The 57,215-nt window shown below is 73.9% G+C and carries 46 protein-coding genes and 2 pseudogenes (1 of these 48 running past the window's edge); 23 read left to right on the top strand and 25 right to left on the bottom strand.

The window, feature by feature from the left end; genetic code table 11:
• The 5 genes from ABD981_RS35050 to ABD981_RS35035 form a co-directional block, all read right to left on the bottom strand.
• Positions 1–1,072, bottom strand: the 5' portion of a protein-coding gene (locus ABD981_RS35050; RefSeq protein WP_046908380.1) for a nitrite/sulfite reductase. Its footprint begins 626 nt before the window's first position; only the first 1,072 of its 1,698 coding nucleotides appear in the window; the start codon lies at positions 1,070–1,072; the stop codon falls past the left edge of the window.
• Between the two features lie 126 nt (positions 1,073–1,198).
• A complete protein-coding gene (locus tag ABD981_RS38985) occupies positions 1,199–1,282 on the bottom strand; it encodes a putative leader peptide (protein ID WP_351188065.1) in 84 nt (27 codons plus the stop codon).
• A 155-nt stretch (positions 1,283–1,437) separates the two neighbouring features.
• On the bottom strand, positions 1,438–2,007 hold the full coding sequence (locus ABD981_RS35045; RefSeq protein WP_046908381.1) for a GNAT family N-acetyltransferase: 570 nt from the start codon (positions 2,005–2,007) through the stop codon (positions 1,438–1,440).
• Positions 2,008–2,169: 162 nt separating this feature from the next.
• Entirely contained in the window at positions 2,170–3,477 is a 1,308-nt protein-coding gene (locus ABD981_RS35040; RefSeq protein WP_123954557.1) for a helix-turn-helix domain-containing protein, read from the bottom strand.
• A gap of 344 nt (positions 3,478–3,821) precedes the next feature.
• Complete coding sequence (locus tag ABD981_RS35035) at positions 3,822–5,474, bottom strand: acyl-CoA dehydrogenase family protein (protein WP_046908382.1); 1,653 nt, start codon at positions 5,472–5,474, stop codon at positions 3,822–3,824.
• Between the two features lie 17 nt (positions 5,475–5,491).
• Between ABD981_RS35035 and ABD981_RS35030 the strand changes: the two genes are divergently transcribed.
• Positions 5,492–6,622 (top strand): YihY/virulence factor BrkB family protein, encoded by a 1,131-nt coding sequence (locus ABD981_RS35030; RefSeq protein WP_123954558.1) that lies wholly within the window; start codon positions 5,492–5,494, stop codon positions 6,620–6,622.
• Here ABD981_RS35030 and ABD981_RS35025 read toward each other — a convergent pair.
• From ABD981_RS35025 to ABD981_RS35010, 5 genes and pseudogenes are all read right to left on the bottom strand, one after another.
• Positions 6,619–9,186 (bottom strand): protein kinase domain-containing protein, encoded by a 2,568-nt coding sequence (locus ABD981_RS35025; protein WP_345530508.1) that lies wholly within the window; start codon positions 9,184–9,186, stop codon positions 6,619–6,621. The genes ABD981_RS35030 and ABD981_RS35025 overlap by 4 nt on opposite strands.
• 31 nt (positions 9,187–9,217) lie before the next feature.
• Positions 9,218–10,276, bottom strand: a pseudogene (locus ABD981_RS38980) (SAV_2336 N-terminal domain-related protein); the annotation flags it as partial.
• Positions 10,266–11,288 carry an AAA family ATPase gene (locus tag ABD981_RS35020; protein ID WP_046908384.1) on the bottom strand — a complete coding sequence of 341 codons (1,023 nt, stop codon included), beginning with the start codon at positions 11,286–11,288 and terminating at the stop codon, positions 10,266–10,268. The gene ABD981_RS35020 and the pseudogene ABD981_RS38980, both read right to left, overlap by 11 nt.
• A 36-nt stretch (positions 11,289–11,324) precedes the next feature.
• Positions 11,325–13,181 (bottom strand): VMAP-C domain-containing protein, encoded by a 1,857-nt coding sequence (locus ABD981_RS35015; protein ID WP_046908385.1) that lies wholly within the window; start codon positions 13,179–13,181, stop codon positions 11,325–11,327.
• Positions 13,181–13,660, bottom strand: a complete 480-nt coding sequence (locus ABD981_RS35010) for a CU044_2847 family protein (protein WP_046908386.1) — start codon at positions 13,658–13,660, stop codon at positions 13,181–13,183. The genes ABD981_RS35015 and ABD981_RS35010 overlap by 1 nt, the downstream gene beginning before the upstream one ends.
• Positions 13,661–13,766: 106 nt before the next feature.
• On the opposite strand from ABD981_RS35010, the gene ABD981_RS35005 reads away from it, so the two are divergent.
• Complete coding sequence (locus tag ABD981_RS35005) at positions 13,767–14,504, top strand: helix-turn-helix domain-containing protein (RefSeq protein ID WP_046908387.1); 738 nt, start codon at positions 13,767–13,769, stop codon at positions 14,502–14,504.
• Here ABD981_RS35005 and ABD981_RS35000 read toward each other — a convergent pair.
• On the bottom strand, positions 14,438–14,893 hold the full coding sequence (locus ABD981_RS35000) for a VOC family protein (protein WP_046908421.1): 456 nt from the start codon (positions 14,891–14,893) through the stop codon (positions 14,438–14,440). The genes ABD981_RS35005 and ABD981_RS35000 overlap by 67 nt on opposite strands.
• A gap of 393 nt (positions 14,894–15,286) precedes the next feature.
• Here ABD981_RS35000 and rsgA point away from each other — a divergent pair, with 393 nt between their 5' ends.
• Together rsgA and ABD981_RS34990 are read left to right on the top strand one after the other, a co-directional pair.
• Positions 15,287–16,471 carry a ribosome small subunit-dependent GTPase A gene (gene rsgA / locus ABD981_RS34995; RefSeq protein WP_046908388.1) on the top strand — a complete coding sequence of 395 codons (1,185 nt, stop codon included), beginning with the start codon at positions 15,287–15,289 and terminating at the stop codon, positions 16,469–16,471.
• 79 nt (positions 16,472–16,550) lie between these two features.
• Positions 16,551–17,924, top strand: a complete 1,374-nt coding sequence (locus ABD981_RS34990; RefSeq protein ID WP_046908389.1) for a bifunctional transcriptional activator/DNA repair enzyme AdaA — start codon at positions 16,551–16,553, stop codon at positions 17,922–17,924.
• A 61-nt stretch (positions 17,925–17,985) separates the two neighbouring features.
• Here ABD981_RS34990 and ABD981_RS34985 read toward each other — a convergent pair whose 3' ends face one another.
• From ABD981_RS34985 to ABD981_RS34975, 3 genes are all read right to left on the bottom strand, one after another.
• Positions 17,986–18,468 (bottom strand): DUF456 domain-containing protein, encoded by a 483-nt coding sequence (locus tag ABD981_RS34985; RefSeq protein WP_046908390.1) that lies wholly within the window; start codon positions 18,466–18,468, stop codon positions 17,986–17,988.
• Between the two features lie 54 nt (positions 18,469–18,522).
• Positions 18,523–18,957, bottom strand: coding sequence for a hypothetical protein (locus ABD981_RS34980; RefSeq protein WP_046908391.1), 435 nt, complete (start codon positions 18,955–18,957; stop codon positions 18,523–18,525).
• Between the two features lie 119 nt (positions 18,958–19,076).
• Positions 19,077–20,060 (bottom strand): helix-turn-helix transcriptional regulator, encoded by a 984-nt coding sequence (locus tag ABD981_RS34975; RefSeq protein ID WP_046908392.1) that lies wholly within the window; start codon positions 20,058–20,060, stop codon positions 19,077–19,079.
• 233 nt (positions 20,061–20,293) lie between these two features.
• On the opposite strand from ABD981_RS34975, the gene ABD981_RS34970 reads away from it, so the two are divergent.
• The 4 genes and pseudogenes from ABD981_RS34970 (at position 20,294) to ABD981_RS34955 (ending at position 27,699) form a co-directional block, all read left to right on the top strand.
• A complete protein-coding gene (locus tag ABD981_RS34970) occupies positions 20,294–24,070 on the top strand; it encodes a S8 family peptidase (protein ID WP_046908393.1) in 3,777 nt (1,258 codons plus the stop codon).
• 132 nt (positions 24,071–24,202) lie between these two features.
• Entirely contained in the window at positions 24,203–25,438 is a 1,236-nt protein-coding gene (locus tag ABD981_RS34965; RefSeq protein ID WP_046908394.1) for a protein phosphatase 2C domain-containing protein, read from the top strand.
• Between the two features lie 27 nt (positions 25,439–25,465).
• Positions 25,466–27,209: pseudogene (locus ABD981_RS34960) on the top strand (pyruvate dehydrogenase).
• Between the two features lie 40 nt (positions 27,210–27,249).
• On the top strand, positions 27,250–27,699 hold the full coding sequence (locus ABD981_RS34955) for an ATP-binding protein (RefSeq protein ID WP_382748069.1): 450 nt from the start codon (positions 27,250–27,252) through the stop codon (positions 27,697–27,699).
• 49 nt (positions 27,700–27,748) lie between these two features.
• Here the strand turns inward: ABD981_RS34955 and ABD981_RS34950 are convergent, their stop codons facing one another.
• Both ABD981_RS34950 and ABD981_RS34945 read right to left on the bottom strand, forming a co-directional pair.
• Positions 27,749–28,822 carry a DUF2637 domain-containing protein gene (locus ABD981_RS34950; protein WP_046908396.1) on the bottom strand — a complete coding sequence of 358 codons (1,074 nt, stop codon included), beginning with the start codon at positions 28,820–28,822 and terminating at the stop codon, positions 27,749–27,751.
• 220 nt (positions 28,823–29,042) lie between these two features.
• Positions 29,043–29,900: a (2Fe-2S)-binding protein gene (locus tag ABD981_RS34945; protein ID WP_046908397.1), complete on the bottom strand. Its 858-nt coding sequence runs from the start codon at positions 29,898–29,900 to the stop codon at positions 29,043–29,045.
• 148 nt (positions 29,901–30,048) lie between these two features.
• On the opposite strand from ABD981_RS34945, the gene ABD981_RS34940 reads away from it, so the two are divergent.
• Both ABD981_RS34940 and ABD981_RS34935 read left to right on the top strand, forming a co-directional pair.
• Positions 30,049–30,825 (top strand): GntR family transcriptional regulator, encoded by a 777-nt coding sequence (locus ABD981_RS34940; protein WP_046908398.1) that lies wholly within the window; start codon positions 30,049–30,051, stop codon positions 30,823–30,825.
• Between the two features lie 79 nt (positions 30,826–30,904).
• Positions 30,905–32,440, top strand: coding sequence for a WD40 repeat domain-containing protein (locus ABD981_RS34935; protein WP_046908399.1), 1,536 nt, complete (start codon positions 30,905–30,907; stop codon positions 32,438–32,440).
• A 268-nt stretch (positions 32,441–32,708) separates the two neighbouring features.
• On the opposite strand, the gene ABD981_RS34930 is transcribed toward ABD981_RS34935, so the two are convergent.
• Positions 32,709–33,503 carry a hypothetical protein gene (locus tag ABD981_RS34930; protein WP_240495491.1) on the bottom strand — a complete coding sequence of 265 codons (795 nt, stop codon included), beginning with the start codon at positions 33,501–33,503 and terminating at the stop codon, positions 32,709–32,711.
• 145 nt (positions 33,504–33,648) lie between these two features.
• The gene (locus tag ABD981_RS34925) at positions 33,649–35,352 is read right to left on the bottom strand and encodes a PucR family transcriptional regulator (RefSeq protein ID WP_046912227.1); all 1,704 of its coding nucleotides are present in this window, start codon (positions 35,350–35,352) and stop codon (positions 33,649–33,651) included.
• Positions 35,353–35,650: 298 nt separating this feature from the next.
• On the opposite strand from ABD981_RS34925, the gene ABD981_RS34920 reads away from it, so the two are divergent.
• The 5 genes from ABD981_RS34920 to ABD981_RS34900 all read left to right on the top strand — a co-directional run bounded on the left by ABD981_RS34920 (position 35,651) and on the right by ABD981_RS34900 (position 42,440).
• Positions 35,651–36,541, top strand: a complete 891-nt coding sequence (locus tag ABD981_RS34920) for an FAD binding domain-containing protein (protein ID WP_046912226.1) — start codon at positions 35,651–35,653, stop codon at positions 36,539–36,541.
• Positions 36,542–36,543: 2 nt separating this feature from the next.
• Entirely contained in the window at positions 36,544–37,143 is a 600-nt protein-coding gene (locus ABD981_RS34915) for a (2Fe-2S)-binding protein (protein ID WP_046912225.1), read from the top strand.
• A gap of 2 nt (positions 37,144–37,145) precedes the next feature.
• Complete coding sequence (pucD, locus tag ABD981_RS34910) at positions 37,146–39,551, top strand: xanthine dehydrogenase subunit D (protein ID WP_046912224.1); 2,406 nt, start codon at positions 37,146–37,148, stop codon at positions 39,549–39,551.
• A 238-nt stretch (positions 39,552–39,789) separates the two neighbouring features.
• Positions 39,790–41,256 carry an NCS2 family permease gene (locus ABD981_RS34905; RefSeq protein WP_046912223.1) on the top strand — a complete coding sequence of 489 codons (1,467 nt, stop codon included), beginning with the start codon at positions 39,790–39,792 and terminating at the stop codon, positions 41,254–41,256.
• A 47-nt stretch (positions 41,257–41,303) separates the two neighbouring features.
• Entirely contained in the window at positions 41,304–42,440 is a 1,137-nt protein-coding gene (locus ABD981_RS34900; protein ID WP_046912222.1) for an XdhC family protein, read from the top strand.
• A 13-nt stretch (positions 42,441–42,453) separates the two neighbouring features.
• Here ABD981_RS34900 and ABD981_RS34895 read toward each other — a convergent pair whose 3' ends face one another.
• From ABD981_RS34895 to ABD981_RS34885, 3 genes are all read right to left on the bottom strand, one after another.
• Positions 42,454–42,693, bottom strand: coding sequence for a hypothetical protein (locus ABD981_RS34895; protein ID WP_046912221.1), 240 nt, complete (start codon positions 42,691–42,693; stop codon positions 42,454–42,456).
• Positions 42,690–43,388, bottom strand: a complete 699-nt coding sequence (locus tag ABD981_RS34890) for a TNT domain-containing protein (protein WP_240495490.1) — start codon at positions 43,386–43,388, stop codon at positions 42,690–42,692. The genes ABD981_RS34895 and ABD981_RS34890 overlap by 4 nt, the downstream gene beginning before the upstream one ends.
• Positions 43,389–43,585: 197 nt before the next feature.
• Positions 43,586–44,191: a TetR/AcrR family transcriptional regulator gene (locus ABD981_RS34885; protein WP_046912220.1), complete on the bottom strand. Its 606-nt coding sequence runs from the start codon at positions 44,189–44,191 to the stop codon at positions 43,586–43,588.
• Between the two features lie 128 nt (positions 44,192–44,319).
• Here ABD981_RS34885 and ABD981_RS34880 point away from each other — a divergent pair, with 128 nt between their 5' ends.
• From ABD981_RS34880 to ABD981_RS34860, 5 genes are all read left to right on the top strand, one after another.
• Positions 44,320–45,465 (top strand): acyl-CoA dehydrogenase family protein, encoded by a 1,146-nt coding sequence (locus ABD981_RS34880; protein ID WP_046912219.1) that lies wholly within the window; start codon positions 44,320–44,322, stop codon positions 45,463–45,465.
• A 354-nt stretch (positions 45,466–45,819) separates the two neighbouring features.
• Positions 45,820–46,287, top strand: coding sequence for a GNAT family N-acetyltransferase (locus tag ABD981_RS34875; RefSeq protein ID WP_382748076.1), 468 nt, complete (start codon positions 45,820–45,822; stop codon positions 46,285–46,287).
• Positions 46,288–46,347: 60 nt separating this feature from the next.
• A complete protein-coding gene (locus ABD981_RS34870; protein ID WP_046912218.1) occupies positions 46,348–47,109 on the top strand; it encodes an SDR family NAD(P)-dependent oxidoreductase in 762 nt (253 codons plus the stop codon).
• Between the two features lie 89 nt (positions 47,110–47,198).
• The gene (locus ABD981_RS34865; RefSeq protein WP_046912217.1) at positions 47,199–47,891 is read left to right on the top strand and encodes a TetR/AcrR family transcriptional regulator; all 693 of its coding nucleotides are present in this window, start codon (positions 47,199–47,201) and stop codon (positions 47,889–47,891) included.
• Between the two features lie 118 nt (positions 47,892–48,009).
• On the top strand, positions 48,010–48,405 hold the full coding sequence (locus ABD981_RS34860; RefSeq protein WP_123955236.1) for a Zn-ribbon domain-containing OB-fold protein: 396 nt from the start codon (positions 48,010–48,012) through the stop codon (positions 48,403–48,405).
• Positions 48,406–48,502: 97 nt separating this feature from the next.
• Here ABD981_RS34860 and ABD981_RS34855 read toward each other — a convergent pair whose 3' ends face one another.
• From ABD981_RS34855 to ABD981_RS34840, 4 genes are all read right to left on the bottom strand, one after another.
• On the bottom strand, positions 48,503–49,459 hold the full coding sequence (locus ABD981_RS34855) for an electron transfer flavoprotein subunit alpha/FixB family protein (RefSeq protein WP_046912216.1): 957 nt from the start codon (positions 49,457–49,459) through the stop codon (positions 48,503–48,505).
• A gap of 33 nt (positions 49,460–49,492) precedes the next feature.
• Positions 49,493–50,278, bottom strand: coding sequence for an electron transfer flavoprotein subunit beta/FixA family protein (locus ABD981_RS34850; RefSeq protein WP_046912215.1), 786 nt, complete (start codon positions 50,276–50,278; stop codon positions 49,493–49,495).
• Between the two features lie 28 nt (positions 50,279–50,306).
• The gene (locus tag ABD981_RS34845; protein WP_046912535.1) at positions 50,307–51,458 is read right to left on the bottom strand and encodes an acyl-CoA dehydrogenase family protein; all 1,152 of its coding nucleotides are present in this window, start codon (positions 51,456–51,458) and stop codon (positions 50,307–50,309) included.
• 103 nt (positions 51,459–51,561) lie between these two features.
• Positions 51,562–52,053: a hypothetical protein gene (locus tag ABD981_RS34840; protein ID WP_046912106.1), complete on the bottom strand. Its 492-nt coding sequence runs from the start codon at positions 52,051–52,053 to the stop codon at positions 51,562–51,564.
• Between the two features lie 789 nt (positions 52,054–52,842).
• On the opposite strand from ABD981_RS34840, the gene ABD981_RS34835 reads away from it, so the two are divergent.
• From ABD981_RS34835 to ABD981_RS34825, 3 genes are read left to right on the top strand one after another with little or no spacing between them, the layout of a single operon-like run.
• Entirely contained in the window at positions 52,843–54,402 is a 1,560-nt protein-coding gene (locus tag ABD981_RS34835) for a vanadium-dependent haloperoxidase (RefSeq protein WP_123955221.1), read from the top strand.
• An 11-nt stretch (positions 54,403–54,413) separates the two neighbouring features.
• Positions 54,414–54,929 (top strand): HPP family protein, encoded by a 516-nt coding sequence (locus ABD981_RS34830; RefSeq protein ID WP_046912107.1) that lies wholly within the window; start codon positions 54,414–54,416, stop codon positions 54,927–54,929.
• 5 nt (positions 54,930–54,934) lie between these two features.
• A complete protein-coding gene (locus ABD981_RS34825) occupies positions 54,935–55,309 on the top strand; it encodes a rhodanese-like domain-containing protein (protein ID WP_345530505.1) in 375 nt (124 codons plus the stop codon).
• Positions 55,310–57,215 lie beyond the last annotated feature (1,906 nt).

The following is a 57,215-nucleotide window of genomic DNA, read 5'->3' as shown; positions in this document are numbered from 1 at the left end:
CGTAGAAGCGCCCGTCGAGCTGCTTGTGGACGCCCACGTGGTCGCGCCAGCGCCCGGCCGGCTGCGCGGGGGCGGGCCCGTCGGTCAGCTTGCGCTTCAGGTACTCGTCCTCCAGGACCTGGCGGAACTTCTCCGGGCCCCAGTCGGCGACCAGGAACTTCAGGCGGGCGCGGGTGCGCAGCCGGCGGTAGCCGTAGTCGCGGAAGATCGAGATGACGCCCTCGTAGACGTCGGGCACCTCGTCCAGGGAGACCCAGGTGCCGAGGCGGACGCCCAGCTTGGGGTTGGTGGAGAGGCCGCCGCCCACCCAGACGTCGAAGCCGGGGCCGTGCTCCGGGTGCTCGACGCCGACGAAGGCGATGTCGTTGATCTCGTGCGCCACGTCGAGCAGCGGCGAGCCGGAGACGGCGGACTTGAACTTGCGGGGCAGGTTGGAGAAGTCCGGGTTGCCGACGATGCGGCGGTAGATCTCCTCGATGGCGGGGGTGCCGTCGATGATCTCGTTCTCGGCGATGCCGGCGACGGGGGAGCCGAGGATGACGCGCGGGGTGTCGCCGCAGGCCTCGGTGGTGGACAGGCCGACCGCCTCCAGGCGGTTCCAGATCTCGGGGACGTCCTCGATCCGGATCCAGTGGTACTGGACGTTCTGCCGGTCGGTGAGGTCGGCGGTGCCGCGGGCGAACTCCTGCGAGATCTCGCCGATGACCCGCAGCTGCTCGGTGGTCAGCCGGCCGCCGTCGATGCGGACGCGGAGCATGAAGTACTCGGCGTCCAGCTCCTCCGGCTCCAGGACTCCGGTCTTGGTGCCGTCCAGGCCCTCGCGGCGCTGGGTGTACAGGCCCCACCAGCGCATCCGGCCGCGCAGGTCGTTGGGGTCGATCGAGTCGAATCCGCGCTTGGAGTAGATCGTCTCAATACGTGTCCGCACATTGAGACCGTCGTCGTCCTTCTTGAACTGCTCATTGCCGTTCAGCGGGGTGAAGTGCCCCGCGGCCCACTGACCCTCGCCACGGTGGCGCCCGGCCTTGCGGCGGGCGGTGGCGGGAGCGGGGTTTTCCGGGTTGGCGGCCATGGCGATATGTCCTTCGGGACTGCGAGAGGGCGGCTCTGACCTGCACACTCGCGCTCAGGATGGAGGGCGGCGCGACAGTGCGCAGAGAAAGGGACTGCAGGAAGATGCGCGGCGGTGCTGGTTCGATCAGCGCGCCGAACAGATGGCGCTGGACATGCGGCCGAGGTCGACGTGCCGCCGACTCACCAAGGCAATTCCAGTTCCAGACATGACGGAAGCGTGTCACGGGACTTTGGACCCAGTCCAGCATTATCCAGAATGTGGACATAGGTGTCTCGCTGGGCGAGACGGTGTGGTCTGGGTCACGCGAAAGGGGCCCAGTTCAGGGCCCCTTCGACGGGTGTGCGGGCGGTGCGGTCGACGGCTCAGGCGTACGCGCCCGGCCACGGCCCCGGATTCGCCGGCTCCTCGATCTCCTCCGTCTTCGTGTCGAAGAGGCGGAAGCCGCGGCGCTCGTAGTTGGCCATCGCGTGCGGGCCGTCCAGGGAGCAGGTGTGCAGCCAGACCCGCTTGGTCGGCTCGCGGTCCGGCCAGCGCTCGGCCAGGTCCCAGGCGCGCTCCACCCCGTACGACAGCAGCCGGCCGCCGATCCGCCGGCCCCGGAAGGCGGGGATCAGGCCGAAGTAGACGATCTCCACGACCCCGTCGTCCTGCGGGTCCAGCTCGACGTAACCGGCCGGCGTCCCGTTCTCGTACGCCACCCAGATCTCGGCGCCCGGCTTCTCCACGATCTCCTGCCACTGCGGATAGGTCAGCGACAGCCGGTCGGTCCAGCGGATGTCGCCGCCCACCGCCGTATAGAGGAAGCGGCTGAACTCCGCCGAGGGCACCCCGGCCCGCTCGATCCGCAGGTCGACGCCCTCGGGCGGGGCGACCGGATGGAGATCGGACGGCGAGGTCTGTTCCAGGGACCAGGTGGTGAGAGTGATGCTCATGGGCTTATCGCATCATGTGGAGCGGCGGATTCCTACGGGTGGCGGAGGCGGGGCGGGTGTCCTCGGACACATTGTCCGTCATGCGGACAGGCGGCGGACGCGCGGCGGACAGGGCGGCGGCCCAGACGGCGGACGCGGGCGGTCCCGGTGGGAGCCCCGCCCCTACGGCCTCGGCCCCGTCGCCGTGCGGGACGCCAGGACCGCCGGGGCCGTGGACGGGGGCAGCAGGTCCGCCGGGTGGGCGGGGCGGCGCAGCTCCACCGCGACCTCCTCGCTGAAGCGATACGGACGGTGGGCGAGGACCCCCGCCAGGTTCCGCCGCACCCGTGACATCTCCGCCCGTACCGTCACCGTCCGCGTCCGGTCGCCGAACACGTCCTCCGCCAGCTCCGCCGCCGTCCGCCCCTCCGGATGCAGCGCCAGCACGTACAGCAGCTCCGCGTGGCGCGGGCTCAGCTCCTGCGACCAGCTGCCCGCCGCGCCCGACACCGCCACCGTCCAGCGGCGCGGCCGGCTCAGGTCCAGCACCACCCGGCTCGCCGCCCCCGAGGCGGTGTCGGCCGGCCGCGCCTCCTCCTCGGCCCGCAGCAGCCAGCCGCCCGGCAGCGGCTCCACCGCGCACATCCCCAGCGACGGCAGCCACACCCGACCCGCCCGGAACGACTTGGGCAGCGCCAGCCGGTCCACCGGCGCCATTCCGGTCACCGCCGCCGTCCAGCCGTGCGTGTCGACCGCGACGGCCCGGCCGCCCACCCGGCACAGGATCGGCGCCGCCACCGACCGCAGCCGCTCGATCGACCGCAGGTGCCGCTGGCGCATCTCCGCCTCGGCCAGCTGCGCCACCGAACCGACCAGCGCCAGCGTCGCCGGATGGAAGCTGGACGCCGGGCCGCTCACGTCCACGATGCCGATCAGCCGCTGGTCGCGCGGGTCGTGGACGGGGGCCGCGGCGCAGGTCCAGTTGTGCAGGGTCTGGACGTAGTGCTCGGCCGAGTGGACCTGCACCGCCCGGTCCATCGCGAGCGCCGTGCCCACCGCGTTCGTCCCGGTCGACTGCTCGCTCCAGGCCGCGCCCTCCTCCAGGCAGATCCCGTTGGCCTGCCGCATCACGCCCGGGTTGCCCTCGCGCCACAGGATCCGGCCCTGCTCGTCCGTCACGACCATGATCTGCAAGGAGGCGTCGGCGATCCCCGCGAGACCCGCGCTCAGCGTCCGCATCACCTCGGCCAGCACCGTCCCCCGGCGCCGCTGCTCCAGCTCCTCGCGCTCCAGCAGCACACTGCTCGTGCCCTGGTCCGGGTCCAGACCGATCCGGAACATCCGCTGCCACGAGGCGTCGATGACCGGCCGGGGCGCCACCGGCGGCGTCCGGCCCGCCAGGGTCTCCTCACGCACCCGGTGCAGCAGACGGCTCGCCTTGCCGGCGTCCATCGCGGCGAGCCGGTTCAGGTCCAGCTTCGTGTTGTTCATCGGTCCCTCCCAGCTCCCCCGCGGTGCTGTGTCGGTGCTGTATCGGTTCTGCGCTCAGGTCGCGCCCGGTCCGGACTCCTGCCGCCCATCGTGCCGCTCCGCAGAGCGACGCGAAGGGTGCTTCGGGTAATCCTGCAACCCCTTGCAACTCTGGCGACCCCCCGCCCCCGTCCAAGAGGCTGGAGCCGAAGCGGAGGGTGGTGCCGTGTCGGCGCAGCACCACCCTCGGCTTTTCCGCGCGTGCCGACCTCCCCGGAACGCCCGCCGCACGGCGGCCGTCCCCACGGGTCCACCCCTGGGCACGCGCGGACATCACCCCCAGGACGGGCCGCCCGCACGCGAGTTCACGCCACCGGCCGGGCCCGCTCCACCACCGCCGCCAGATCCAGGGTGTGCGGCAGCGTCCCGAACGACGCCCCCCAGTCCCCGCCCAGCCGCGAGGCGCAGAACGCGTCCGCCACCTCGGGCGGCGCCCACCGCACCAGCAGCGCCCCCTGGAGCACCCGCGCCATCCGCTCCACCAGCCGCCGCGCCCGCGCCTCGATGCCCTCCAGGTCCGCCAGCTCGGCCAGCATGTCCCGGATCGCCCGGTCCAGCCGGTGGTCCGCGCCCCGCGCCAGGCCCAGCTCGCCCAGGAACGCGTTCAGCGCCGCCGGCTCCCGCCGCAGCACCCGCAGCACGTCCAGCGCCTGCACGTTCCCCGCGCCCTCCCAGACCGAGTTCAGCGGCGACTCCCGCAGCAGCCGCGGCAGCCCCGACTCCTCCACGTAGCCGTTCCCGCCCAGGCACTCCAGCGCCTCCGCCACCACCGGCGTGCACCGCTTCGTCACCCAGTACTTCGCCACCGGCACCGCGATCCGCAGCAGCGCCCGGTCCGCCTCGCCCCCGGCGTCGTACGCCGCCGCGAGCCGCAGCCCCAGCACCGTCGCCGCCTCCGACTCCAGCGCCAGATCGGCGAGCACGTTGCGCATCAGCGGCTTCTCGACGAGCAGCCCGCCGAACGCCCTGCGGTACGAGGCGTGGTGCACCGCCTGCGCCACCGCCTGCCGCATCAGCGCCGCCGAACCCAGCACGCAGTCCAGCCGGGTCGCCGCCACCATCCCGATGATCGTGCGGACCCCGCGCCCCTCCTCGCCGACCCGGCGCGCCCAGGTCGAGCCGTCGAACTCCACCTCGGCGGAGGCGTTCGACCGGTTGCCCAGCTTGTCCTTGAGCCGCTGGATCGCGAACGCGTTGCGCGTGCCGTCCGGCAGCACCCGCGGCACCAGGAAGCAGGTCAGGCCGTCACCCCCCTCGTAGGGGCCTGCCTGCGCCAGCACCAGGAAGCCGTCCGACATCGGCGCCGAACAGAACCACTTGTGCCCCGTCAGGACGTACTCCCCGTCCCCGGCCAGCGGCTCCGCCCGGGTCGTGTTCGCCCGTACGTCGCTGCCGCCCTGCTTCTCCGTCATGCCCATCCCGAGCAGCACCCCGGTCTTCTCCAGGGGAGGCCGCAGCCCCGGCTCGTACACCCGCGAGGCGATCAGCGGCTCCCACGCCGCCGCCAGCTCCGGTTCCGCCCGCAGCGCGGGCACCGCCGCGTGCGTCATCGACAGCGGACAGCCGTGCCCCGCCTCCACCTGCGAGGCCAGCAGGAAGCCCGCCGCCCGCCGGACATGGCCGCCCGGACGGTCCCAGGCGTCCGTCAGACCCGCCGCCACCCCGCGCCCGAGCAGCCGGTGCCAGGCGGGATGGAACTCCACCTCGTCGATCCGGTTGCCGTAGCGGTCGTGCGTCCGCAGCTCGGGCGGACACGTGTTCGCGAGGGTCCCCCACTCCAGTGCCTGGGCCGAGCCCGCGGACACCCCGAAGGCCGCGAGCTCCTCGCGCACCTCCGGGTACAGCTCCGGCGGCAGATGCCGTTCCACGGCCTCCGCCAGGGCCCGGTCGGCCGAGAAGACGTCATACCCGACCAGGGGCGGAGCCTGGTTGGTCACGGTGTGGGTGCCGGCAGTCATGCCGATACGGTAAGGAGGTGCAGGCAGCAAACGAAACACCCGAAAGGCCCGAGCGGCGGCCCTGGAGCCGGCTCCACCGCGCTCGTGTCCTCTACCGCAACGTCTCGAAGCGGAAGATGGTCTGGCTGCTCCTCAAGGACACCGTGAACTCGTGCATCGAGTACCGCATCCTCGGGCTCGCCGCCGAAGCCGCCTTCTTCACCCTGCTGTCCCTGCCGCCCCTGCTGCTCGGTCTGATCGCCCTCCTCGGCTACGCCGACGAATGGACCAACACCAACACCGTCGCCAGCATCGAGGAGAACATCCTCCACGCCGCCGGAACGGTCCTCTCCGACCGGGGCGTCAACGAGTTCGCCCGCCCCCTCCTCGAAGGCGTCACCCAGGGCAAACGCCCCGAGCTGATCTCCCTCGGCTTCGCCATCGCGCTCTGGTCCGGCTCCCGCGCCGTCAACGTCTTCATCGACACCATCACCGTCATGTACGGCCTCGACGGCCACCGCGGGATCGTGAAGACCCGGCTGCTCGCCTTCCTGCTCTACATCGTCGCCCTGCTGATCGGCGCCGTCGTCCTGCCGCTCGCCGTGGTCGGACCGGACCGGATCGTCGAGTTCGTGCCCTGGGGCACGGAGGTCGTCTCCGTCCTGTACTGGCCGACCGTCGTGCTGCTCTCCATCGCCTTCCTGACGACCCTGTACCACGTGTCCGTCCCGGTCCGCTCGCCGTGGATCGAGGACATCCCCGGCGCCCTCGTCGCCCTCGGCATGTGGTTCCTCGGCAGCTTCCTGCTCCGCATCTACCTGACCAGCCAGGTCGAGGGCCCCACCATCTACGGCTCCCTCGCCGCCCCCATCGCCGTCCTGCTCTGGATCGGCATCTCCGCCTTCGCCGTCCTCGTCGGCGCCGCCGTCAACGCGGCCATCGACCGCGTCTGGCCCTCCGTCGCCACCGCCGCCGCCCGCGAGGCCAACGAACGCGCCCGCGCCGTCCAGGCCGCCGACCTGGTCGCCCGCCTGCGGGCCGAGGCCGACGACGTCGACGAGGACGACCCGGACATGCCGTCGGAGTTCCCCGAGCGGTGGTCCAAGTTCTTGCCGCCGGACGACGTGAAGTCCCGGCTGCACGCGGGGTGGGACAAGGACGCGCCCTAGGGGGCGCCTTCTGCTCCCTGACCGGGGAGGCCGCCGCGGCCCGGCTCCGGGTCCGGGTCCGGCTCAGGACGCCAGACCTGCGGGCCCGGCCGCCGCTCCCACTCCGGCTCCGGGGCCGGTTCCGGCTCCTCGGCCCGCGGTTCGACCACCACCGTGTGCCGCCACCCTCCCGCCGTCGCCGTGATCGTGCCGAAGTCCCGGCGCCTGGCCCGGGGGAGCCGCGCCCGCAGCCCGTGCGAGACCAGCACCGCCACCACCAGCCCGGCCCCCGCCTCCGAAGGGCCGTCATGGGCCTGGCGGCCGGCCCCCGCCAGCGCGGTCGCCGCGGCCTCCGTCTCGTCGTGGACGACCACGGTCAGCCGCACCGGCCTCCGGGCCTCCAGCGGAAGCAGCTCGGCCAGCCGGTGGGGGAAGGTGTCCACCACCCACTCCACGAGCGCGACGGCGTCGGACTCCGGCGGGATCGGCGCCAGCAGCGGCCGGAACCCCTGGGCCCGCACGTGCCCGCCCCCGCCCGCCTGCCGCAGCAGCGAGGCCACCGCCTCCAGCACGTCCACGCCCACGGGCCCGAGGGTCTGCTGCTCGACGACCAGCCAGCCCGGCGACATCGTCTCCGCGGGCCGGTCCAGCGAGGCCAGCCGCTCCTCCAGCCTCTCGCGCAGTTCCAGGAGCCGCTGCCGCTCGCCGTCCGCCCAGGTGCCGACGATCCCGGCCAGCGGCGGCCCGTACCAGAGCGCCAGCGCGGCCCGCAGCTTCCCCCGCGCCGCCGCGAGCTCCCCGCGGGCCACCAGCCGCTCCGCCTCGGCCGCCCGCGCCTCGGCCCGCCCCACGTCGAGGAACTGGGCCGGCACGTCCAGCGCGTACCCCCCGGTGAGCCGCCGCACCGGGATGCCCAGGGCCTTCAGATGGTGCGCGTACTGCGTCGGCCGCAGCTCCGGCCGCTCCCGCACCGCCTCCGCCATCTCCGCCTCCGACACCACCCGGCCGCGCGCCGCGAGCAGCCGGGCGAGGAAGGCGTTCGACTGGTACGCGTTCTCGCCGACGTCCTGCCCGCCGATCCACGCCTGCGGCCGGCCGAGCAGCCGGTAGTCGGAGGTCGTCGCCGAGAGCTGGCTCGGCAGTCGCAGATTGGCCAGCAGGGTCGCACCCCGCTGCCGACGGTGCGGGTGGAGGGAGAGCAGCGCCGCGACGGCCTCCCGCAGTTCGGGCGGCAGCTCGGGGTCGAGCGACAGCTCCGCCGCCTCGATCCCGCGCGCGTGCCGGAACAGCACGCTCTGCAGCGAGGGCCCGCGGACCGGCGGGGAGCCGGTCAGCATCTCCAGCAGGATGCAGCCGAGCGCGTACAGGTCGCTCTCCGGCGTCGGCGGCCCCGACTGCCGCTCCGGCGCCAGATAGCGGGGCGTGCCCGGCCAGGAGGCCTGGTCCGGCGCCGACAGCGAGAGCGGGAACTGGGCCGTGTGGTCCGGGTCGTCGTGCGGAGGGGAGAACGGCCAGCGCAGCCCGTGGTGGCACAGCCGGGGCAGCCCGTCGTCCACGCCGAGCACCTTCGACGGCGTCAGATTGCCGTGCGGGATGCCGCCCCGGCCGATCAGGGCCGTCCCGTGGTGCAGCGCCCACAGGCCGTGCAGGATGCTCCGGGCGACCGAGACGGCCTCCGCCGCGGGCAGGACGCCCCCCGCCTCGTCCAGGCGCTGCCGCAGCGAACGCCCCGGCGCGAGCTCGGCGACCAGGCAGCAGCCCTCGTCGAGCATGACCGCGTCGAACACCTTGACCAGGTTCGGCGCCGTCACCCGCGCGACCTCGTAGCTCCCGGCCAGGAACTCCGCGCCCGCCGACCTCTGGTCGCGCCCGTTGCGCCCGGTCCGCACCGGCTCGTCCGGCGCGGGGAACGGGAAGTACGACAGCGCCACCTGGCGCTGCAGATAGCGGTCGTAGCCCCGCCACACCTGCGCGGTGGTGCCGCCGATCCGCTCGTACACCTCGTACCGGTCGCCGTCGAGCCGGGGCGGAACCGCCCCGCGCGACGAGTCCGCCGGCACGCCCTCCCGGCCGCCCTCCGGAGCCCGGCCCCCCGGCCGCCGCTCCGGCCCCCGCAGCAGCCGCACGCACTCCTCGCTCACCAGCGCGAACGGCCGGCCCGCCGCCCGGTCCGGGCCGCGGCCCTCCAGGCTCGCCACCAGCGCGCGGAACTCGCCCGGCAGCGCGCCCGCGCGGGCCTCGATCTCGGCGCTGACGCGGGCCAGCAGGTCCACCGTGCGGACCAGGGACGACCGGGGGAGCGCGCCGAGCAGGACCTCGCGGACGCCCGGGCGGAAGGCGTACGCGCCGGGGTCCGCGCCCGGGTGGGCGCGGAGCATGCCGCTGAGCACCACCTCCGCCAGGTGCTGCGGCTCCGGGCGCTCCTCCACCGCCGCCTGGACCAGCCGCATCACCGGCAGCCGCGCCGAGCCCACCGCCAGGTGCGCGGCCAGCCGGAAGGCCTGCGGCGAGGCCAGCGCCCGGAAGCGCAGCACCAGCTCCTCGGGGTCGGTGTCCTCCGGGACGAGCGCGCCGTCCGGGGCCACCGGACCGCGGGGGCGTCACGAAGGCCGCCGCGCCCGGCACCTCCGCACCGGCGGGGGAGGCGACCAGCGCGGCCCAGTGGCCGAGCCACGTCTCGTGCGGCTCCAGGACCGGCAGCGGGAGGGCCCCCGCCCCGCCGCCCGGGACCCCGTCGTACGGGGTGAACTCCAGGGCCGCGTTCGGCACCCCCGCGGCGGGCGACACGAAGCGCCCCGGCACGGCGGGCGCCGCGGTGTGCCGCCACAGGCGCTCCGGCAGCGGCTGCAGCAGCGCGACCGGCGCCTCCCCGGCCAGCGCGGCCAGCGTCCGCCGCCAGCGCGCCCCGGCCGGCCCCTCGTGCCACTGCGGCCCCATCGCGTCGCTCACCACGAGCACCGCCGTCCGGCCCCGCTCGCGGTGCCGCCGGGGCAGCCGCCCGTCCTCGCCGAGCCGCAGCACGTCCAGCGTGCGGAAGGCCCCGGTCTGCGCGAAGGCCGTGTGCAGCTCGCGCGCCAGCGGGCGCCACATCGTCATCGTCGGCCCGGTGTCCAGCACGATCCGCAGGTGCAGCCAGCGCTCCTGCCGGGGCCGCAGCACCGGAAGCCACAGCCGCCGGGGACCGAGCGCGGCGATCCGGTCGGCGGTCGCCGCCTCGTCCAGCTCCCGCCCCGCCGCGCTCGGCACCGTGCGCCGCAGCGGCCGCAGCGAACGCTGCAGGGCGAGCGGGCGCGCCAGCATCGGCGGCGCCGGTGCCAGCAGCGGGGCGTGTGCGGGCGCGGCCGGTTCGGGACGGACCTCGGGCCGGGGCGCGGGCCTCGGCCCGGGCTGCGCGGCGGGGGTGTGCAGCGGCACCCGGGGAGACGGCGGGACCGGCGCCCGGTCCTGGCCGGCGGGGGCGGCGGGCGGAGCCGGGCGGACGGGTTCCCGGGGCCGCGGGGGAGGCGCCGAGGGCTCCCGGTCCCGGTGCTCCGGCGGCGCCCCCGGCGGCGCCGACAGCCGCGCCAGCCACAGCAGCTCCGCCAGCTCCCGCCCCGTCGGCGGCTCCTGCCCCGCCGCCGCCAGGATCCCGGCCAGCGCGGTCAGCGCCTCCCCGGCCGGCCGGTCAGACGTCATCGACGTCCCACGACTCCGCCGCCCGCCCCAGATACGGCATCAGCGCCTTCGCCAGCTCCTCCCGCGACCCGGCGTCGAGCCCGGCCGTCCGGGTCAGGTAGATCGCGTTGAGCAGCTGGTCGGTGGCGAGTTCGCCCGCACTGCCCCGGCGCAGGAAGGCGTCGACGAGCGCGTGGTCCCGCTCGTCGAGCTCCCCCAGATGAGCCCGCACGATGTCCTCCAGCTGCCGGCGCGGCGGCTGCTGGAGTTCGAGCCGTACGCAGCGGCGCAGGAAGGCCGGCGGGAACTCCCGCTCGCCGTTGCTGGTGAGGACCACGAACGGGAAGGCCCGGCAGCGCACCTCGCCGTGCCGGACCGGCACCCGTTCCTCCGAGTCCGCCACCATCACCTCGGCCACCGGGTGCGAACGGGCCGCCCGCACCAGCTCGGGGATCTCGTACTGCCCCTCCTCCAGCACGTGCAGCAGGTCGTTCGGGAGGTCCAGGTCGCTCTTGTCGATCTCGTCGATGAGCAGCACCCGGGGCCGCTCGTGCGGCAGCAGGGCGGTGCCCAGCGGGCCGAGCCGCAGATGGTCCTCGATCGCCGCCTCCCCCGGGAGCGGCTCGGCGGCGCCGGCCCGCCCGGCCGCGTACAGCCGCGACAGCGGGTCGTACCGGTAGAGACCGTCCGTCAGCGCCGTGCGGCTGGTGACGTTCCAGCGCAGCACCCGGCCGAGCCGCAGCTCGCGCGCCACCGCGTACGGCAGGCTGGACTTGCCGCTCCCCGGCGGGCCCGTCACCAGCAGCGGCCGCCGCAGGTGCAGGGCCGCGTTGACCAGCTGCACCGTCTCCGGCGTCGGCTGGTACGTCCGGGCCCGGTGCACCCGGCCTGGCGCTCCGCCCGTCGCGTCCTCCTCCCGCGCCGGCGGCAGCGGGGGCCCGCCGTCGAAGGCCCGCCAGGGCGGCGGCGCGGGCAGCGCGTCGATGCCGTCGTGCGGCGCGCTCGATCCGGTGTAGACGGGCCAGAGGGACATGCCTGCTGCTCCAAGGGATGGGTACGGGGCCGGTGTTCAGCCGACGGGGGAGTGACGCAGGGGGCGGACCTCGGGGAACCGGCGCGGGTCCTCCCAGACCAGCGACACGTGCGCAGCCCAGTGCGGCTCGGGCCCCTCGTGCAGGAACGCCTCCTTGCGCAGCCGGAAGACCACGTCCGGGAGTTCCGCCGGAGGGAGCCGGGAGATCCGCTCCGCGATCCGGTCCAGGAAGCCCGTGCCCGAGCAGTTCCCCGCGCACGGACCGCCCGGCGGGCAGCCGTTGCGCGGCCACAGCACGATCGGCGCGGGCGCGTCCAGCGCGGCGCCGTACAGGCTGCGCTCCCGGGAGGCCGTCGGCGGCCGGGCGAAGCCCACCGCACCGCGCACGTCCTGCAGGAGGACCGACAGCTGCGCCGCGCCCTGCGGGGTGGCGCAGGCGACCCGGTGCAACGGCGAGCCGTCCTGCCGGTCCAGCTCCTCCCACACGCGTTTCAGCGCGAACTGCTGCCGGCCCTTCGACCGCCGGTCGTGGTCGAGCACGACCACCGGCGAACTGCAGCCGATCGGCGGCTCCTTGCCCCGCTTGCGGGTCCACTGGTCGACGTCCTTGTTCAGCCAGGACCGGGGCAGCGCGAACGCGATCAGCGGGCGCCCGTCGACGATCTCCTCGTACGCCTCGTCGATCCGGTCGAGGACCCAGCCGCGCAACCGGCCCACGGTGAGCCGCCGTTCGCTCACCAGCAGCCGGTCCCCGCCCCGGTAGACCGACACCTCGGCGATCACGCTGCTGCCGTCGGCGCCGCTGCGCCGCACCTCGACGAGGATCGGCGCCCAGGGCGGCGGGCCGCCGGGCACGGACGCCGGCGCGCCGGGACCGTCGGGGCCGCCGCTCCCGGCGGGGCGGTCACGGGCCCGGTCGCGCGCGGCGGACGACGCCGTCTCGTGCCGGGGTTCGTCGTCGCACGGGAGCGCCGGCCCCGAAGGCCGGGGGCCACGGCGCCGCTCCCGGTGCTCCCGCGCCCACACCCGGAAGGCCCGCCGCAGCTCCTGGTCGTCCATCAGATCGGCCACGCGAAGGGCCAGTTCGGCGAGCGGCACCCGGTCGCCGACCACGGTGGTCTCGGTGAGCAGGTGCCACACGCCCTGCCACAGGTCGCGCGGCGGCGCGGGCGGCAGGGCGGGACCCAGCGGGCCGGTCGCCGCGGCGAGCAGACGTTCGACCGGCACGGGCAGCGGCCCGGCCCGCTCCACCAGGTCCAGCAGCCCGCGCTTCTCCTCGGGGGAACAGCCCGGTGTGGGCACCAGCGCGGCGAGCGCGGGGACGTACCGGGCCAGGACCCGGGCCGGGATGATCCGCGCGTTGCGCACCACCGGGTCGTACGAGGCGACCATGCCGACCACCGCCCCGTCGGCGGCGCGCATGGCCGCGGCCCCGCTGAACCCGTGAGAGGGCTCCTGTCCGTATCCCTTCCAGTACTCCGCCTGCTGCCACTCGTCGTGGATCAGCTGGTCGGCCGAGGTCGTCCGCAGCTCCGTCTGGGCGCCCTCCTCCACGTACCCCTCGGGGAAGCCGTAGGCCACCAGGCGCGGCGGCTCCCGGTCCTCGCCGACCCCCTCGGGTCCCGCGAACGCGACCGGCGGGACGCGCACCGGCCGGTCCAGGGTGAGCACCGCGACGTCGCCGGGATCGGTGGCGCCGCCGCCCCATGGCCCGCGCCGGGTGACCCGGGCCGGCACCGTGCCGAGGGCCTGGGCGCCGGGGAACCACACGGTGGCGTCCCCGTGCCCCTCGACCACGTGCGCGCAGGTCAGGACGGTGTCGGCGGCGACCAGGAAGCCGGAGCCCACCAGGCCCCCGCCGTCGACCCGCACGTGCCAGGCGGGGGAGCCCATCAGCGCGGGCCGGCGGAGTCCCCGGCACCCGCCTCGGCCGCACCCGTCGCGCCGGCCGTGCCGGCCGCACCCGTCGCGCCGCCGTGGCCGCCGGGGCCGTCCGTGCCGCCGTGGCCGCCGGCCTCCCTCGCCGCCGGGACGGAGACCGCGGTCTCCGGGGCGGGAGCGTCCGGCGTCCAGGACAACTTCACCGTGAGATGGCCCTCGACCGCCGTCTTCGCGATGACCGCGCCCGCCTCGGCCGTCAGCTTCACCCCGAACTCCAGCTCCACGGCGTCCGGCCGGAGCGCCCCGCCGCGGAAGACGGCGAGCGCGGACTCGGCCGCCGCGCGGATCCCCATGAGCGCCTCGTCGAGCGTCTGGCCCGCTCGGACCAGGGAGTTCCCGCCGCGCGAGACGGGCCGCGCGCCCGGCTGGTCGCCGTCCGCCTCGACCAGCACCGTGCCGTCCGCGGTGCCGAACTCCATGAGTGTGCCCACAACTACCCCCGTGGCCCGAACAGTTGGTTCCTTCATCATTCTGTCCGACGGCCCCGCCCGTGTCAGCGGATCGGCGTCAGTGCCGGACCGGCCCTACCCTGGAGGGGTGTACGAGGAGCGCCCCGCCCGGCTCGCCGGAGCGGTCGTCTGGACCCGGGCCACCGGCCCCGCCGACGCGTCCGGTCCCGTCCTGCCGGACGGGTGCATGGACCTGATCTGGGCCGACGGCCGGCTGCTGGTCGCGGGCCCGGACACCCGCGCGTACCTCCCGGAGAGCCCCGCCGCCCACTACGCGGGCGTGCGCTTCGCCCCCGGCGAGGCCCCCGGCGTGCTCGGCGTCGAGGCGAGCGGACTGCGCGACCTGCGGGTCGACCTCGCCGAGCTGTGGGGCGCCCGGGAGGCCCGCCGGCTCGCCGACGGGGTGACCGGGGCCGCCGACCGGGCCGCCGCCCTGGAGGAGCTGGTGCTGCGCCGGGCCGCGGGGTCGCCGGCCCCCGACCCGCTGCTGCGGGCCGTCGTCGCCCGGCTGCGGTCGGGCGAGGCGGTCGGGGCCGCCGCCGACGCGGTCGGGCTCGGCGCCCGGCAGCTGCACCGGCGCTCGCTCGCGGCCTTCGGGTACGGGCCGAAGACGCTGGCCCGGATCCTGCGGCTGCAGCGGGCGCTCGCCCTGGTGCGGGCGGGGGTGCCGTACGCGGCGGCGGCGTACCGGGCGGGCTGCACCGACCAAGCCCATCTGGCCCGCGAGATGCGGGCCCTGACGGGGACGACCCTGACGGACTACACGACGTCGGCCGCCGGGTCCGCGCCCGCCGCCGGGTCGGGGGCCGCGTCCGCGTCCGCGTAGAGCGAGACCCCCGTGCCGTCCGGGTCGAGCACCACCGCGTACCGCTGGCCCCACACGGCGTCCCAGGGCTTGAGGTGCCCGCGGTGCCCGGCGTCCGTCAGCGTCCCGTAGACCGCGTCGACCTCCCGCGGGTCCGCGCAGCGGAAGGCGAGCGCGACGCGTTCGCCGCCGGAGGGGCGGGTCCAGGCCGGATCGTAGGAGCGGACGACCTCCTCCGTGTCCCACAGCACCCGCACGCCCCCGGGCAGGGCCAGTTCCACGTGCGGGGCGTTCTCGGCGCCGGGCGGGAGGTCCAGGCCGAGCAGCCGGTAGAAGGCGAGCGAGGCGGCCATGTCGGAGGTGACCAGGCCGATGACGTCGAGGCTGGGGGTGGGTCGCGTGGTGTCCATGACCACGAACGTAGACGGCCCCCGGCCGCCCGTCTTGTACGGATCGGACACCGGGGCCGAGCGCTCCCGAGGGCTCCCCGGGCGCTCGCTGCGGTGGACCGGGCCGTCCGTGGTGACGGCCGGGCGGCCGGGGTTCCTCACCGGCGGACGGCCGCCCGGAAAATGCTTGGCGCCCCGGACCGGGGCTCCATTACGGTGAGCGGACCGCGAAGACCGCGGTCAGGAGACCATCACGACCAGGAGGTGTGACCGATGGCTGTCGTCACGACGGGCGCCGCCCACATCCAGATGCACGTCCACACCACCTCCGTGGCCACCGGCTGACGTCTCTCACCGGCCGCGCGCACCCTCGGTGACGCGCGGCGCCGGGGCCACCCCTGTGAAGGGTCCCCCTTGTCTTTCCCGTCTTCCCTCTCTTCCTCCTCCTCTTCCTCCTCTTCCTCCTCTTCTCCTTCCGCGCGCTCCGCGCGTCACGGGCACTCCACCGCCCCCGCCGACCCGTCCGCGCTGCGCGCCTACGGCTGGGACGACGACTGGGCCGCCGCGTTCGCCCCCCACGCCGCCCGGGGTCTGCTGCCCGGCCGCGTCGTCCGGGTCGACCGAGGCCAGTGCGACCTCGTCACCGCGGCCGGAATCGTCCGCGCCGACACCGCCTTCGTCACCCCGCACGACCCGCTGCGGGTGATCTGCACCGGCGACTGGGCCGCCGTCGACCCCGAGGACGCCGGCGACCCCCGCTACGTACGGGCCTGCCTGCCCCGCCGCACCGCGTTCGCCCGGTCCACCTCGTCCAAGCGGTCCGAGGGCCAGATCCTCGCCGCCAACGTCGACCACGCGATCATCACGGTCTCGCTCGCCGCCGAGCTCGACCTCGGCCGCATCGAGCGCTTCCTCGCCCTGGCCTGGGAGTCCGGCGCGCAGCCGCTCGTCGTCCTCAGCAAGGCCGACCTGGTGCCCGACCCGGTGGGACTCTCGTACCTGGTCGAGGACGTCGAGACGGTCGCCCCCGGCGTCCAGGTGCTGCCCGTCAGCTCCCTGACCGGCGAGGGGCTCGACGTGCTCCACGCGGTCGCCGCGGGCGGCACGAGCGTGCTGCTCGGCGTCTCCGGCGCCGGGAAGTCGACCCTCGCCAACACGCTGCTCGGCCAGGACGTCATGGAGGTCCAGGCCGCCCGCGACGTGGACGGCAAGGGCCGCCACACCACCACCACCCGCAACCTGCTGGTGCTGCCCGGCGGCGGCGTGCTCATCGACACGCCCGGACTGCGCGGCGTCGGCCTCTGGGACGCGGAGGCGGGCGTCGGCCAGGTCTTCAGCGAGATCGAGGAGCTGGGCGCCGGCTGCCGCTTCCCGGACTGCGCCCACGAGACGGAGCCCGGCTGCGCCGTCACCGCAGCCATCGAGGACGGCACGCTGCCCGAGCGGCGCCTGGACAGCTACCGCAAGCTGCTCCGCGAGAACCAGCGGCTCGCCGCCAAGACCGACGCCCGCCTGCGCACCGAGATGCTGAAGGACTGGAAGCGCAAGGGCGCCGAGGGCCGGGCGGCCATGGACGCCAAGCGCGGCCGCTTCCGGTAGGCCCCCCCCCGCACCCCGGCCCGGCTCGGCGTCCGAAAACCGCCAGCCGGGCCCGGGGCGCTCCCGCACACTGGAACCCATGACGGAGACGCTCACGCCCCCGCCCGGGGGCACCGACGAGGACACCCGCTACGAGGCGGTCAGCAGCCGCGACGCCCGTTTCGACGGCGTGTTCTTCTTCGCCGTCGCCACCACCGGCATCTACTGCCGCCCCAGCTGCCCCGCCGTCACCCCCAAGCGGCGCAACGTCAGCTTCCACCCCACCGCCGCGGCCGCCCAGGGCCACGGCTTCCGGGCCTGCCGCCGCTGCCGCCCCGACGCCGTGCCCGGCTCCGCCGAGTGGAACGTCCGGGCCGACGTCGTCGGGCGCGCCGTCCGCCTGATCGGCGACGGCGTCGTCGACCGCGAGGGCGTGCCCGGTCTCGCCGCACGGCTCGGCTACAGCGCCCGGCAGGTGCAGCGCCAGCTCACCGCCGAGCTCGGCGCCGGACCCGTCGCCCTGGCCCGCGCCCAGCGCGCCCACACCGCGCGCCTGCTCCTGCAGACCACCGGCCTGCCCGTCACCGAGATCGCCTTCGCGGCCGGGTTCGCCAGCGTCCGCCAGTTCAACGACACCATCCGCGCCATCTACGCCCGCACCCCGACCCAGCTGCGCGAGGAGTCCGGCACCGGCGCCGGGCCGCGCACCGCCCTCGCCGCCGGGGTGCCGCTGCGGCTGGCCCACCGGGGCCCGTACGCCGCGGGCGAGGTCTTCGACCTGCTGGCCGCCGAGGCCCTGCCCGGCGTCGAGGAGGTCGTCGGGACGCCCGGCGCCCGCACCTACCGGCGCACCCTGCGCCTCCCGTACGGCACCGGGATCGTCTCCGTCGACGAACGCTCTCCGGGCCGCTGGCTGGAGGCCCGCATCCACCTCACCGAGCTGCGCGACCTCACCACCGCCGTACAGCGGCTGCGCCGGCTCCTCGACCTGGACGCCGACCCGTACGCCGTCGCCGAACGCCTCGGCGCCGACCCCGCCCTCGCCGCGGAGGTCGCGGCCCGGCCGGGCGTCCGCTCGCCGGGCACGGCCGAGCCGGAGGAGTTCGCGGTGCGGACCCTCGTCGGCCCGGAACGGGCCGCGCGCCTGGTCGTGGCGCACGGCACCCCGCTGGAGACGCCCTGCGGCAGCCTCACCCACGTCTTCCCCGAGCCCGCCGCCCTCACCGCCGACCCGGTCGCGGGCCCGCTGGCCCGCGCCCTGGCCGACGGCACCGTCCGCCTCGACCCGGGCGCCGACCGCGCCGCCACCGCCGTCGCCCTGGCCGCCGTCCCGGGCCTGACCGCCCGGGCCGCCGCCGTCGTCCGCACCCGCGCCCTCGGCGACCCCGACGTGGCCCCGGAAGGGCTCCCGGACCGCCCGGAATGGCGGCCCTGGCGCTCGTACGCGGCCCGCTACCTGCGGGTGGCCGGCTGAGGAGTCCGGGGGCCGAGGGGCCGGCGCCCGGCGGGCCGGGGCCGGAGGAGGGCCGCCCGCCTCAGCCCCAGATCACCGCCCCGGCCCAGGCCCCCACGATCAGCAGGCACGCGAAGAGCTCGACCAGGACGCTCGTCCCCGCCGCCCGCATCACCGCGCGGGTGGCCGCCCGGGCCTGGCCGTGGCCCCCGAGGCGCAGCCGCTCGGACAGGTAGACCCCGCCGACGAACCCGGGGACCGCGCCGATCACCGGGATCAGCAGGAAGCCCAGGACCGCGCCCACCCCCGCGTACGCGACCATCCGCCGGGTGATGCCGACGCCCCGGAAGCGGCGGGGCGGCAGCTGCCATACGACCACCTGGGTGAGGAGCAGCAGGCCCGTCGAGGAGACCAGGAGGATCCAGGCGAGCCCGGTCTGCTCGTGGAGCGACCACCAGAGCACGGCCGCCCACACCAGCCACGTCCCCGGCACGCCGGGCGTCAGCACCCCGAACAGTCCGAGCAGCATCACCATCGCGATCAGCAGGAGCTGCCACACACCCATCTGCCAAGGGTGCCGGAATCCGCGCGTTCCCGCAGGTCGCGCGCTACGTACGGGTCAGCCGGCGACGGGTATCGCCGCGGCGACCAGATCGCGCGCCTTCCGGTCGATCAGCGGGAAGACGACCTTCAGGGAGGTCTCGCTGTACGGCGAGGAGAGCACGAAGGACGAGTTGAGGATCCGCTCCCTGACCTCCGAACGGAAGAGATGGGCCCGCTGGATCGTCATGGTGTGCGCCACCGGCTTCGCGAAGGTCGGGTCGGCCTGGAAGATCAGGATCCGCCGGTCGGTCATCGCCAGGTACATCGGCACCGGCACCGGCACCACGGCCAGCGCCCCGCCGCTCGCGATCGCCGAGGCGACCCCGAACGCCGCCGTCCGGCGCACCGACACCGAGCTCAGATTGACGAGCGAGGTCACCTCCACCCGCTCCCCGGGCTCCAGCATCGGGGTGACGGTGGCCAGCAGGGCGCGGCGGCGCCTTCCGTTCATGGGGTGCTCCTGGGCAGGGGAGAGGCGGAAATCGGCCGCCACCTTACGGCCACCCTTCGGGACGCCCGCCACCGGCCCCGACCCGCCCCGGACCGCGGCCCCCGCCACCGGCCCCGCTGCTACCGCCGGGCCACCCACCCCTTCTCGTACGCGTGCCAGCCCAGCTGCAGCCGGGTCGTCACCCCGGTCAGCTCCATCAGGCCCTTCACCCGCCGCTGCACCGTCCGCAGGCCCAGCTCCAGCTGCTTCGCCACGCTCGCGTCGGTCATCCCGGCCAGCAGCAGCGAGAGGATCTCCAGGTCCGTCGGGTCCGGGCCCGGCGTCTCGTCCTCCGTCACCAGCGCCCCGGCGCCCAGCCGCAGCGGCAGGGCCTCGCGCCACACCGACTCGAAGAGGCCCATCAGCGACTCCAGCAGACCGCTCGCGTGCACCACCAGCGCCGCCGGCTCCGCGCCGCGGCCGGTGAGCGGGACCATGGCCAGCGAGCGGTCCGCGACCACCAGCTTGGTCGGCACCCGGTCCACGATCCGGATCCGCTCCTCGCGGCCGAGCGCCGCCGACAGCTCGATCAGCCCCGAGGGCAGCGTCAGCACCTCGCGCTCGATGACCACCCGGTAGCGCACGCCCCGCTCCGCGGCCTGCGCCTCGGCGTCGTTCTCCATGCCGGACACGGCGATCGGCTTGCCCGTCACCAGGGCGCAGACCTCCTCCGTCGCGCCGAGCTGGAGCTGCAGGAAGCGGTGGGTGACGGCCCCGGCGCCGGTGACCACCTCGACCAGGTCGTGCACGGCGGGCTCGGTCGCCTCGGCGCGGTACTCCTGCGCGAGCAGCGCCGCCGCCAGCTCCGCCTGCTCCAGCTCGTGCCGCTGCTGGGTGAGCAGCGCGCCGAGGGCCACCCCGGGCGGCGCGGCGACCCAGCGGCCGGTGCGCGCCGAGGACTGAGCGGCCAGGCCCTGAGACTCCAGCCGGCGCAGCGCCCGCTCGGTGTCCTGCTCCGGCAGCGCGAGCCGGTGCGCGAGATCGGAGACCTCCGCCGCTCCCAGCGCGACGAGCGCGCGGTAGGCGGACTCCTGCCGTTCGTCGAGACCTATCGCACCCAGCATCCCTGACCCCACCCCTCACCGGACGTCCCCGGACGACCCGGACATTCCCGGGACGCCCACCGGACGCGTTCGTTCCGTTGGTGCAATGGCGGGAAACGGCCACGGCGCATTCCCGCCTCGCCCATCCTGCCTGCACCTCCCTCACCTCTGCCAATGTGGCGCCACCGCAGCACCAACAGCCTCTGGACATAGGGCTTTTATGCCCTCATGCCCGGAATCAGATGGGGAGAGCGATGCGCCCGATTTCGCGTACGGCCCTGGGGGCGGCGACCGCCGCCGTCCTGGCCGTCACCGCGGTCGCGGCGTCCGCGGCCGCAGCGCCGCAGGACGCCCAGGCGACCGGCAAGCGACCGCTGGTCGGCAGCGAGACCGCCGCCCGGGGCGGGCAGCGGCCCGCCACCGTCACCCTGGTGACCGGCGACCGGGTGCTGGTCACCCGGGACGCCGAGGGCAACCCGGCCGCCACCGCGCTGCCCCGCGAGGACGGCACCCTGCCGCTCGTCCAGACCCGCCGCTCCGGCCAGGACCTGTACGTCTACCCCGAGGGCGCCACCGCCGCGCTCGCCGCCGGCCGGGTCGACGAGGAGCTCTTCAACGTCACCGGCCTCGTCCGCCAGGGCTACGACGACGCCGGCTCCGCCACCCTGCCGCTGATCGCCGTCTACGGCACCGATCTGGCCACCGCCCGCGCCCTCCCCGCCGCCCCGCGCGGCGCCACCCGCGGCCAGGTCCTGAAGACCGTCGACGCCGTCGCCCTCAAGGCCGACAAGAAGCAGGCCGCCACCTTCTGGGCCGACGTCACCGCCCCCGCCGCCGCGCGCTCGGCCGGCGGCCTCAAGAAGCTGTGGCTGGACCGCAAGGTCCAGGCCACCCTGGAGCGTTCCACCGCCCAGGTGCACGCCCCCGAGGCCTGGGCCGCCGGCTACGACGGCACCGGCACCAAGGTCGCCGTCCTCGACACCGGCGCCGACGCCGAACACCCCGACCTCAAGGGCCGGATCATCGCCGCGGAGAACTTCACCGACTCCGCCGGCGCCGACGACCGCCAGGGCCACGGCACCCACACCATCTCCACCGTCGGCGGCTCCGGCGCCGCCAGCGGCGGCAGGAAGAAGGGCGTCGCGCCCGGCGCCGCCCTCCTCAACGGCAAGGTCCTCAACGACTCCGGCTCCGGCGCCACTTCGTGGATCATCGCCGGCATGGAGTGGGCCGTCGCCCAGGGCGCCGACGTCGTCTCCATGAGCCTCGGCAACCCCTCCGAGACCGACTGCACCGACCCGATGAGCGTCGCCGCCGAGCAACTCGCCCAGAACAAGGGCACGTTGTTCGTCATCGCCGCCGGAAACTCCGGACCCGGCAACAACACCGTCTCCTCGCCCGGCTGCGCGCCGAGCGTCCTCACCGTCGGCGCCACCGACCGCGACGACTCCACCGCGTACTTCTCCAGCCGCGGCCCCGCCTCCGACACGGGCCACACCCTCAAGCCGGAGATCGCCGCCCCCGGCGTCGGCATCTCCGCGGCCGCGGCCGGCGGCCGCGGCGTGTACGCCTACCAGTCGATGTCCGGCACCTCGATGGCCACCCCGCACGTCGCGGGCGCCGCCGCCATCGTCAAGCAGCGCCACCCCGACTGGACCGCCCAGCAGATCAAGGCCGCCCTGGTCTCCTCCGCCGACAGCGGCGTCCCCGGCGACGCCCGCGAGGTCGGCGGCGGCCGCCTCGACGTCAAGGCCGCCGTCGACCAGACCGTCCTCTCCGCCCCCGCCGTCCAGGGCGGCACCTTCGCCTGGCCGCAGGACCGCAGCGACCGCACCACCGTCGCCGTGCCCTACACCAACACCGGCGACCGGCCCGTCACCCTCTCCCTCGCCGTCGAGAAGCTCACCGGCAACGACGGCTCCGCCGTCCGGTCCTCCGTCGCCGGGCTCGGCGCGCGCACCGTCACCGTCCCGGCCGGCGCCACCGTCGAGGTCCCGCTCCGCATCGACCCCTCCGCCCACCTGGACCGCGCCCAGTACGGCGACGTCACCGGACGGGTGGTCGCCACCACCCGCGGCGGGGTCCACGTCTCCACCCCGTTCGCGCTGTACGTCGAGCCCGAGACCCTCACCCTGCGCGTCAAGCTGATCGACCGCCGGGGCGCGCCCGCCGACGGCGCCTCCTCCGTCGACGTCATCGGCACCGACGACGCCACCGGCTCCCGCCGCTTCAACCAGGGCTCCGCCGACCAGGTCTACCGGCTGCGCGCCGGCAGCTACTTCCTCTCCTCCTTCGTCACCACCCCCGACCCGGGCGAGGGCGCGACGCTGACCGACTCGATCAGCTACCTGGCCCGCCCGCAGCTGGAGCTGAGGAAGGACACCACCGTCGTCCTCGACGCCCGCCGGGCCCACCGGCTCTCGGTCCGCACCGACAAGCCGTCCGAACTCCGGGGCGCCACCCTCGCGTTCGCCCGCTCCTGGGACGACACCTGGCTGCACGCCGGCACCGCCGCCGGACCGCGCACCGTCCGCGGCTACTACGCCTCCGTCGAGGGCCGCGCCGACGACGGCGACTTCGAGTTCGGCAGCTACTGGCGCGCCGCCGCCCCGCAGATCGAGCGCCTCGCCACCGGCGACGGGACGCGACTGCACCCGCTGACCGGCTCCCTCGCCTCCGACAACCTCGACGGGACCGGCTCCGCCCGCCTCGTCGACGCGGGCACCGGCACCCCCGCCGAGCTCGCGGCCGCCGGAGTGCGGGGCCGGATCGCCCTGGTCCGCCTCCCCGACGACAGCACCAACGCGGGCGCCCTCGCCCGCAACGCCAAGGCGGCCGGAGCCGTCGCCGTGGTCACGTACCACCAGGCCGCCGGCCGCTGGTACCCCGGCGGCGCGTTCACCGGCCTCGGCCTGCCGGTCCTCTCCGTCCCCGCCGACGAGGCGGTCGCCCTGCTCGGCAAGCTGTCCCGCGGCGAGGTCACCCTCTCCTGGAAGGCCACCGCGAAGAGCCCCTACCTCTACAACCTCGCCTTCCCGGAGACCCGCCCGGTCCACGACGACCGGAGCTACCGGGTGCGGGACCGCGCCCTGGGCCGCACGGACTCCCGCTACGGCTCGGCCGGCATCGCCACCGACTTCATGGAGTTCGCCACCGCCCACCGTCCCGACGGCACCTCCGTCTCCTTCGGCTCGCTGGAGACCGTCCCGGCCCCCGGCACCCGCACCGAGTACCACACCGCGGGCGACACGGCCTGGCGGCAGCTGGTCGGCAGCAGCTTCCCGTTCGGCGAGCTCATGGTCGGCACCCCGCACGCCTACACCCCCGGCGAGCGGCGCACCGAGCGCTGGTACGACGGCGTCATCGCCCCCACCGCCCCGCGCGACGCGGCCGGCAAGCCGGTCCTCGTCGCCGAGCGCCAGGGCGACCTCATCGGATTCGCCGACGCCATGTGGGGCGACTCCACCCACCACGCCGAGCCCGGCTCCTTCGGCGACATCGGCAACCTCCGCCTGAGCAGGGACGGCGAGCCGATCGGTGAGACCGGCTGGCCGTCCGGAGTCTTCGAGGTCCCGTCCGAGCCCGGCACGTACACGCTCGAGCAGAACACCATGAAGATCGGCAGCAAGGTGTGGGCCCGCTCCACATCCGTCAACTCGGTGTGGAAATTCACCTCCAAGCTCGACGAGAGCGTCTATTCTCAGGGCATCCCGATTCTCTTCCCCCGGTACGACCTTCCGGAGGACGGACTCAAGACCCTCGCCGCGACGGACGGCCAGCGGATCGGCCTCGGCGTCACGGGTCACGCGGGTTACACTCCCGCGGCCCTCACCTCGGCCACGCTCTCGTACTCCTACGACGGGGGCGAGACCTGGACCGCGGCCCGGGTCTCCCAGCAGGGCGGCGGCTGGACCGCGACCGTGAACCACGCGGGCGCGGCCGGCAGGCAGGTCACCCTGAAGACCCAACTGACGGACGCCAAGGGCAACTCCGTCACCCAGACCGTGGTCCGCGCTTACGACGTGCGCTGATCACGCCGGTCCGCCGGGCGTCCTTCCCGTGGGGGGTGGGGTCGCCCGGCGGACCATTCATTCCATCCGACTTCCGCGACACATTTCCGGATGTCCCGTTTTCTGACGGCCTGTGCGGTGGACAATAAGGGCATGACTCAGCAGGGGGACAACTGGTGGGACAAGCTCTACGACGCGGCGGCCCCGGACGCCGGGCCCGTCCCGACGCCCGACAGCCTTGACGACCGCTTCGACTCCGCGTCCAGGACCACGACCCTGGACAGGCCGCCCGAGGCCCCCGTGGCCGACGGGGCCCCGCCGCCCCCGCCGCCCGCGGAACGGGCGCCCGCGGAGGACCCGCCCCCCGCGGAGCAGCCCGCCCCCACCCTCCAGGTCCCCGCGCCCCGCCCCCGTACCGGACACGTCGGGAACCGGCCGCCGACCTACGACGCCGAACCCACCGCCCTGCCCGCGGCCCTGCCCGGGGAGCTCGACGCGCTCGTCGCCGACACCGTGCTCGACGGGGCCCGCTACGGCGCCTACACCCTGCGCGCCGCCTCCGTCCGCGGCGACTCCGCCCGCTTCCGCGGCGAACCCCGTCGCGACGCCCTGCTCACCGCCCGCTTCGGCCAGGACGAGGCCGCCCTCGTCCTCGTCGCCGTCGCCGCCGGCCGGCGCGCCGCCGAGCACGCCCACCTGGCCGCCGCCGACGTATGCCACTGGATCGCCGAATCCGTCGGCCGCAGCCACGCCCGGCTCTCCGAGGACATCCGCTCCGGCCGCCGCGGCGACCTCAAGTCGGGCCTCCACCGGCTCACCGACCGCACCTACGGCCGGCTCCGCACCCGGGCCGCCGAGCGCGGCCTCGAACCCGAGGAGTACACGGCCGGCCTGCGCTGCCTGCTGCTCTCCGCCGACCCCGGCTGCCGCACCCGGATCTTCTTCGGCATCGGCACCGGCGGCCTCTTCCGGCTGCGCGACGGCGCCTGGCAGGACATCGAGCCGCTCCTCCCGGAGACCACCGCGGGCGCACCCGTCGTCGGCTTCGGCTCCCCGCCCCCGGCGCCCCCCGAGGCCACCGAGGAGGGCGACCGCCTCACCATGGACCTGGGCATCACGACCGCCCCCGGCCCGCTCGTGGAGGAGCCCCCGCCCCCCGCCGAACCCTTCCGCTTCCGCGCCTCCGTCGCCCGCCCCGGGGACACGCTGCTGCTGGCCTCCCCCGGCCTGGCCGAGCCGCTGCGCGGCGAACCCGCCCTCGCCCGCGAGCTCGCCGCCCGCTGGGCCGGCGCCGAAGCGCCCGGGCTCGCCGCCTTCCTCGCCGACACCCAGCTGCGCGTCACCGGCTACGCCGACGACCGTACGGGGGTGGCCGTCTGGGAGGCGTAACCTCCCCGGCCGTGGGTTGATGGACCCATGGCCAAACAGAATGTCGCAGAACAGTTCGTCGACATCCTCGTCCGCGCGGGCGTCCAGCGCCTCTACGGAGTGGTCGGCGACAGCCTGAACCCGGTCGTCGACGCGATCCGCCGCAACTCCGCCATCGACTGGATCCAGGTGCGGCACGAGGAGGTCGCCGCCTTCGCGGCCGGCGCCGAGGCCCAGGTCACCGGCAGACTGGCCGCCTGCGCGGGCTCCTGCGGCCCCGGCAACCTGCACCTCATCAACGGCCTGTACGACGCCCACCGCTCCATGGCCCCGGTCCTCGCGCTGGCCTCCCACATCCCCTCCAGCGAGATCGGCCTCGGCTACTTCCAGGAGACCCATCCGGACCAACTGTTCCGCGAGTGCAGCCACTACAGCGAGCTGATCTCGAACCCGAAGCAGATGCCCCGGCTGCTGCACACCGCGATCCAGCACGCGGTCGGCCAGAGCGGCGTCAGCGTGGTCTCGCTGCCCGGCGACATCGCCTCCGAACCCGCCCCGGAGAAGGCCCTGGAGACCGCCCTGGTCACCTCCCGGCCCACCGTCCGCCCCGGCGACGCCGAGATCGACGCCCTCGTCCGGATGATCGACTCCGCCGAACGGGTGACGCTGTTCTGCGGCAGCGGCACCGCCGGCGCGCACGGCGAGGTGATGCAGTTCGCCGAGCGGGTGAAGTCGCCCGTCGGACACGCGCTGCGCGGCAAGGAATGGATCCAGTACGACAACCCGTACGACGTCGGCATGAGCGGACTGCTCGGCTACGGCGCCGCCTACGAGGCCACCCACGAATGCGACCTGCTGATCCTGCTCGGCACCGACTTCCCGTACAACGCCTTCCTGCCCGACGACGTCAGGATCGTCCAGGTCGACGTGCGGCCCGAGCGCCTCGGCCGCCGCTCCCGGCTGGACCTCGCCGTCTGGGGGGGACGTCCGCGAGACCCTGCGCTGCATCACCCCGCGCGTCCGGGCCAAGACGGACCGCCGCTTCCTGGACAAGATGCTGAAGAAGCACGCCGACGCGCTGGAGGGCGTGGTCAAGGCGTACACCCGCAAGGTGGAGAAGCACGTCCCGATCCACCCCGAGTACGTCGCCTCCGTGCTCGACGAACTCGCCGACGACGACGCCGTGTTCACCGTCGACACCGGCATGTGCAACGTCTGGGCCGCCCGCTACCTCTCGCCCAACGGGCGCCGCCGCATCATCGGCTCCTTCAGCCACGGCTCCATGGCCAACGCCCTGCCGCAGGCGATCGGCGCCCAGTTCACCGACCGGAACCGCCAGGTCGTCTCGATGTCCGGCGACGGCGGCTTCTCCATGCTGATGGGCGACTTCCTCACCCTGGTCCAGTACGACCTGCCGGTGAAGGTGATCGTCTTCGACAACTCCTCGCTCGGCATGGTCGAGCTGGAGATGCTCGTGGCCGGACTCCCCTCGTACGGAACCACCAACAAGAACCCCGACTTCGCCGCCATCGCCCGCGCGGCCGGTGCCTACGGCGTGCGCGTGGAGAAGCCCAAACAGCTCGCGGGCGCCCTCAAGGACGCCTTCAAGCACAAGGGCCCGGCACTCGTGGACGTCGTCACCGACCCCAACGCGCTCTCCATCCCGCCGAAGATCAGCGCCGAGATGGTGACCGGCTTCGCCCTCTCCGCCAGCAAGATCGTCCTCGACGGGGGCGTGGGCCGCATGCTCCAGATGGCCCGATCCAACCTGCGCAACGTGCCCCGCCCCTGACGGTCCGCCGCACCCATGAATGCGGGCCTCCCCAGGGGGCATGCATCCCCGTGAGCCTGTTCGATCCGACGCAGGGGTGGGGGATATGGCCGGGGAGGCGCGACAGCCGACTCAACTGCTCAGAAGGGTGGGGGGCGCGGATCTCACCGCGGTGCCGGAAGTCCGGCACGCCTTACGCGCGATGCTGGGGGCCTGGGGCGCACCGGGCGCCACCGACGTCGCGGAACTGCTCACCAGCGAGCTGGTGACGAACGCCCTGATCCACACGGACGAGGGGGCGGTCGTGACCGCCACCGTCGCCCCCGAGCAGCTGCGGGTCGAGGTCCGGGACTTCGTCACCGAACTGCACCGCCCGCGCGTACCGCACGCCGACGACGGTACGCACGGCAGAGGGCTGGTGCTGGTCCAGGCGCTCGCCGACTCGTGGGGGGTGGAGAACCGCGGGATGGGCAAGGTGGTCTGGTTCGAACTGAACGGCGGGGCCGCCTGAGGGCGACCCCGCCGAACCGTGGGGGGCGTGCGCCGACGCGCACCGGAGCTCAGCCGAACTGCTGCTCCAGGTCGGCCAGCTTGCGCTCCAGGGAGTCGAGCCTGGGCAGCGTCTGGGTGTCGTCCTCGGCGGTGAGGTCCACCGTCCGGGACTCGCCCGTGCGCGGCTCAGCGCCCTTCACGGCTTGCAGGGAGGGCCGGTGTCGAAGCGGCAGCTGTCCGGGGTCCGCTATGGCGGGCTCCGCGACGGCGGCCTGCACCGGCGTCGCGGAGCCCGCACCCGTGCCGGTCCCCAGGGCCGACACCTCCACCTGACGGCCGCCCCCGCGCCCGAAGGCGCGGTGCTGCCGGTTGAGCGCCTTCAGCCGCGCCCGGTCCAGCTTCGCCTGCTCCCGCCTGCGGATCCGGTTGGCCTCCCGCTCCTTGCGGTCCTCGCGCACCTCGTCGACGGCCTCGTCCAGGGTCCGTACGCCTTCGAGGAGCATCAGCGACCAGGCGCCGAAGGTCTCCCGGGGCGCCCGCAGCCAGCGGACCATCCGGATCTGCGGCAGCGGCCTCGGGATCAGGCCCTGCTCGCGCAGCGCCGCCCGCCTGGTCTGCTTCAGCGCCCGGTCGAAGAGGACCGCCGCCGACAGGGACATCCCCGCGAAGAACTGCGGGGCCCCCGCGTGGCCCAGGCCGCGCGGGGCGTGCACCCAGTTGAACCAGGCCGCGGCCCCCGCGAACGTCCAGACCAGGAGGCGAGAGCCGAGGGCCGCGTCGCCGTGGCTGGCCTCGCGGACGGCGAGCACCGAGCAGAACATCGCGGCACCGTCGAGCCCGAACGGGACCAGGTACTCCCAGCCCCCGGTGAGGTTGAGGTTCTGCCGGCCGAAGCCGACGAGTCCGTGGAAGGAGAGCGCCGCGGCGACCGCCGCGCAGCAGAAGAGCAGGACGTACGAGGCGGTTCCGTAGACCGCCTCCTTGCGTCTGCGGCGTTCCTCGCTGCGCTCCCAGGAGTCGTCGGCCGCGGCCTGGTCACCGGCGCGCTTCCCGCGCGCGAGCACCGCCACCGCCGTCAGGACTCCCGCCACCATCACGCCGCCCGGAAGCAGCCAGTCCAGCGATATGTCGGTCAGTCTCATTGCGGTGTCCCTTGCCTCGCAGTAGTGCCTCGCAGTTAGGGCGATACGGCCGCCCATACTGGCCGACCCGATGGGGCGGGCACGGGGTTTCGGGACAAGAGCACGCCATCGGGGACGGACGGCATACGAATAGGTGCGATCTGGTCGAACTGGCAATCCATCGAGGGGAGTTGTGTTCGAACCACACCACCCCTGGGGGTGGCGTAAGGCCGACGCCCGGTCAGCCGGCCGCGGCGAGCCTGCGCACCCGCTCCGGGTCGGCGGTGCGCGGACAGGTGAGGCAGGTGTCCTCGGGGCGCAGGGTGTAGAAGAAGCAGCAGGTCGCCCGGTCGCGGGTGGAACGGCTCGCTCCGCAGGCATCGGCCGAGCCCTCCAGCTCGCGGAAGCCCGCGGCGCCCACGTACGGCTTGGCCGTGCCCGGCATGAGCAGCTCCAGCTCCGCCATCGCCCGGCCCTCCTCGCCGAGCAGTTCGCCGATGTACCAGAGCCCCTCGACGATCTCGTCCGTCACCATGCCCCACAGCGCCCGCCGGCCGCGGCGCATCCGCGGCCCGAACCCGGCCAGGAGCTCCTCGAAGTGCTCGCCGAGCGAGGCCCGCACCTCGGCCCGCAGCGCCTCCTCGTCCGGGACCACGCGGGCGCCGGGCAGGGTGGCGGCCGGGTCGTCGGGCAGGCAGGCGAACTCCTCGACCTTGACGGCGAGCCGCCCCAGGGCGCGCTGGAAGGCCACGTTGCGCGCGGGCAGCCGGGGGACCCGGCGGTGCAGGAACCAGGGGAGCGTCACCAGCAGGCAGGCGGGCCAGGCGTACCGGTGGAGGCCGAAGCTCGCGACCACGTCGGGGCGGGCCGAGCGCCCGTAGTCGCGCCGCACCTGCGTCTCGTCCCAGGCGAGGAAGGCGTCCAGGGCGGCGCCGCCGGCCCCCAGCTCGTCCGCGCCGACCCAGCCCGTGCCGCACGGCATCCGTTCGTCCCGGCCGCGTTCGTCGACGCGCAGACCGGAGAAGACCTCGCCGAGCCGGGCGTAGGAGGCCGCGACGGGCGAGGCGGGAGCAGACGTCAGCAGTGTGGGGACGGCCATACGGGACCACCGAATCGCGATCGTTAGCAGGTTAGCCTTACCTTACCCGATACGCATGGTGTTTGAACTGCGACGCCGTCCGCCTATCGTGCACGGGGGACCCCGGCACCGCGAGCCGGGCCCGGCACCAAAGCGCAGGAGGACCCGGGTGGAGCAGGGCAGCACGCGCGGGCGGACCACGGACCGCTCGGCCGCGCCGCCGTACGGCGACGCGGCGAGGGTCCCCGAACAGACCCGCACCCACGACGTCCGCGGCGAACACACCCACGGCGAGGACCCCGCCCCCGGCCTGGCCCCGCGCGGGGTCCGCCGGCACTCGGTCCGCGGCCAGATCCTCGAAGCCCTGCGCACCGCCCTGGTGGGCGGCGAACTCGTCCCCGGCGAGGTCTACTCCGCCCCCGCCCTCGGCGAGCGCTTCGGCGTCTCGGCGACCCCGGTGCGCGAGGCCATGCAGCAGCTCGCGACCGAGGGCGCCGTCGAGGTGGTGCCCAACCGCGGCTTCCGGGTCACCGAACGCACCCCCCGCGAACTCGCCGAGCTCGCCGAGATCCGCGCGCTCATCGAGGTCCCCGTCATGCTCCGCCTCGCGCGCACCGTCCCGGCCGCCCGCTGGGCCGAACTCCGCCCGCTCGCCGAGGCCACCGGGGCCGCCGCCGCCCGGGGCGACCGCGCCCACTACGCGGAGGCCGACCGGGCCTTCCACCGTGCCGTCCTCGCCCTGGCGGGCAACCAGCAGCTCCTCGTCATCGCCGACGACCTCCACCGCCGCTCCCAGTGGCCCCTCGTGAGCGCCCCCGCCACGCGGCACGGCGAACTGGTCGCGGACGCCGCCGAGCACAGCGCCCTGCTCGACGCCCTGATCGCCCAGGACCTGCAGGTCGTCTCCTCGCTCGTACGGGAGCATTTCGCGGGAGCGCAGGACTGACGACTGGAGCGCCGTGGGCGACTAAGGTCGACAACGTCAGCACGACACCCGTCGCGACCGCGCCGACCGAGAGGTGCCCATGCCGTCCGTCCGCGCGGAGCTCCCCGGGGCCTCGGCCCTGCTCGGCTGGCTCACCGACCCCGAGGCCCCGCGCCTCTGCCTCGTCACCGAAGCCCCCGGCCTGCTCGACTGGCTCGCGGCGCAGGGCCCCCGCGCCGGGGGCCGCCGCCGCACCGCCCGCGCCCTCGTCCCGCTGACCGGCCAGACCGCCCTGGGCACCACGTGGGCGACAGCCGCCCACCTCGGCGTGGTGGCGACGTCCCCCGCCGACCTGGTCCGCGTCCTCGCGACCACCGAGACGGGCCGGACCCCCCGCACGGTCCTGCTCCTCCCCTCCCTCCACGCCGCCGCCGAACCCACCCGGATCGCCGAGCTGCTGCGGGACCTGGCCACCCAGGGCCGGATCCGCGTGGTGGTCGAGACGCGCGAGGGCACCCCCGAGCACACGATCCTCACCGAGGCCCGCGTCACGGTGGTCGACGCGGCACAGGCCACCGAGCCCGAACCGCCCCCCGCTACGGAAGCCGCCCCGCCCGACCTCTCCGACCCCCTCGCCGTCATCGCCGCCGACCCCTACCGGGTGACCGCCGGATACCTCGCCGACCCCGAGGACCGCCACGGCGGCCTGCGCCCGGCCTGGCTGCGCGCCGGACAGGCGCTCTGCGCCGCCCGCACCCCGGCGGACCGGGCCCTGGCCCTCCTCGCGGCCCTGGGCGACGGCGCCGACCCGAGACTCGGACCCGCGCTGGCTGCGGCCGCGGAGCCGGCGCCCTGGCGGGTGCGGTGGAGCAGGGTCGCCGGGGACGTGGCCCCGCCCTGGCCGGGCCCGGTCGCCGCACTCGCCGTACAGGGCGGGACCGTGCTCGCGGCGGACCTGGCCGGCACCGTACGCCTGCTCGGCGCGGCCGACGCGCGCCCGCTCGGCCGCCTGGACCACCCCGTCACGGGCCGGGTGACGGCCCTGGCCCCCGCACCCGACGGCACGGTCCTGCTCCTCGACGAACGCGGCCGACTGCACGCGGTGCCGGGCAGGAACCCCCGCCCGCCCTACCTCCAGCGCCTCACCGAGGCGGTGTCGGCGACGCTGACCCGGCACCCGGGCACGGCCCTCGCCGCGATCTCCGGCTCCGTGGTCGTGGGCGACCGCCTGGGCTCCGTCCACGCCTTCGGCCTGACCGGCCTGCACCAGGCGGCCCTGCACAGCGGCAGGGTGACGGCGGTCGCCGCGGTGGAGTCGGAGACCCCGTTCGTGTGCAGCGGCGGCATTGACGGGACGGTCCGCCGCTGGACCCCCGGCAAGGACCCGGACCCGACCCCCCTGGCCGAGCGCGCGTCCCCCGTGGTCTCCCTCCACGCGGCGGAGACCCCGTACGGCCCGTTCGTGGCGGTGGCCTGGGCCGACGGGGCGGTGGAGTTCCGCGGACTGGAGACGGCGGACCACCTGACCTTCCGCCCCGGCCCACCCGTACGAGCGGTGGCGGTGACCCAGGACGCGGCCCTGCTGACAGGCCTGGACGAGTCAGTGATCCGCCTGGACCGAACCACCCCCACCTGACCAGACCCACCCACCCACCTGCCACCCACCCACCCACCTGCCACCCACCCACCCACCTGACCACCCACACTCCCCCCCGCTCTCCCTCCTCGCTCCCGGTTGACGGGCGCCGGACGGGAGCGGGGGACGGGGAGGGGGTCGCGTTCGGGACGTGAAGCGTGATTTGTGGCGCGGAACAGCGAGCTTCACGTGACTACTCCCCGTCCCGCGCCGTAAATCATGCAGTCCCGAATGCGACCCCCTCCCCGGCCCGCGCGGCACCCACCCCTCAGATCGCCGGCCGAGGAGTCAGCTGCGCGGCCAGCCAGGTGGGGACGCCGCCGAGCAGCCGGAACAGCCGCTCCGCCTCGGCCCGCAGGCGCCCCGCCTCCGGCTCGGTCTCGGCCTCGGCGAGCGAGGCGAGCGCCGGAGCGGTACCGACGAGGTACCCCAACTCCTCACGGATCCGCAGCGATTCGGCGAACCCGTGCCGAGCCTCGGCCAACTCGCCCTCTCTCAGGGCGAGTCCGGCGAGATGCCGCCAGGTGAACGAGAGCAGCAGCGAGTCGCCATGGGCGGTGGCCCCCGCGTGGGCCCGCCGGTAGGCGGCCCGGGCGGCCTGCGGCGACTCCCCGAGGTTCTGCGCGATGAGCCCCCGCCGGAAGTCGAGAAGCGCCCGCCCGGCCGAGTCGGGAGGGACCAGCGCCGCGGCCCGCCCCAGCGCCGCGCGGGCCTCGTCGACCCGGTCCCGTACGCCCAGCAGGGTCGAGGCGTACGCCAGATAGCCCCGCTCGCACGCCGCCGCCCCCCGCTCCTCGTCGGTCCGGGCCACCGCCTCGGCCGCCCGGAGGGCCTCCTCCGCGTCGCCCCAGCCCTGCTCGGTGTAGAGACACCGTTCGATCAGCAGGGCCGCCCGCTCCAGGGCCGCGGCGGGCTCCGTCGCGCGTGGGGCGAGCAGTTCGGCCGCGTCCGTCCAGCAACCGCGGGAGCGGAGTCTCCAGACCGCGGTCTCCAGTGGGGTTCCCCGGCCGTACGCCACATTGCCCTCCCCGAGCGCGCCATCGAGCTGTGAGTAGGACGGCATCTCAGCACGGACGCGGGGCCGGGGCATAGGGGTCGGGTGAAAGAATTCACAAGGAGAGCGACCGGTAAGTGCGGCCCGGACAGGGAAAGGGGCGGCATGACCTGCCGCCCCGTCAGTTCCCGTGATCACCCGAAGAGATGAACCGTCAGCTCATCCGCAGGGCGAGGAAGAAGTCGAGCTTGTCCTCGAGCCGGGAGAGATCCCGCCCGGTGAGCTGCTCGATCCGCCCGACCCGGTACCGCAGCGTGTTCACGTGCAGGTGCAGCCGGGTGGCGCAGCGGGTCCAGGACCCGTCGCAGTCCAGGAAGGCCTCCAGCGTCGGGATGAGCTCGGCCCGGTGCCGCCGGTCGTAGTCGCGCAGAGGGTCGAGCAGTCGCGCGGTGAAGGCCCGCCGGACGTCGTCCGGAACGAACGGCAGCAGCAGCACGTGCGAGGCGAGCTCGTGGTGCCCGGCGGCGCATACCCGCCCCGGGCGGGCGGCGGCGACCCGGCGGGCGTGCCGGGCCTCCTCCAGGGCGCCGCGCAGCCCCTCCGCCGAGTGGACGGCGGCGCTCACGCCCAGGGTGAGCCGGCCGTCGTCGGAGAGCCCGGCGGAGAGCGGGGCGCGCACGGCGGCGAGCAGCGCGTCGGCGTGCAGGCCGAGCGCGACGGCCGGCGGCTCGTCCTCGCTGTCCGGGAGCGGCGCGGCGGCCAGCGGGACCAGGGCGATGGCCTCGTCGCCGCTGTGGGCGACGGCGATCCGGTCGGAGGAGTCGGCGCCGGAGCTCGCGGGGTCGACCAGGATCTCCTCCAGGAGCGCCTGGGCGACGGGCCCGCTGCCGACGCCCTGGCCCTGCCCGCCGGCCGCGGTCTCGTCCCACTCGACCCGGGCCACCACGACCTGCCAGTGCGGGGCGCTGCCGAGCCCGGGCAGCAGCACGGGGGCCGCGACCCGCAGCCTGGCGGCGATCTCGGCGGGGGCGGCGCCCGTCTGGACCAGCTCCAGGATCTCCTGGGCGAGCCGGCGCCGTACCGTACGCGCGGCGTCGCGGCGGTCGCGCTCCACGGCGATCAGCTGGGTGACGCCCTGCAGCAGGTCGAGCCGGGCCGCCGGCCAGTCGCCGGCGTCGGCCTCGACGGCGAGCAGCCAGTCGGACAGGACGGTCTCGCGGACGTCGCGCGCGGCGGGGGCGGCGCCGCGCCCGGTGTTGCGGATCGGGAAGAGCGAGTAGGTGCTTCCGCCGAGGTTGAGCCGGTGCGGCCCGCGACGCCCGGTGCGGGTGGCGGCGAGGTGCTCGCCGGCCAGGGTGGCGGCGAGGGAGGGCTCCAGGGGCTCCCCGGCGCCGGCGATCTGGCGACCGGTGGGGGAGAGGACCCAGGCGCGAAGGTCCAGGTCGGAGCCCAGCAGATCGAGCACGACCTCGGGCCCGCCCCCGGCCGGCCCGGAGGTCATGAGCCGCCGGTGCCGGTCCACGACGGCGGCGAGGTCCCCGGCCCGCTCGCCGGAGACCTGTCGAACAACATGCTCGGTGATCGTCGCGAAAGCAACGGATTCGTTTACTGCAAACAGGGGAAGCCGGTGGCGTGAACACGCCTGTACGAGGTCGTCCGGGATGTCGCCGAGCTCGGCCTCACCGGCGGCCAGCGCGGCCACCCCGGCCGAGGCGAGGATCCGCACGAAGGGCTCGGCGTCGGCCGGCTCGCGCAGCCAGGCGAGGCCGGTGAGGACCAGCTCGCCCCCCGACAGATACCGGCTGGGGTCCTTGAGGTCCGTCGTCATCACGCCACGGACGGTGCGGTCCAGCTCCTCGTCGCCGCCGAGCAGGCGCAGCCCCAGCGCGTCGTTCTCCAGCAGTGCGCGCAGCCGCATGATGTCGCCGCCGTTCCTTCTCTTGGGTGTCGCGTTGTCGCCGGTGGCGTGGTGCCACCGTTTCCAGGGGAAAACGGAGAGGTTTCTGCTTCCCGCCTTTCGTTCGAATCTACAAGACGAGGATGGCAGCCAGCCAACTCCTTCATGTTTTCGGTGACTGCACCCGGGCGACACGGGCTTGTGTACTAGGCCACACACCGCGTTAACAGCACATGAAGAGATCGTCGAGGGCCGGCCGTCCCCCCGGGCCCGTACGGACGACCCCCCCGTTCACTAGAAGCACAAGAAGAGAGCCACCATGGACTTCCTTCGCCCCGCCAGCTGGGAGGAGGCGCTCGCCGCCAAGGCCGAGCACCCCACGGCCGTGCCCATCGCGGGTGGTACCGACATCATGGTCGAGATCAACTTCGACCACCGGCGTCCCGAGTACCTCCTGGACCTGAACCGTATCGAGCTGCTGCGCGAGTGGGAGGTCGGCGAGGAGAACGTACGCCTCGGGGCCTCCGTCCCGTACACGCAGATCATGGAGAACCTGCGCACGGAGCTCCCGGGTCTGGCGCTCGCCTCGCACACGGTGGCCTCCCCGCAGATCCGCAACCGCGGCGGCGTCGGCGGCAACCTGGGCACCGCGTCGCCCGCCGGTGACGCCCACCCGGCGCTCCTCGCGGCCGGTGCCGAGGTCGAGGTCGAGTCGGTGCGCGGCACCCGCTTCATCCCGATCGACGCGTTCTACACGGGCGTGAAGCGCAACGCGCTGGAGCCCGACGAGCTGATCAAGACCGTCCACGTGAAGAAGGCGGACGGCCCCCAGCAGTACTCCAAGGTCGGCACCCGCAACGCGATGGTCATCGCGGTCTGCGCCTTCGGCCTGGCGCTGCACCCGGAGACCCGCACCGTCCGGACCGGCATCGGCTCCGCCGCGCCCACCCCGATCCGCGCCAAGGAGGCCGAGGCCTTCCTGAACGCGGCACTGGAGGAGGGCGGCTTCTGGGACAGCGGCAAGATCATCACCCCCTCGATCGCGAAGCAGTTCGCCGAGCTGTGCTCGGGCGCCGCCAACCCGATCGACGACGTCCGTGGCACCGCCAAGTACCGCCGCCACGCCGTCGGCATCATGGCTCGCCGCCAGCTCGGCTGGACCTGGGAGCAGTACCGCGGCACCGGCCGCACGCTTGAGGGAGCTGCATAACCATGCGCGTCAATTTCACGGTCAACGGTCGTCCGCAGGAAGCCGACGACGTCTGGGAGGGCGAGTCCCTCCTCTACGTCCTGCGTGAGCGGATGGGGCTGCCCGGCTCCAAGAACGCCTGCGAGCAGGGCGAGTGCGGTTCCTGCACGGTCCGTCTGGACGGGGTGCCGGTCTGTTCCTGCCTGGTCGCCGCCGGCCAGGTCGAGGGCCGCGAGGTCGTCACGGTCGAGGGCCTGGCGGAGTTCGCCAAGGACCGCGCGGAGCACGGCGCCGGCCACGGCGGCTGCGCCTCGGGCGCCTGCGGCACCTCGCTCGACGAGGCCAAGAAGTGGCAGGCCCGCCCGACGCAGGACTCGCAGACCGGCGAGGGTGTCGAACTCTCCCCGATCCAGCAGGCGTTCATCGACGCGGGCGCCGTCCAGTGCGGCTTCTGCACCCCGGGTCTGCTGATCGCGGCCGACGAGCTCCTGGAGCGCCAGAGCGACCCGTCCGACCAGGACATCCGGGAGGCCCTCTCCGGCAACCTCTGCCGCTGCACGGGCTACGAGAAGATCCTCGACGCGGTCCGCCTGGCGGCCGCCCGTCAGGGAGAGGCGGTCTGACCATGGCGCAGAACACGCGCACCGTTCCGGCGGGCACGCCGACCAACGTCACCCAGAACCACGCCAAGGGCGGCATCGGCGAGTCCACGCTCCGCCCCGACGGCACCCTCAAGGTGACCGGCGAGTTCGCCTACTCCTCGGACATGTGGCACGAGGACATGCTGTGGGGCCAGACCCTGCGCTCCACGGTGGCCCACGCCGAGATCGTCTCCATCGACATCTCCGAGGCCGTCGCGATGTCCGGCGTCTACGCCGTGCTGACCTACGACGACCTGCCCTCCGAGGTGAAGAACTACGGCCTGGAGATCCAGGACACCCCCGTCCTGGCGCACGGCAAGGTACGGCACCACGGCGAGCCGGTGGCGCTGGTCGCCGCCGACCACCCGGAGACCGCCCGCCGCGCCGCCGCCAAGATCAAGATCGAGTACAGGGAGCTGCCCGTCGTCACCGACGAGGCCTCCGCGCTCGCTCCGGACGCGCCGCTGATCCACGAGGGCCGCGACGACCACCACTCGGGTCACGTCCCGCACCCGAACATCGTGCACCGCCAGCCGATCATCCGCGGCGACGTGGCGGCGGCCCGTGAGCGGGCCGACGTGATCGTCGAGGGCGAGTACGTCTTCGGCATGCAGGACCAGGCCTTCCTCGGCCCGGAGTCCGGCCTGGCCGTGCCCGCCGAGGACGGCGGCGTCGACCTCTACGTCGCCACCCAGTGGCTGCACTCGGACCTCAAGCAGATCGCCCCCGTCCTCGGCCTGCCCGAGGAGAAGGTGCGCATGACGCTCTCCGGCGTCGGCGGTGCCTTCGGCGGCCGCGAGGACATCTCGATGCAGATCCACGCCTGCCTCCTGGCGCTGCGCACCGGCAAGCCGGTCAAGATCGTCTACAACCGCTTCGAGTCCTTCTTCGGGCACGTGCACCGCCACCCGGCGAAGCTGCACTACGAGCACGGCGCCACCAAGGACGGCAAGCTCACCCACCTGAAGGCCCGGATCGTCCTCGACGGCGGCGCCTACGCCTCGGCCTCCCCGGCCGTCGTCGGCAACGCCTCCTCGCTCGGCGCCGGACCGTACGTGATCGACGACGTCGAGATCGAGGCCGTCGCCCTCTACACCAACAACCCGCCCTGCGGCGCCATGCGCGGCTTCGGCGCGGTCCAGGCGTGCTTCGCCTACGAGGCGCAGATGGACAAGCTGGCGGCCAAGCTGGGCATGGACCCGGTCGAGTTCCGCCGGATGAACGCCATGGAGCAGGGCACGGTCATGCCGACCGGCCAGGTCGTGGACTCGCCGGCCCCGGTCGCGGAGCTGCTGCGCCGGGTCAAGGCCCGCCCGATGCCGCCGGAGCGCCAGTGGGAGACCGCCGGCGAGGGCGCGGACGTCCGCGCGCTGCCCGGCGGCCTGTCCAACACCACGCACGGCGAGGGCGTCGTCCGCGGCGTCGGCTACGCGGTCGGCATCAAGAACGTCGGCTTCTCCGAGGGCTTCGACGACTACTCGACCGCCCGCGTGGTCCTCCAGGTCATCAACGGCGAGCCGGTCGCGATGGTCCACACGGCCATGGCCGAGGTCGGCCAGGGCGGTGTCACCGTGCACGCCCAGATCGCCCGCACGGAGCTCGGCGTCACGCAGGTGACCATCCACCCGGCCGACACCCAGGTCGGCTCCGCCGGTTCGACGTCCGCCTCCCGGCAGACGTACATGACCGGCGGCGCGGTGAAGAACACCTGCGAGGCCGTCCGCGAGAAGGTCCTGGAGATCGGCCGCCGCAAGAACGGCTCGTACCACCCCGCGTGGGCGACCGCCGAGCTGCTCCTGGAGGGCGGCAAGGTCGTCACCGACGGCGGCGAGGTGCTCGCGACCCTCGCGGACATCCTGGAGGGCGAGCAGCCGATCGACCTCGAACTCGAGTTCCGCCACCGTCCGACGGTGCCCTTCGACCTGGTCACGGGCCAGGGAGACGGTCACGTCCAGTACACCTTCGCCGCGCACCGCGCGGTGGTGGAGGTGGACACCGAGCTCGGCCTGGTCAAGGTCATCGAGCTCGCCACCGCGCAGGACGTCGGCAAGGCGCTCAACATGCTCTCCGTCGTCGGCCAGATCCAGGGTGGCACCACCCAGGGCCTGGGCGTCGCGGTGATGGAAGAGATCATCGTGGACCCGAAGACCGCGAAGGTGCGCAACCCCTCCTTCACGGACTACCTGATCCCCACGATCCTCGACACGCCGACCATCCCGGTCGACGTCCTCGAACTGGCCGACCCCAACGCGCCGTACGGCCTGCGGGGACTCGGCGAGGCCCCGACCCTGTCGTCCACCCCGGCCGTCCTCGCGGCGATCCGGAACGCGACGGGCCTGGAGCTCAACAAGACGCCGGTCCGCCCCGAGGCGCTCACCGGCACCCTGTAGGACCTCTCCGGACGGTGCGTGCCTCCCAGGAACGTCACACTTCCCAGCCCGCACCGTCCGGGGACACGGCAGTACAGCAGCACACGCAGCACACGCAGTACTCGGTAGTACCCCGTTCGCCTCGGGCCGTCCCCCGGGTCGTGCAGCCAACGTGATTTCCCAAATCCCGCAGCTTCACAGATCAGAACACCTTCGAAGTCTGATGCGGGTGCCCCTTTGAACCTTGGGAGTAGGCCCCATGACCCAGTCGTCAGTGGAGCCCAAGACCACGGCCGAGGACGCGGGCAACGGCTCGCGCAACCCCGCCGGCAGGTCTTGGCTCGACCGGTACTTTCACATCTCGGAGAGAGGATCCACCGTCGCGACGGAGATCCGCGGCGGCGTCACCACCTTCATGGCGATGGCGTACATTCTCCTGCTCAACCCCCTGATCCTGAGCGGCAAGGACGTCGACGGCAACGTCCTCAGCCAGCCCGCGCTGATCACCGCGACGGCGCTCTGCGCGGCCGCGACCACTCTCCTGATGGGCTTCTGGGGCAAGGTCCCGCTCGCCCTCGCCGCGGGACTGAGCGTCTCCGGCGTCATGGCCTCGCAGGTCGTGCCGGTCATGACTTGGCCGCAGGCCATGGGCATGTCGGTCGCGTACGGTGCCGTGATCTGTCTCCTGGTGGTCACCGGCCTCCGCGAGATGATCATGAACGCGATACCCCTCGCGCTCAAGCACGCCATCACCATCGGCATCGGTCTCTTCATCGCGATCATCGGCTTCGTGAAGGCCGGCTTCGTCCACGAGAACCCCGCCCCCGGCGGCGGTCCCGTCACCCTCGGCCCGGCCGGTGAGCTCGAAGGCTGGCCCGTCCTGATCTTCGCCCTCACCCTGCTGCTGATCTTCGCCCTGCAGTCCCGGAACATCCCCGGCGCCATCCTCATCGGCATCGTCGCCGGCACCGGCGTGGCCGCCCTCCTCAACGCGGTCGCCGACATCCCGGCCAAGGCCTGGTTCTCCGGCGCCCCCGAGCTGAACGGCAGCGCCGTCTCCGCCCCGGACTTCTCGCTCATCGGCGACGTGTCCTTCAGCGGCTGGGGCGACGTCGGCTACATCACCATCACCATGATCGTCTTCACCCTGGTGCTGGCCGGCTTCTTCGACGCCATGGCGACCATCCTGGGCGTCGGCACCGAGGCCAAGCTCGCCGACGACAAGGGCCGCATGCCGGGCCTGTCCAAGGCGCTGTTCATCGACGGTGCCGGCGGCATCCTCGGCGGCGCGGGCGGTGCCTCGGGCCAGACGGTCTTCGTCGAGTCCGCCACCGGCGTCGGCGAGGGCGCCCGTACCGGCCTGGCCTCCGTGGTCACCGGCGCGTTCTTCGCCCTGTGCCTCTTCTTCACGCCGCTCACCGCGATCGTCCCGCAGGAGGTCGCCGCCGCGGCCCTGGTCGTCATCGGCTCGATGATGATGCAGAACGCCAAGCACGTCGACTGGAGCGACCGCTCCGTCGCGATCCCGGTGTTCCTCACCGTGGTCCTGATGCCCTTCACGTACACCATCACCACCGGTGTCGCGGCCGGCGTCATCTCCTACGCGGTCATCAAGAGCGCGCAGGGCAAGGCGAGGGAGGTCGGCGGCTTCATGTGGGCGCTGACGGCCGTCTTCGTCGTCTACTTCGCGATCCACCCGATCGAGAGCTGGCTGGGCGTCGGCTGACGACGCCCGTAACGTCGCCCTCCACACAACAATCCGAGGAGTTCGAGATGCTGGACATCGCCGAAGAGCTGCACCGGTGGGTCGAGCAGGGACGCGAGTTCGCCGTCGCCACCGTGGTGGCGGTCGGCGGGAGCGCGCCCCGGCAGCCGGGCGCCGCACTCGCCGTCGACAGCGACGGCACGGCGATCGGATCCGTCTCCGGCGGATGTGTGGAGGGCGCCGTCTACGAGCTGTGCCGGCAGGCGCTGGAGGACGGCCGCACGGTCGTCGAGCGCTTCGGCTACAGCGACGAGGACGCCTTCGCGGTCGGCCTGACCTGCGGCGGCATCATCGACATCCTCGTCACCCCGGTCCGCGGCGGGGTCTACCCCGCCGCGCTCGCCGCCGCCACCACGGGGGAGGCGGCGGCCCTCGCCAGGATCGTCGACGGACCCGAGGACCTGATGGGCCGGGCGCTCCTGGTCCACCCCGACGGCTCGTACGAGGGCCTCCTCGGCGGCCACCCCGAGCTCGACCGCACCGCCGCCGCCGAGGCCCGCGCGATGCTGGACGCCGGCCGCACCGGGACCGTGGAGATCGGCGAGGACGGCAGCCGCTGCGGACAGCCGCTGACCCTCCTCGTGGAGTCCTCCGTCCCCGCCCCGCGCATGATCGTCTTCGGAGCCATCGACTTCGCCTCCGCACTGGTCCGGGTCGGCAAGTTCCTCGGCTACCACGTCACCGTCTGCGACGCCCGCCCGGTCTTCGCCACCGAGCTGCGCTTCCCCGAGGCCGACGAGATCGTCGTCGCCTGGCCGCACCGCTACCTGGCGTCCACCGAGGTCGACGCCCGCACGGTGCTGTGCGTCCTCACCCACGACGCCAAGTTCGACGTCCCGCTGCTCCAGGCGGCGCTCAGGCTCCCCGTCGCGTACGTCGGCGCCATGGGCTCCCGCCGCACCCACGAGGACCGCAACAAGCGGCTGCGCGAGGTCGGCGTCACCGAGCTCGAACTCGCCCGGCTGCGCTCCCCGATCGGCCTCGACCTCGGCGCCCGTACGCCGGAGGAGACCGCGCTGTCCATCGGCGCGGAGATCGTCGCCAACCGCCGCGGCGGCAGCGGAGCCGCGCTCACCGGGGCGCACACCCCGATCCACCACGACGGCCCGCGGGAACCGCTGGGCCGGATCGGCTCGGTGGCCTGAGCCTCACGGCCTGCTAGAGCGCGAGGGCACGGAGGTGGGCGCAGGCCGCCGCCTCCGTCGCGTGCCGGGCCACCGGGTGGTGGGCGCCGCGCTCGTACACGCCGGTCTCCCAGCCGGCCCCGTCCGGCGAGGCCCGCAGATAGACGAAGTCCGGCGGGGTGGGCGCGGGCTCGTGCGCGCCCTCGATCCAGTAGAGCTCGTCGGGCACCCCGGCCTCCCGGAGTGCCCGTGCGAGCCGTGCGCGTGCGGTCACGCGTCCAGACGTACCAGATAGCCGTTGTCGAGCAGCCACTTGACGTTGAGCCGCTGCCCGTCGCCCGGGTTCAGGAAGGCCGCGTCCAGCTTGATCTGGCGGCCGCCGCCGGGCTGCTCGAACCAGGGGGCGATGGAGCCCTCCCAGACCACGAACTCCCTCGTCACCTCGTACAGGTGGTAGTCGCAGACGAAGGCCGCCTCGCGGGTGTTGAGGTTCTGCGGGGGCAGCGCGCGCTTGGCGTAGGCGTCGCCGGCGGGAGCCAGGTAGGAGCCGTACTCGGAGCCGAACCGGTCGAGCCGCTCGCCCTCCTCCAGCAGCTCGGGCGCCTTGTCGACGTGCCCGTTGACCTCGCCGAAGCCGTCGTTCGGCGGGTACTTCCAGCTGCCGGTGTCGGCCGGGCCCTCCCAGTACTTCTTGAGGAAGTCGGCGGAGGAGAGCCGGCCGATGCGGTGGTAGTTCCTCAGCAGCGGGCCGACGGGCTGCTGCCACTTCTTCGGCAGGTACTTCGGCCCGAGCCGCTTGTCGCCCTCGAACTCGCCGGTGCACGGCTCGTGCGGCGCGGCCTTCGCCCGGGGCGCGGGGGCGTGGGCGGGGGCGGTCTCGGCCGCGGCGGGCGCGGTGGCGAGGGCGGCGGTGACGCCGAGGGCGGCGAGAACGGCCCGGATTCTCAGGGCGGTACGGCTGCGCTCCACGCGGAGGTCTCCTCAGGACGGGGACGGACGGCATGCGCGGCACACGGTAGTGGATCATCAGCGCAGAGTGATCGAACCGGGGCGGGATCCGGCCATGTCCGGCCCTCGGGGCGGCGGCGACCGGGGGCGCGCCCGGTCGCGGACCCCGCGCCCCGCCCGGAACCCCCGGGCGCCGACCTCGAACGGCGGCGCCCCGGCTATCCCCGGCGCAGCCCGTTCAGCAGCAGCTCCGCCAGCTGGTCGTAGGCCTCGGCGTCGGCGAGACCGGTGGCGGAGGCGACCTGGCGGCGCTGGATGCGGACCATGACGGAGGAGATGACGTCGGCGGCGAAGCTGACGTGCACCTCGCGGAAGACCCCCGCGGTCACCCCCTCCTCGATGAGCTCCTGGACCCGGCCGGCCGCGGCGCGGGTGTTGCGCTCGTACACCTCGGCGGCCGGCTCGAAGGCGGCCACGTCGTCGAAGAAGCGCGGCGAGACCGGTGCCAGCTCGGCCGAGACGGCCCGCAGGTAGGCGGCGAGGCGCTCGGCGGGGCCGGTCGCGGCGGCCAGCACCGCCTCGACGCGGCCGGTCGCACGCCGGAAGAAGTGGACCACTGCGGCCCGGACCAGCTGCTCCTTGCTGCCGGCCAGGCCGTACAGGGTGCGCTTGGAGCAGTGCAGCCGGGCGGCGAGATCGTCCAGGGTCAGCTGGGCGAAGCCCTCGCCGACGAGCAGCGTCACCAGCTTCTCGAAGAGCTCGGAGCGGCGGGCGGCGCCCCGGCCCGTGAGCTTGGGTGCGTCGGCGGCTGAGGTCTCGATCACCCGGACAGTATGCCGGGTCGACCCGTTCGGGGGGTTACTCCTACACCCATCTGCGCTACTCTCACCGGTACTGCCGTACCCCTCGCAGTACCGTTTCGCTATCAGCTCGCGTCCTGACTGGAGTCGCCATGGATGTCGACCGCCTGCTTCCCACCCCCGAAGCCGCGGACCTCATCGCCCTCACTCGGGAGATCGCCGACAAGGAGCTGGCGCCCCGGGCCGACGAGCACGAGGCCGCCGAGACGTACCCGGAAGGCCTGTTCGCGACCCTCGGCGAGGCCGGTCTGCTCGGTCTCGCGTACCCCGAGGAGTTCGGCGGCGGGGGCCAGCCGTACGAGGTGTACCTCCAGGTCCTGGAAGAGCTCGCCGCCCGCTGGGCCGCCGTCGCCGTGGCCACCAGCGTCCACACCCTCGCCTGCCACCCGCTGCACTCCTTCGGCACGCCCGAGCAGAAGGAGCGCTGGCTGCCCGGGATGCTGGAGGGCCGGCTCATCGGCGGCTACAGCCTCTCCGAGCCCCAGGCCGGCTCCGACGCCGCCGCGCTCTCCTGCAAGGCCGAGCTCACCGAGGACGGCACCGCCTACCGCGTCACCGGCAACAAGGCGTGGATCACGCACGGCGGCAAGGCCGGCTTCTACGCCCTCTTCGCCCGCACCGCGCCCGGCAGCCACGGCATCTCCTGCTTCCTCGCCCCCGGCGAGACCGAGGGCCTCGGCTTCGGCAAGCCCGAGCGCAAGATGGGCCTCCAGGCCGTCCCCACCACCTCCGCCCACTGGGACGGCGCCCTGGTCGAGGCCGACCGGCGCATCGGCGACGAGGGGCAGGGCCTCCAGATCGCGTTCAGCGCCCTCGACTCCGGCCGCCTCGGCATCGCCGCCTGCGCCACCGGCCTGGCCCAGGCCGCGCTGTCCGCCGCCGTCGCGTACGCCAACGAGCGCAGCACCTTCGGCCGCAAGATCGTCGACCACCAGGGCCTGGGCTTCCTCCTCGCCGACATGGCCGCCGCCGTCGACGCGGCCCGCGCCACCTACCTCGACGCGGCCCGCCGCCGTGACCTGGGCCGCCCCTTCAGCCGCCAGGCCAGCGCGGCCAAGCTGATCGCCACGGACACGGCGATGAAGGTCACCACCGACGCCGTCCAGGTGCTCGGCGGCTACGGCTACACCCGGGACTTCCCGGTCGAGCGGTACATGCGCGAGGCCAAGATCATGCAGATCTTCGAGGGCACCAACCAGATCCAGCGGCTCGTCATCAGCCGCCAGCTGAAGGCCTGACCCGTTCCGGTTGCCTGGCCACCCCGACCTGCGTCGGCCAGGGCGTCATCATGGGGCAGGGCGGCTCCACCGTCACCTGGCACGGCTCCGGCGTCGGCCGCTTCGACGAGGCGGGCACCGCGCACCGGCGCGGTGCGATCTTCTTCGAGACGGCCGCCGCGGAGTTCGGCCGGCCCAACGGGACGGCGGCCGTGTTCGAGTTCGAGACGGAAGAAAGCGGTAAGGCCACTGCGAAGCTCTGGGAAGGGAAGCAGCCCCGCCACGGAGTCCGCTCCGCCGGTCGTCTACCGGCCGGCGGAGCCCGCCGACCGGGCGGCGATCGAGGCGATCGACGACTCGTTCACGACCGACCGGGTGTACGAGGTCGAGGCCGGGCCCGAGGGCTTCCGGCTCCGCGAGACCCCGGTCGACCCACCCCTGGTGAAGGTCTTCCCGGACGACGAGGACGACGACGGTGACGGCGACGACGAGGACCACCCCTTCGACGGGCTGCACGTCGAGGTCGCCGTCGCCGGTGGACGGGTCTGCGGCTTCGTCGCCGTCCGGGTGGAGCAGTGGAACCGGCGGCTCGTCGTCGACACCATCGCCGTGGCGCCCGGCCACCGCGGCACCGGCATCGGCGCGGTCCTGATGGAACGCGCCTGTGCCCACGGACTGCGGCGCGGCGCGCGCACCGCGTGGCTCGAGGTCACCAACCTGAACGTGCCCGCCGTCCGCGCGTACCGCCGGATGGGGTTCGAGCTCTGCGGGCTCGACACCACCCTCTACCGGGGGACGGCGAGCGAGGGCGAGACCGCCCTCTTCATGAGCCGGCCGCTGTAGACGGACGCACGGACGCACACGACGCACCCCCGCACCACGCACGCCCACACAAGGAGATCCATGGACATCGCTGGTTCCGCCGCACTCGTCACCGGTGCCGCCTCGGGGCTCGGGGCCGCCACCGCCGCCGCGCTCGCCGCGAAGGGGGCCACCGTCTACGGCCTCGACCTCGACAAGGCCGTCGCGGGCGCTCCGGCGGGGCCGGACGGGGTCACCCTGGTCGCCGCCGACGTCACCGACGAGGAGCAGGTCCGGGCGGCGCTCGCGCGGATCGACGAGGACGGGGCCGAGCTCCGGCTCGCGGTCAACTGCGCGGGCATCGCGCCCTCCGCGCGGATCCTCGGCCGCAAGGGGCCGCACGACCTCGCGCTCTTCCGGGCCGTCCTGGACGTCAACCTGGTCGGCACCTTCAACGTGATGCGCCTGGCCGCCGAGTCCATCGCCCGCCGGGAGCCCGACGGGAACGGGCAGCGCGGACTCGTCGTCAACACCGCCTCCATCGCCGCCTTCGAGGGGCAGGTCGGCCAGATCGCGTACGCGGCCTCCAAGGCCGGCGTCGCCGGGATGACGGTCACCGCCGCGCGCGACCTCGCCCAGTTCGGCATCCGGGTCGTCACGGTCGCCCCCGGCATCGTCGACACCCCGATGATGGCCGGTTTCAGCGAGGAGGTCCGGGCCGGGCTCGCCGCGAGCGTCACCTTCCCGCAGCGGCTCGCCCGTCCCGAGGAGTACGCCCGCCTGGTGACCATGATCGCCGAGCACGACTACCTCAACGGCGAGACCATCCGGATGGACGGCGCCCTGCGCATGGCCGCCCGCTGACCGCTCCCTGACCGCCTCCGACCGCCCCTGACCACGGGGGTGGCACCAAGTGCCGCCGCACGAGGGATCCGAGTGCTAGGTTTCGGGGTATGAGCACCCACCCCGCCAAGCCCTCGATGCGTGACTCCCTCGTCGCGGCGGCCTTCCAGCTCTTCCTGGAACGCGGCTACGAGCAGACCACGATCGACGACATCGTGAAGACGGCCGGGGTGGGCCGGCGGTCCTTCTTCCGGTACTTCCCGTCCAAGGAGGACGTGGTCTTCCCCGACCACGAGCAGAGCCTGGCCGACATGACCGAGTTCCTCGCCGCCAGCGCGGACACCGACGACCCGCTGGTCCGGGTCTGCGAGGCCACCCGGCTCGTCATGCGGATGTACGCCGAGAACCCCACCTTCTCCGTCCAGCGCTACCGCCTCACCCGCGAGGTGACCGGCCTGCGGACGTACGAGCTGTCGGTGGTCTGGCGGTACGAGAAGACCCTCGGCGACTACCTGCGCACCCGGTTCGCCGACCGCCGCGACGGCACCCTGCGGGCCAACGTGGTCGCGGCCGCCGTCGTCGCCGCGCACAACCACGCGCTGCGCCACTGGCTGCGCTCGGGCGGCGAGGGCGACCCGCTGGCCGAGGTGGACCGGGCCCTGGAGTTCGTCAGGGAGACCTGGAGCCCGGACGCCGCGGCACCGGCCGGGGCCGACGACGACGTGGTCGTGGTGATCACCAAGCGGTCCACCCCGATGTGGCGCGTGGTGCGCGAGGTCGAGTCGAGCCTGGGGGAAAGCTAGGGACTCGCGGGGATCTCAGTATCGTCAATTGAGGGAACTCAGGTCTTTATTTACTGGCACTGAGTGCCATACCTTTGCTCCATGCACGGTTGAGCCGCCGAGTGCAAGGAGAAGCATCGTGTTCCACACCGGATCCACGGGTCTGCGCAGCGGGACCGCCGTCCTCGTCGAGGAATCGGCCGCCGAGCCCGAGCTCCACTTCCAGCGCTGCCGCTGGTGCCACACCACCACCTTCCAGCGCCTGCTCTGCCCGACCTGCGGGTCGACCGACCTCGCCCCCGAACTCAGCGCGGGGGAAGGCGTGATATCGGTGCGGCGCGGCTTCACCGCCGCCGAGGCCGACCTCTGGCCGGTACACATGGCCGAGGGCTTCGTGGTGCGCTGCCGGGTCGACGGACCGCCGCACGCCGTGCGCCCCGGAGTCCGGGTCAGGCTCGCCCCCGGAACCCTCGGCGCGGGACGCAGGCCGGTCGTCCGGCTCTGCGAGGAGGTCGCGCTGGACGGCTGGTTCTGAACGGCATGCGAAGGGGGCGGGTGGCACAGAGTGCCACCCGCCCCCTTCGCATGGTGCCGGTCGGTGCCGGTCGGTGCCGGTCGGTGCCGGTCGGGCGTCAGCGCGCGCCGATCTCGTCCGTCAGCTGCGGCAGCACCTCGAACAGGTCGCCGACGACGCCGTAGTCGACCAGGTCGAAGATCGGGGCCTCCGCGTCCTTGTTGACCGCGACGATCGTCTTCGAGGTCTGCATGCCGGCCCGGTGCTGGATGGCACCGGAGATGCCCGCCGCGACGTACAACTGCGGGGAGACCTGCTTGCCGGTCTGGCCCACCTGGTTGGAGTGCGGGTACCAGCCCGCGTCCACCGCGGCGCGCGAGGCGCCGACGGCCGCGCCGAGCGAGTCCGCCAGCTTCTCCACGACCGCGAAGCCCTCGGCCGCGCCGACGCCGCGGCCGCCGGAGACCACGATCGCCGACTCGGTCAGCTCCGGGCGGCCGGTGGAGACCCGCGGGGTGCGCGAGACGACCCTGGCCGCGTTGCCGGTGAAGGCGACGGAGACGTTCTCGACCGCGCCCGCGGCCGGAGCGGTCTCCGGGGCGGCGGAGTTCGGCTTGACGGTGATGACCGGAACGCCGTGCGAGACGGCCGACTTCACCTGGTACGAGGCGGCGAAGACCGACTGGGTGGCGACCGGGCCGTTCGCGCCGGCCTCCAGCTCCACCGCGTCGGTGATCAGGCCCGAGCCCAGGCGCAGCGCCACGCGCGCCGCGACCTCCTTGCCCTCGCCGGAGGAGGTCACGAGGACGGCGGCGACGCCCTTGTCCTTCGCGATCTGGGTGAGCGCGTCGACCTTCGGCACGACGAGCTGCTCGTCGAACTCGGGGCCGTCGGCGACGTACACGGTGGCCGCGCCGTACTCGGCGGCCTTGGCGGCGAGGGAGGCCGCGGCCTCCCCGGCGCCGAGGACGACCGCCGAGGGCTCGCCGATCCGGCGGGCCAGGGTCAGCAGTTCGAGGGCCGGCTTGCGGACCGCACCGTCGGCGTGGTCCACGAGAACCAGGATCTCAGCCATGATTCCTTGCTCCTGAGGTGGGGTGACGGTGGATCAGATGAACTTCTGGGCGGAGAGGAACGCGGCGAGCTGCTTGCCGCCCTCGCCCTCGTCCGTGACGATCGTGCCCTGCGTACGGGCCGGGCGGGCGTCCGCCGACTCGACCAGGGTCCAGGAGCCCGCGAGGCCGACCTCGTCGGCGTCGATGCCGAGGTCGTCCAGGTCCAGCTCCTCGACCGGCTTCTTCTTGGCGGCCATGATCCCCTTGAAGGAGGGGTAGCGGGCCTCGCCCGACTGGTCGGTGACCGAGACGACGGCCGGCAGCGGGGCCTCCAGCTGCTCGCTGGCGGCGTCGCCGTCGCGGCGGCCCTTCACGGTGCCGTCCTCGACCGACACCTCGGACAGCAGGGTCGCCTGCGGCAGGTTCAGCCGCTCGGCGAGCAGCGCCGGCAGCACGCCCATGGTGCCGTCCGTGGACGCCATGCCGCAGACGATCAGGTCGAAGCCGGTCTTCTCCAGGGCCTTCGCGAGGATCGCGGAGGTGCCGATGACGTCCGAGCCGTGGATGTCCTCGTCGTTGACGTGCACGGCCTTGTCCGCGCCCATCGACAGCGCCTTGCGCAGCGCGTCCTTGGCGTCGTCGGGGCCGACCGTCACGACGGTCACCTCGGCGTCGTCGGCCTCCTCCGAGATCCGCAGCGCCTGCTCGACCGCGTACTCGTCGAGCTCCGAGAGCAGCCCGTCGACGTCGTCGCGGTCGACGGTCAGGTCGTCGGCGAAACCGCGGTCGCCGGTGGCGTCGGGAACGTACTTCACACAGACAGCGATCTTCAGGGTCACGGCCTGTCTCCTTTCAACGGGCGGGTGGTTACGGGAGGTTGCGGGCCATGACGATGCGCTGGACCTGGTTGGTGCCTTCGTAGATCTGGGTGATCTTGGCGTCGCGCATCATGCGTTCGACGGGGTAGTCGCGGGTGTAGCCGTAGCCGCCGAGGAGCTGGACGGCGTCGGTGGTGACCTCCATGGCGACGTCGGAGGCGAAGCACTTGGCGGCGGCGCCGAAGAAGGTGAGGTCGCCGTCGAGCCGTTCGGACTTGGCGGCGGCGGCGTAGGTGAGCTGGCGGGCGGCTTCGAGCTTCATGGCCATGTCGGCGAGCATGAACTGGATGCCCTGGAAGTCGGCGATGGGCTTGCCGAACTGCTTGCGTTCCTTGACGTAGCCCTTGGCGTAGTCGAGGGCGCCCTGGGCGATGCCGATGGCCTGGGCGGCGATGGTGATGCGGGTGTGGTCGAGGGTCTTCATGGCGGTGGCGAAGCCGGTGCCCTCGTCGCCGATCATGCGGTCGGCGGGGATGCGGACGTTGTCGAGGTAGACCTCGCGGGTGGGGGAGCCCTTGATGCCGAGCTTCTTCTCGGGGGCGCCGAAGGAGACGCCTTCGTCGGACTTCTCGACGACGAAGGCGCTGATGCCCTTGGAGCGCTTGTCGGGGTCGGTGACGGCCATGACGGTGTAGTACTCGGAGACGCCGGCGTTGGTGATCCAGCGCTTGACGCCGTTGAGGACCCAGAAGTCGCCGTCGCGGACGGCGCGGGTCTTCATGCCGGCGGCGTCGGAGCCGGCGTCGGGCTCGGACAGGGCGTAGGAGAACATCGCGTCGCCCTTGGCGAGCGGGCCGAGGTACCTGGCCTTGAGCTCCTCGGAGCCGGAGAGCATGACCGGGAGCGAGCCCAGCTTGTTGACCGCGGGGATCAGGGAGGAGGAGCCGCAGGCGCGGGCGACCTCCTCGATCACGATCACGGTGGCCAGCGCGTCGGCGCCGGCGCCGCCGTAGCTCTCGGGGACGTGGACGGCGTGCAGGTCGGCCGCGACCAGCGCGTCCAGGGCCTCCTGGGGGAACCGGCCCTCCTCGTCCACCGCCGCGGCGAACGGCGCGATCTTCGCCTCCGCCAGCGCACGGACCGTCTCACGGAGCATGTCGTGCTCCTCCGACGGGCGATACAGGTCGAAGTCCTTGGCCATGGTCTGGGGCTCCCCTAGCAATGCTTGTGGCACTTTGGCACTGAGTACCCTCAGCAAAACACACTCAGTGCCATGATGCTAGTGGCCGGGGGGGCCCGACCGCTCAGCCGGCGGTGCGTCGGCGCGTCGTGAGGACCACCGCCGCGGCGAGCAGCACCACGTTCTTCACCACGAACTCGCCCACCATCGTCAGCAGCAGCGGATTGGCGTGGTCGAACGCCAGCCGAGGGGTGACGAGCAGCACGGCGAAGGTCCCGAGCAGGTGCCCGCCCAGCGCCGGCAGCAGCAGGGCCTGGGCCCGGCCGGTGATCAGCCACGCGCCGAGGACGATCTCGGCCCAGCCGAGCGCGGGTACGAACCAGCCGCCCGTGTCGAACGGCATCACGTCGACGACGAGCTGCGCCGCCGGGCTGAGCCCGATCGCCTTCAGCACCCCGAACCACACGAACACCCCGCCGAGCCCGACCCGCAGCAGCCCCAGGCCGAGGCGGTGCAGGCGCGGCGCGAGCCGGTCGAAGAGGGCGGGGGCCGCCGCCGGGGGAGGCGGGGTGACGGACGTACGGGTGGACGGGGTCAGCTGCGAGGAAACGGTCATGCGCGGCCACTCCAAACGGATCGGTGCGGGATCGGTGAGGTCTTGGCGGACGAACGGCGCCGACGGCCCGGGGGCCGGCCGGGGCCGCGCGTCCTGCGGGGAGCGTCCGGCGGCCGGCGGCCCACGACGCCCGTCCTGAACGGGGGCGGCCGGGGTGGCCGGGATGACCGGGGTGGACCCGGGAGTCCGGGTCGGCGGTGCGGAGGTGCGTGCGGGGCGGGGGGTGCGGTGTGCGGCGCGGGCGAGGGGAGCGATCCGGCGGGGGCCGCCACGAGCCGCGGGGACCCGCCGGGAGGGCTCGCGGGGCCCTCCGTGCCCGTCGGCCGTGAGGGCCCTTCGGACCGCTCGGGACAGCCCGGACCGCCCGCTCGTCCGGCTCCGCGGGCCGCCGCCCCGCCCCACGGGTGCGGATCGGCCCCCGGTACCGGTGGGAACCGGCCAACGCGCGCGGCCCCCGGTGGTGCGCCCCGCTCCGGAGGGCGGGACCGGGTGCCGTGCTCCGGTGGTACGGCGTACCCGTCCGTGCCGCGGTGCGACGGCGCGGCGGACCGGTCCGCCGGGGCGCGGCGATGTCGCCCGTCGACGGGGCCGGCAGCGCCCGGCGTCGACCCACGCTAGCCACTCCCCGAGGCCAGGGCGACGCCCATCGACTCCTTGCATGCCTCCGATGGAAGAAGCCGATAGGCCGTTGCCCCACGCGATCAGATCTCGCCAGCCTGAGGTTTGTTCGAACTCTGTTTGAGAGTTCCAGCCGCTCCCGCCCCGCACCACACGCGAAGGAATCCAGGGATGTCTCAGCGACCCGTCTCCACCGCCCCGACCACCCCCGCGGCCCGCGCGCCGCTGACCCGGCGCCGGGTGCTCACCGCCTCCGCCGCCGCGGCCGGCGCCTTCGCGCTCGCCTCGGGGACCAGTACGGCCTGGGCGGCGGCCCCCGTCGCACGGTTCGAGGCGGAGACCCGCACCGGCCGCAGGGCCCCCGGAGCCGCCGCCGAGCCCAGCGTCGTGGTGCGCTGGAACCAGGCCGCCATGGACGCGATCCTCGGCCGCTACCAGGCCGCCGGAAACCGCTTCGGCCCCGCCACCGTCAACGCCCGCGCCCTCGCGATCATCCACAACTGCATCTACGACGCCTGGTCCTGTTACGACCGCGTCGCCACCGGCACCCGCTTCGGCGGCTCGCTGCGCCGCCCCCGCGCCGAGCGCACCCTCGACAACAAGAACGAGGCCGTCAGCTACGCCGCCCACCTGGCCCTCCTCGACCTCTTCCCCGAGTACAAGGTCGCCATCGACTCGATGCTGCGCAGCCTCGGCTACGACCCGGCGCTCACCGACCCGCGCCGCAACAGCCCCGCGTGGATCGGCCGCCGCACCGCCCAGGCCGTCCTCGACTACCGGCACGCCGACGGCGCCAACCAGCTCGGCACCCCCGCATACACCGACACCACCGGCTACGTCCCGAAGAACCCGCCGCAGACCGCCGGCGCCTTCGACCCGTCGATCGTCGTCGCGCCCGAGCACTGGAGCCCGCTGATCGTCGGCGGCAAGACGCAGCGCTACCTCACCCCGCAGTTCGCCGTCATGAAGCCCTTCGCGCTCAGCCGCCCCGACCAGTTCACGGTCGCCGCGCCGCCCGCGTACCCCTCGGTCCGGATGACCGCCGCGATCGAGGAGCTCCTCGACATCAGCGCGAACCTGACGGACGAGCAGAAGTGCATAGCCGAGTTCTGGCTGAACGACGACGTCACCCCGCCCGGTGCCCAGCAGATGTGGGGCCGCTTCGTCTCCGCCCGCGACGGCCACGACGTCGACGAGGACGCCAAGCTGTTCTTCGGCCTCAACATGGCCGAGTGCGACGCCGCCATCGGCTCCTGGGCGGTCAAGGCACAGTACGACTTCGCGCGCCCCTCCACCCTCATCCCGTACGACCGCCGGGGCGAGCAGGTCCGCTCCTGGGGCGGCCCCGGTCAGGGCACCGTCACCATGAACGGCGTCGACTGGCAGGCCTACGTGGCCGTGCCGCCGTTCCCGGCCACCGTCTCCGGGCACAGCACCTTCTCCGGCGCCGCCGCCGAGTTCCTGCGCCGCTTCACCGGCACCGACGCCTTCGGCGACTCCTACCGATTCAAGGCCGGCGCCTCCACCGTCGAGCCCGGACTGACCCCGCGCACCGACACCGTCCTCACCTGGCCCACCTTCAGCGAGGCCGCCCGGCAGGCCGGCATCTCCCGGGTGTACGGCGGCATGCACTGGAGCTTCGACAACGAGCCCGGCATCGAGATGGGCCACCGGATCGGCAAGGTCGTCCACCGCCAGGCCCAGTGCTACTTCACCGGCACGCACCGCTGAGGAGACGAACGATGACCCAGACCCAGAACGCGACCCCGGCCCGGACGGGCAGCGGCGCCCCGCCCTTCCCGGGCGCCAAGGCCACCGTCCTCGGCACCCTCGTCACCGTCGTCTCGCTGCTCGTCCTCGTGGCGCTCGGCGAGGCCACCGGCCACCTCCTGATGATCGCGCCGCTCGCCGCCACCGCGATGATCATCTGCAGCACGCCCGCCCTGCCGCCCGCCCAGCCCCGGGGCGTCCTCCTCGGCCAGGTCGGCTCCGGCGTCCTCGGCCTGGCCGCCGTCGCCCTCTTCGGCCACTCGCTGTGGGTCGCGGCCGTCGCCGCCGGCCTCAGCGTCGGCCTGATGCTGCTGCTGCGCGCCATCCACGCCCCGGCCGCCGCCACCGCCGTCCTCGCCGTCCTCCAGGACCCGGCGCCGCTGCGCTTCCTCGTCCTGCTCACGGTCGGCAGCGTCCTGCTCGTCCTCGTCGGCCTGATCGCCTCCAAGGCCGGCGTGATCGCCAAATACCCGACGTACTGGTGGTGAACCCGATGACCCGAGACACCCTCCTCGTCAGCACCGAGGCGCTCCAGGACCACCTCCGGCAGCCCGCCGGCACCGTCCCCGGCCTCGTCCTGGTCGAGATCACCGACGGCGGCAACGACGGCGGCGGCCGCGAGGGCCGCATCCCCGGCGCCGTGCGCCTCGACTGGACCGGCGACCTCCAGGACCCGGTACGCCGCGACGTCATCGGCCCGGAGGCCTTCGCGGAGCTCCTCGGCCGGCACGGCATCGGCGCCGACGACACCGTCGTGTTCTACAGTGGAGGCGCACACGCGAAACTGGTGGGCGGCGCCGGCTACTGGCCGCAAGTGTGCACGCGCTCTACCGGGGCCACGCGTGCAGGGGCTAGCTGCGGGCGATAGCGGGCTCCAGGAAGCGCCGGCGGGCCCGCACCGTCTGGAGGCGAGTCGGCGCGCCCATCAAGGACGGCTGATGGGCGCGAGGCGCCGACACAGGCCCGCTCACCCGCTACGGCGTCCGTACCCAGGCAGCCGGGATCGTGAGGTAAGCGCGAATGTCGCAGTCTGATCCGGGACCTAGTCTCGGAGAAGAAAATGCGAGGACGTGCTCCTCTGACCACGACTCGCCGCCGCATCCCTGCTCGATCGTCCGCCATGCCTCTGGAACGGTAGTACCGGTACGTGCAGACGCACACCCCTAATCGCATTTCGGGCCGGCTGCTGTCCCCAGCAGATGGACGTCGGCGTCCGCTGCTGCGTGCCAGCGCCCTCACGTCCGTGCCGAGCACCTGCCCTGGCATCGCCTGCCATCCACCCCGACTCGTGTGGGCCTTCCGCGATCGGTGATCGCCGCGAGGAGCTAAAGCGAGGGCGCCTACGGGGCGCTTGCCCGCCGCACCAGTGTGTGCTGCCACCGTCGTCTACTGCCGGGTCCGGCTGGCGCTCTCGCCTCTACATACGCTGTTGTTACGTTCCGGCACGAGCTGCACTCGGCCTGTCGCTGACCGTGCGCAACTACGACGTGCGGCCTGGCGGAGTTCGGCTCCCTCATCGGCGCGCACGGCTCGTCACAGGCCCGCAGGCCTGGGGCCTCCGACGGCTATCCGCGTCCAGTGTCGTCGCCCAGGCGCGCGTCGAGGTCACGCGCGCCGGTGCCGGACGTCACCGTCTTCCGCGATGTCCTGTCGCAGACGGAGCTGTCGACACAGACCCTTGAGCCTGCCCTGGTAGTCCGTGGAGCGAGCCCGGCCGCGAGGGCGTCGAGTTCGTCGTCCTCTGGGGCCCTGCAGCCACGCGGCGAGTGAGGACTCCGCGTCCCTCCTGCTACCGCTTCCTCGCAGGCGGGCGCGAGCCACGGCGACTTCCACGAGCACTGGGGACCACGAGCTGATGCTGTGTCCTCGACGGCACGCGGAAGCTCGCACCACATGCGACGGAGCGCCAGCTTGCCACCGCGGCGACCTCGTGATCGTGAGGAGCTCGGACACGCGCCACCAGATAATGTCCAGCTGCGAACGGCGTGCACCGTCCTCGTACACGCCGGATAATTGTCCCGTACCGAGCCCGCCGCGGCATCCGACGCCGCGCACGAGCCGCCTTTGACCGGCGAGAGCACCACGGGCGTGGGATGCGCGGGCGCCCGCCTGTTGCCGCCGACGCGGCCTGACGATAGGGCTGAGTCGGAGGGCCCAGACGGAGGGCCGCGGAGGGCTGGGTCCCGGCTGCCGACGGCGTACCGGGGCCGGCACCTGGCGCCGCGAGCCGACCTGTTCGGGTGCTACCGGCCGAGCCGGGGCCGCCGAGCCCGAGACCGGTGCTCAGGGAGCCGGTCCGGTCTGCGGTGAGCTGAGCCGCACGTTCGATCCGGGGCACCGTGGCCGAGCGCCCGTTCCGGGTGGGCCCAGCCGTCGACGCCGGCCTCGTCACGGGGGCGCCTTCTCCGTACGTCGCGCCTCAGGATGCGACGTCGCAAACGCGCGCCACGGAGTCCACCGCCCGTACGGACACGCACGACGCCGATACGCCACCGACGCCACCCACCCCGCGCGCCGAGCGCCTTTGGGCGCACCACTCCGCGCGCCCCCGAACCAGACAAGCCACCACCCGCTGACCATCCGCGCACCAAAGGGGACAGAAAAAAAACGAGGGGTGTAAGGGGGGGGGGGGGGGGAGGGGGGGTGGGGGGGGGGGGGGGGGGGGGCACGGGGGGGGGGCTCAGTCGGTGTGTCGCTGAAGCAATGGCGCTGCTATACTACGTGCGATTGTATTCCTCCATGCACAACCCTCGTACAGTCACTTACAGTCGTCA

The sequence above is a fragment of the Streptomyces showdoensis genome (assembly GCF_039535475.1).
Classification (GTDB): Bacteria; Actinomycetota; Actinomycetes; order Streptomycetales; family Streptomycetaceae; genus Streptomyces; species Streptomyces showdoensis.
This window is presented reverse-complemented; position numbering and strand designations above follow the sequence as displayed.

What these genes read in the sequence shown, in the direction of transcription:
- ABD981_RS34855 (WP_046912216.1), bottom strand. Translation starts at nt 49,459, where the DNA reads ATGGCTGAGATCCTGGTTCTCGTGGACCACGCCGACGGTGCGGTCCGC.
- ABD981_RS34985 (WP_046908390.1), bottom strand. Translation starts at nt 18,468, where the DNA reads ATGGGTGTGTGGCAGCTCCTGCTGATCGCGATGGTGATGCTGCTCGGA.
- ABD981_RS34905 (WP_046912223.1), top strand. Translation starts at nt 39,790, where the DNA reads ATGACCCAGTCGTCAGTGGAGCCCAAGACCACGGCCGAGGACGCGGGC.
- ABD981_RS34835 (WP_123955221.1), top strand. Translation starts at nt 52,843, where the DNA reads ATGTCTCAGCGACCCGTCTCCACCGCCCCGACCACCCCCGCGGCCCGC.
- ABD981_RS34840 (WP_046912106.1), bottom strand. Translation starts at nt 52,053, where the DNA reads ATGACCGTTTCCTCGCAGCTGACCCCGTCCACCCGTACGTCCGTCACC.
- ABD981_RS38985 (WP_351188065.1), bottom strand. Translation starts at nt 1,282, where the DNA reads ATGTCTGGAACTGGAATTGCCTTGGTGAGTCGGCGGCACGTCGACCTC.
- ABD981_RS35000 (WP_046908421.1), bottom strand. Translation starts at nt 14,893, where the DNA reads ATGGACACCACGCGACCCACCCCCAGCCTCGACGTCATCGGCCTGGTC.
- ABD981_RS35045 (WP_046908381.1), bottom strand. Translation starts at nt 2,007, where the DNA reads ATGAGCATCACTCTCACCACCTGGTCCCTGGAACAGACCTCGCCGTCC.
- ABD981_RS35020 (WP_046908384.1), bottom strand. Translation starts at nt 11,288, where the DNA reads ATGTCCCTCTGGCCCGTCTACACCGGATCGAGCGCGCCGCACGACGGC.
- ABD981_RS34970 (WP_046908393.1), top strand. Translation starts at nt 20,294, where the DNA reads ATGCGCCCGATTTCGCGTACGGCCCTGGGGGCGGCGACCGCCGCCGTC.
- ABD981_RS34825 (WP_345530505.1), top strand. Translation starts at nt 54,935, where the DNA reads ATGACCCGAGACACCCTCCTCGTCAGCACCGAGGCGCTCCAGGACCAC.
- ABD981_RS34975 (WP_046908392.1), bottom strand. Translation starts at nt 20,060, where the DNA reads ATGCTGGGTGCGATAGGTCTCGACGAACGGCAGGAGTCCGCCTACCGC.
- ABD981_RS34870 (WP_046912218.1), top strand. Translation starts at nt 46,348, where the DNA reads ATGGACATCGCTGGTTCCGCCGCACTCGTCACCGGTGCCGCCTCGGGG.
- ABD981_RS34865 (WP_046912217.1), top strand. Translation starts at nt 47,199, where the DNA reads ATGAGCACCCACCCCGCCAAGCCCTCGATGCGTGACTCCCTCGTCGCG.
- ABD981_RS34980 (WP_046908391.1), bottom strand. Translation starts at nt 18,957, where the DNA reads ATGAACGGAAGGCGCCGCCGCGCCCTGCTGGCCACCGTCACCCCGATG.
- ABD981_RS34955 (WP_382748069.1), top strand. Translation starts at nt 27,250, where the DNA reads ATGCATCCCCGTGAGCCTGTTCGATCCGACGCAGGGGTGGGGGATATG.
- ABD981_RS34900 (WP_046912222.1), top strand. Translation starts at nt 41,304, where the DNA reads ATGCTGGACATCGCCGAAGAGCTGCACCGGTGGGTCGAGCAGGGACGC.
- ABD981_RS35035 (WP_046908382.1), bottom strand. Translation starts at nt 5,474, where the DNA reads ATGACTGCCGGCACCCACACCGTGACCAACCAGGCTCCGCCCCTGGTC.
- ABD981_RS34930 (WP_240495491.1), bottom strand. Translation starts at nt 33,503, where the DNA reads ATGCCGTCCTACTCACAGCTCGATGGCGCGCTCGGGGAGGGCAATGTG.
- ABD981_RS34950 (WP_046908396.1), bottom strand. Translation starts at nt 28,822, where the DNA reads ATGAGACTGACCGACATATCGCTGGACTGGCTGCTTCCGGGCGGCGTG.
- ABD981_RS34925 (WP_046912227.1), bottom strand. Translation starts at nt 35,352, where the DNA reads ATGCGGCTGCGCGCACTGCTGGAGAACGACGCGCTGGGGCTGCGCCTG.
- ABD981_RS34880 (WP_046912219.1), top strand. Translation starts at nt 44,320, where the DNA reads ATGGATGTCGACCGCCTGCTTCCCACCCCCGAAGCCGCGGACCTCATC.
- ABD981_RS34830 (WP_046912107.1), top strand. Translation starts at nt 54,414, where the DNA reads ATGACCCAGACCCAGAACGCGACCCCGGCCCGGACGGGCAGCGGCGCC.
- ABD981_RS34990 (WP_046908389.1), top strand. Translation starts at nt 16,551, where the DNA reads ATGACGGAGACGCTCACGCCCCCGCCCGGGGGCACCGACGAGGACACC.
- ABD981_RS34845 (WP_046912535.1), bottom strand. Translation starts at nt 51,458, where the DNA reads ATGGCCAAGGACTTCGACCTGTATCGCCCGTCGGAGGAGCACGACATG.
- ABD981_RS35040 (WP_123954557.1), bottom strand. Translation starts at nt 3,477, where the DNA reads ATGAACAACACGAAGCTGGACCTGAACCGGCTCGCCGCGATGGACGCC.
- ABD981_RS34945 (WP_046908397.1), bottom strand. Translation starts at nt 29,900, where the DNA reads ATGGCCGTCCCCACACTGCTGACGTCTGCTCCCGCCTCGCCCGTCGCG.
- ABD981_RS35015 (WP_046908385.1), bottom strand. Translation starts at nt 13,181, where the DNA reads ATGGGCTCCCCCGCCTGGCACGTGCGGGTCGACGGCGGGGGCCTGGTG.
- ABD981_RS34935 (WP_046908399.1), top strand. Translation starts at nt 30,905, where the DNA reads ATGCCGTCCGTCCGCGCGGAGCTCCCCGGGGCCTCGGCCCTGCTCGGC.
- ABD981_RS34915 (WP_046912225.1), top strand. Translation starts at nt 36,544, where the DNA reads ATGCGCGTCAATTTCACGGTCAACGGTCGTCCGCAGGAAGCCGACGAC.
- ABD981_RS34965 (WP_046908394.1), top strand. Translation starts at nt 24,203, where the DNA reads ATGACTCAGCAGGGGGACAACTGGTGGGACAAGCTCTACGACGCGGCG.
- pucD (WP_046912224.1), top strand. Translation starts at nt 37,146, where the DNA reads ATGGCGCAGAACACGCGCACCGTTCCGGCGGGCACGCCGACCAACGTC.
- ABD981_RS34920 (WP_046912226.1), top strand. Translation starts at nt 35,651, where the DNA reads ATGGACTTCCTTCGCCCCGCCAGCTGGGAGGAGGCGCTCGCCGCCAAG.